Origin of the sequence: Neobacillus thermocopriae, from assembly GCF_010975035.1 — a bacterium.
Classification (GTDB): Bacteria; Bacillota; Bacilli; order Bacillales; family Cytobacillaceae; genus Neobacillus; species Neobacillus thermocopriae.
Genome location: NZ_JAAIUV010000020.1, coordinates 1 through 57,671 on the forward strand (window position 1 = coordinate 1; position 57,671 = coordinate 57,671).

49 protein-coding genes and 2 pseudogenes are annotated in these 57,671 nt (G+C 38.9%); 23 read left to right on the plus strand and 28 right to left on the minus strand.

Going from position 1 to position 57,671, the window contains the following annotated elements:
• Positions 1 to 715, plus strand: a 715-nt coding sequence (locus G4Z05_RS12205) for a transposase (protein ID WP_163252140.1), incomplete at its 5' end; no start/stop codon positions are given.
• Between the two features lie 559 nt (positions 716 to 1,274).
• On the opposite strand, the gene G4Z05_RS12210 is transcribed toward G4Z05_RS12205, so the two are convergent.
• Entirely contained in the window at positions 1,275 to 2,513 is a 1,239-nt protein-coding gene (locus tag G4Z05_RS12210) for a lysozyme inhibitor LprI family protein (protein ID WP_163252141.1), read from the minus strand.
• A gap of 824 nt (positions 2,514 to 3,337) precedes the next feature.
• On the opposite strand from G4Z05_RS12210, the pseudogene ltrA reads away from it, so the two are divergent.
• A pseudogene (gene ltrA, locus G4Z05_RS12215) lies at positions 3,338 to 4,596 on the plus strand (group II intron reverse transcriptase/maturase).
• Positions 4,597 to 4,817: 221 nt separating this feature from the next.
• On the opposite strand, the gene G4Z05_RS12220 reads toward ltrA, so the two are convergent.
• The 3 genes from G4Z05_RS12220 to G4Z05_RS12230 form a co-directional block, all read right to left on the minus strand.
• On the minus strand, positions 4,818 to 6,146 hold the full coding sequence (locus G4Z05_RS12220; RefSeq protein ID WP_163252142.1) for a (Fe-S)-binding protein: 1,329 nt from the start codon (positions 6,144 to 6,146) through the stop codon (positions 4,818 to 4,820).
• Positions 6,143 to 7,555 (minus strand): glycolate oxidase subunit GlcD, encoded by a 1,413-nt coding sequence (gene glcD / locus G4Z05_RS12225; protein WP_163252143.1) that lies wholly within the window; start codon positions 7,553 to 7,555, stop codon positions 6,143 to 6,145. Before glcD ends, G4Z05_RS12220 begins: the two co-directional genes overlap by 4 nt.
• 207 nt (positions 7,556 to 7,762) lie before the next feature.
• Positions 7,763 to 9,469, minus strand: coding sequence for an L-lactate permease (locus G4Z05_RS12230; protein WP_163252144.1), 1,707 nt, complete (start codon positions 9,467 to 9,469; stop codon positions 7,763 to 7,765).
• A gap of 343 nt (positions 9,470 to 9,812) precedes the next feature.
• Between G4Z05_RS12230 and G4Z05_RS12235 the strand changes: the two genes are divergently transcribed.
• The 5 genes from G4Z05_RS12235 to G4Z05_RS12255 all read left to right on the plus strand — a co-directional run bounded on the left by G4Z05_RS12235 (position 9,813) and on the right by G4Z05_RS12255 (position 14,519).
• A complete protein-coding gene (locus tag G4Z05_RS12235) occupies positions 9,813 to 10,541 on the plus strand; it encodes a FadR/GntR family transcriptional regulator (RefSeq protein ID WP_163182692.1) in 729 nt (242 codons plus the stop codon).
• Between the two features lie 242 nt (positions 10,542 to 10,783).
• Entirely contained in the window at positions 10,784 to 11,500 is a 717-nt protein-coding gene (locus G4Z05_RS12240; RefSeq protein ID WP_038537560.1) for a (Fe-S)-binding protein, read from the plus strand.
• A 27-nt stretch (positions 11,501 to 11,527) separates the two neighbouring features.
• Entirely contained in the window at positions 11,528 to 12,955 is a 1,428-nt protein-coding gene (locus G4Z05_RS12245) for a LutB/LldF family L-lactate oxidation iron-sulfur protein (RefSeq protein ID WP_163182693.1), read from the plus strand.
• A 2-nt stretch (positions 12,956 to 12,957) separates the two neighbouring features.
• Complete coding sequence (locus G4Z05_RS12250) at positions 12,958 to 13,683, plus strand: LutC/YkgG family protein (RefSeq protein WP_163252145.1); 726 nt, start codon at positions 12,958 to 12,960, stop codon at positions 13,681 to 13,683.
• Between the two features lie 509 nt (positions 13,684 to 14,192).
• Complete coding sequence (locus G4Z05_RS12255) at positions 14,193 to 14,519, plus strand: hypothetical protein (RefSeq protein ID WP_163252146.1); 327 nt, start codon at positions 14,193 to 14,195, stop codon at positions 14,517 to 14,519.
• A gap of 223 nt (positions 14,520 to 14,742) precedes the next feature.
• On the opposite strand, the gene G4Z05_RS12260 is transcribed toward G4Z05_RS12255, so the two are convergent.
• The 6 genes from G4Z05_RS12260 to G4Z05_RS12285 form a co-directional block, all read right to left on the minus strand.
• Complete coding sequence (locus G4Z05_RS12260) at positions 14,743 to 15,213, minus strand: competence protein ComK (RefSeq protein ID WP_163252147.1); 471 nt, start codon at positions 15,211 to 15,213, stop codon at positions 14,743 to 14,745.
• A 463-nt stretch (positions 15,214 to 15,676) separates the two neighbouring features.
• Complete coding sequence (locus G4Z05_RS12265; RefSeq protein WP_163252148.1) at positions 15,677 to 16,156, minus strand: sigma-70 family RNA polymerase sigma factor; 480 nt, start codon at positions 16,154 to 16,156, stop codon at positions 15,677 to 15,679.
• A gap of 247 nt (positions 16,157 to 16,403) precedes the next feature.
• Positions 16,404 to 17,597: an ABC transporter permease family protein gene (locus tag G4Z05_RS12270; RefSeq protein WP_163252149.1), complete on the minus strand. Its 1,194-nt coding sequence runs from the start codon at positions 17,595 to 17,597 to the stop codon at positions 16,404 to 16,406.
• Positions 17,590 to 18,195, minus strand: a complete 606-nt coding sequence (locus tag G4Z05_RS12275; RefSeq protein ID WP_163252150.1) for an ATP-binding cassette domain-containing protein — start codon at positions 18,193 to 18,195, stop codon at positions 17,590 to 17,592. Before G4Z05_RS12275 ends, G4Z05_RS12270 begins: the two co-directional genes overlap by 8 nt.
• A gap of 4 nt (positions 18,196 to 18,199) precedes the next feature.
• The gene (locus G4Z05_RS12280) at positions 18,200 to 19,078 is read right to left on the minus strand and encodes a hypothetical protein (RefSeq protein WP_163252151.1); all 879 of its coding nucleotides are present in this window, start codon (positions 19,076 to 19,078) and stop codon (positions 18,200 to 18,202) included.
• Positions 19,079 to 19,160: 82 nt separating this feature from the next.
• Positions 19,161 to 19,679: a hypothetical protein gene (locus G4Z05_RS12285; RefSeq protein WP_163252152.1), complete on the minus strand. Its 519-nt coding sequence runs from the start codon at positions 19,677 to 19,679 to the stop codon at positions 19,161 to 19,163.
• Between the two features lie 487 nt (positions 19,680 to 20,166).
• Between G4Z05_RS12285 and G4Z05_RS12290 the strand changes: the two genes are divergently transcribed.
• From G4Z05_RS12290 to G4Z05_RS12300, 3 genes are all read left to right on the plus strand, one after another.
• Positions 20,167 to 22,278 carry a BglG family transcription antiterminator gene (locus tag G4Z05_RS12290; protein WP_163252153.1) on the plus strand — a complete coding sequence of 704 codons (2,112 nt, stop codon included), beginning with the start codon at positions 20,167 to 20,169 and terminating at the stop codon, positions 22,276 to 22,278.
• Between the two features lie 13 nt (positions 22,279 to 22,291).
• Complete coding sequence (locus G4Z05_RS12295) at positions 22,292 to 22,561, plus strand: PTS sugar transporter subunit IIB (RefSeq protein ID WP_163252154.1); 270 nt, start codon at positions 22,292 to 22,294, stop codon at positions 22,559 to 22,561.
• Positions 22,562 to 22,752: 191 nt separating this feature from the next.
• The gene (locus G4Z05_RS12300) at positions 22,753 to 24,012 is read left to right on the plus strand and encodes a PTS ascorbate transporter subunit IIC (protein WP_163252155.1); all 1,260 of its coding nucleotides are present in this window, start codon (positions 22,753 to 22,755) and stop codon (positions 24,010 to 24,012) included.
• A 98-nt stretch (positions 24,013 to 24,110) separates the two neighbouring features.
• Here the strand turns inward: G4Z05_RS12300 and G4Z05_RS12305 are convergent, their stop codons facing one another.
• The 11 genes from G4Z05_RS12305 to G4Z05_RS12355 form a co-directional block, all read right to left on the minus strand.
• On the minus strand, positions 24,111 to 24,332 hold the full coding sequence (locus G4Z05_RS12305) for a hypothetical protein (RefSeq protein ID WP_163252156.1): 222 nt from the start codon (positions 24,330 to 24,332) through the stop codon (positions 24,111 to 24,113).
• 219 nt (positions 24,333 to 24,551) lie between these two features.
• Complete coding sequence (locus tag G4Z05_RS12310; RefSeq protein ID WP_338036763.1) at positions 24,552 to 26,927, minus strand: immune inhibitor A domain-containing protein; 2,376 nt, start codon at positions 26,925 to 26,927, stop codon at positions 24,552 to 24,554.
• 242 nt (positions 26,928 to 27,169) lie between these two features.
• Positions 27,170 to 28,291 carry an ABC transporter permease gene (locus tag G4Z05_RS12315; protein WP_240465376.1) on the minus strand — a complete coding sequence of 374 codons (1,122 nt, stop codon included), beginning with the start codon at positions 28,289 to 28,291 and terminating at the stop codon, positions 27,170 to 27,172.
• 1 nt (position 28,292) lies between these two features.
• The gene (locus G4Z05_RS12320; protein WP_163252157.1) at positions 28,293 to 29,219 is read right to left on the minus strand and encodes an ABC transporter ATP-binding protein; all 927 of its coding nucleotides are present in this window, start codon (positions 29,217 to 29,219) and stop codon (positions 28,293 to 28,295) included.
• A gap of 204 nt (positions 29,220 to 29,423) precedes the next feature.
• Entirely contained in the window at positions 29,424 to 30,284 is an 861-nt protein-coding gene (locus G4Z05_RS12325) for a hypothetical protein (RefSeq protein ID WP_163252158.1), read from the minus strand.
• 247 nt (positions 30,285 to 30,531) lie between these two features.
• Positions 30,532 to 30,669 (minus strand): YvrJ family protein, encoded by a 138-nt coding sequence (locus G4Z05_RS12330; protein ID WP_038537524.1) that lies wholly within the window; start codon positions 30,667 to 30,669, stop codon positions 30,532 to 30,534.
• A gap of 84 nt (positions 30,670 to 30,753) precedes the next feature.
• Positions 30,754 to 30,975 carry a DUF2922 domain-containing protein gene (locus tag G4Z05_RS12335; protein ID WP_038537522.1) on the minus strand — a complete coding sequence of 74 codons (222 nt, stop codon included), beginning with the start codon at positions 30,973 to 30,975 and terminating at the stop codon, positions 30,754 to 30,756.
• Positions 30,976 to 31,048: 73 nt separating this feature from the next.
• Positions 31,049 to 31,267: a DUF1659 domain-containing protein gene (locus G4Z05_RS12340; RefSeq protein WP_163252159.1), complete on the minus strand. Its 219-nt coding sequence runs from the start codon at positions 31,265 to 31,267 to the stop codon at positions 31,049 to 31,051.
• A gap of 574 nt (positions 31,268 to 31,841) precedes the next feature.
• Positions 31,842 to 32,387 carry a GNAT family N-acetyltransferase gene (locus G4Z05_RS12345; protein WP_038537520.1) on the minus strand — a complete coding sequence of 182 codons (546 nt, stop codon included), beginning with the start codon at positions 32,385 to 32,387 and terminating at the stop codon, positions 31,842 to 31,844.
• Positions 32,388 to 32,636: 249 nt separating this feature from the next.
• Positions 32,637 to 32,891 (minus strand): hypothetical protein, encoded by a 255-nt coding sequence (locus G4Z05_RS12350; protein WP_163182706.1) that lies wholly within the window; start codon positions 32,889 to 32,891, stop codon positions 32,637 to 32,639.
• A gap of 6 nt (positions 32,892 to 32,897) precedes the next feature.
• Positions 32,898 to 33,176 carry a hypothetical protein gene (locus tag G4Z05_RS12355; protein ID WP_163252160.1) on the minus strand — a complete coding sequence of 93 codons (279 nt, stop codon included), beginning with the start codon at positions 33,174 to 33,176 and terminating at the stop codon, positions 32,898 to 32,900.
• Positions 33,177 to 33,280: 104 nt separating this feature from the next.
• On the opposite strand from G4Z05_RS12355, the gene G4Z05_RS12360 reads away from it, so the two are divergent.
• Positions 33,281 to 33,598 carry a hypothetical protein gene (locus G4Z05_RS12360; protein WP_038537515.1) on the plus strand — a complete coding sequence of 106 codons (318 nt, stop codon included), beginning with the start codon at positions 33,281 to 33,283 and terminating at the stop codon, positions 33,596 to 33,598.
• A 194-nt stretch (positions 33,599 to 33,792) separates the two neighbouring features.
• Positions 33,793 to 34,047 (plus strand): hypothetical protein, encoded by a 255-nt coding sequence (locus tag G4Z05_RS12365; RefSeq protein ID WP_163252161.1) that lies wholly within the window; start codon positions 33,793 to 33,795, stop codon positions 34,045 to 34,047.
• Positions 34,048 to 35,403: 1,356 nt separating this feature from the next.
• Here G4Z05_RS12365 and G4Z05_RS12370 read toward each other — a convergent pair.
• From G4Z05_RS12370 to G4Z05_RS12385, 4 genes are all read right to left on the minus strand, one after another.
• The gene (locus G4Z05_RS12370; protein WP_163252162.1) at positions 35,404 to 37,140 is read right to left on the minus strand and encodes an FTR1 family iron permease; all 1,737 of its coding nucleotides are present in this window, start codon (positions 37,138 to 37,140) and stop codon (positions 35,404 to 35,406) included.
• Between the two features lie 19 nt (positions 37,141 to 37,159).
• Positions 37,160 to 38,452, minus strand: coding sequence for an iron uptake transporter deferrochelatase/peroxidase subunit (gene efeB / locus G4Z05_RS12375; protein WP_163252163.1), 1,293 nt, complete (start codon positions 38,450 to 38,452; stop codon positions 37,160 to 37,162).
• Positions 38,453 to 39,301, minus strand: a complete 849-nt coding sequence (gene efeO, locus G4Z05_RS12380) for an iron uptake system protein EfeO (protein WP_163252164.1) — start codon at positions 39,299 to 39,301, stop codon at positions 38,453 to 38,455.
• 409 nt (positions 39,302 to 39,710) lie between these two features.
• Complete coding sequence (locus tag G4Z05_RS12385; protein WP_163252165.1) at positions 39,711 to 39,878, minus strand: hypothetical protein; 168 nt, start codon at positions 39,876 to 39,878, stop codon at positions 39,711 to 39,713.
• Between the two features lie 488 nt (positions 39,879 to 40,366).
• On the opposite strand from G4Z05_RS12385, the gene G4Z05_RS12390 reads away from it, so the two are divergent.
• Entirely contained in the window at positions 40,367 to 42,436 is a 2,070-nt protein-coding gene (locus tag G4Z05_RS12390; protein WP_163252166.1) for a methyl-accepting chemotaxis protein, read from the plus strand.
• A 288-nt stretch (positions 42,437 to 42,724) separates the two neighbouring features.
• Here the strand turns inward: G4Z05_RS12390 and G4Z05_RS12395 are convergent, their stop codons facing one another.
• A complete protein-coding gene (locus tag G4Z05_RS12395; RefSeq protein ID WP_163252167.1) occupies positions 42,725 to 43,360 on the minus strand; it encodes a nitroreductase family protein in 636 nt (211 codons plus the stop codon).
• Between the two features lie 411 nt (positions 43,361 to 43,771).
• Between G4Z05_RS12395 and G4Z05_RS12400 the strand changes: the two genes are divergently transcribed.
• Positions 43,772 to 44,536, plus strand: a complete 765-nt coding sequence (locus G4Z05_RS12400) for a hypothetical protein (protein ID WP_163252168.1) — start codon at positions 43,772 to 43,774, stop codon at positions 44,534 to 44,536.
• Between the two features lie 17 nt (positions 44,537 to 44,553).
• Positions 44,554 to 45,009 (plus strand): hypothetical protein, encoded by a 456-nt coding sequence (locus G4Z05_RS12405; RefSeq protein WP_163252169.1) that lies wholly within the window; start codon positions 44,554 to 44,556, stop codon positions 45,007 to 45,009.
• Here the strand turns inward: G4Z05_RS12405 and G4Z05_RS12410 are convergent.
• Positions 45,006 to 45,923, minus strand: coding sequence for a hypothetical protein (locus G4Z05_RS12410; protein WP_240465377.1), 918 nt, complete (start codon positions 45,921 to 45,923; stop codon positions 45,006 to 45,008). The two genes, G4Z05_RS12405 and G4Z05_RS12410, sit on opposite strands and share 4 nt — an antisense overlap.
• A gap of 228 nt (positions 45,924 to 46,151) precedes the next feature.
• On the opposite strand from G4Z05_RS12410, the pseudogene G4Z05_RS12415 reads away from it, so the two are divergent.
• Positions 46,152 to 46,712: pseudogene (locus tag G4Z05_RS12415) on the plus strand (maltose acetyltransferase domain-containing protein).
• Positions 46,713 to 46,766: 54 nt separating this feature from the next.
• On the opposite strand, the gene G4Z05_RS12420 reads toward G4Z05_RS12415, so the two are convergent.
• The gene (locus G4Z05_RS12420) at positions 46,767 to 47,636 is read right to left on the minus strand and encodes a YitT family protein (protein ID WP_163252170.1); all 870 of its coding nucleotides are present in this window, start codon (positions 47,634 to 47,636) and stop codon (positions 46,767 to 46,769) included.
• Between the two features lie 961 nt (positions 47,637 to 48,597).
• Between G4Z05_RS12420 and G4Z05_RS12425 the strand changes: the two genes are divergently transcribed.
• From G4Z05_RS12425 to G4Z05_RS12455, 7 genes are all read left to right on the plus strand, one after another.
• A complete protein-coding gene (locus tag G4Z05_RS12425; RefSeq protein WP_163252171.1) occupies positions 48,598 to 50,589 on the plus strand; it encodes a FapA family protein in 1,992 nt (663 codons plus the stop codon).
• Positions 50,590 to 50,896: 307 nt separating this feature from the next.
• Complete coding sequence (locus G4Z05_RS12430; RefSeq protein ID WP_163252172.1) at positions 50,897 to 51,643, plus strand: LytR/AlgR family response regulator transcription factor; 747 nt, start codon at positions 50,897 to 50,899, stop codon at positions 51,641 to 51,643.
• Positions 51,644 to 51,687: 44 nt separating this feature from the next.
• The gene (locus G4Z05_RS12435; RefSeq protein ID WP_163252173.1) at positions 51,688 to 52,419 is read left to right on the plus strand and encodes a LytR/AlgR family response regulator transcription factor; all 732 of its coding nucleotides are present in this window, start codon (positions 51,688 to 51,690) and stop codon (positions 52,417 to 52,419) included.
• A 127-nt stretch (positions 52,420 to 52,546) separates the two neighbouring features.
• Positions 52,547 to 54,535 (plus strand): PAS domain-containing hybrid sensor histidine kinase/response regulator, encoded by a 1,989-nt coding sequence (locus tag G4Z05_RS12440; RefSeq protein WP_163252174.1) that lies wholly within the window; start codon positions 52,547 to 52,549, stop codon positions 54,533 to 54,535.
• A gap of 273 nt (positions 54,536 to 54,808) precedes the next feature.
• The gene (locus tag G4Z05_RS12445) at positions 54,809 to 54,979 is read left to right on the plus strand and encodes an aspartyl-phosphate phosphatase Spo0E family protein (protein ID WP_240465378.1); all 171 of its coding nucleotides are present in this window, start codon (positions 54,809 to 54,811) and stop codon (positions 54,977 to 54,979) included.
• A 36-nt stretch (positions 54,980 to 55,015) separates the two neighbouring features.
• The gene (locus G4Z05_RS12450) at positions 55,016 to 55,177 is read left to right on the plus strand and encodes a hypothetical protein (RefSeq protein ID WP_163252175.1); all 162 of its coding nucleotides are present in this window, start codon (positions 55,016 to 55,018) and stop codon (positions 55,175 to 55,177) included.
• A gap of 1 nt (position 55,178) precedes the next feature.
• Positions 55,179 to 57,446, plus strand: a complete 2,268-nt coding sequence (locus tag G4Z05_RS12455; RefSeq protein ID WP_163252176.1) for a bifunctional diguanylate cyclase/phosphodiesterase — start codon at positions 55,179 to 55,181, stop codon at positions 57,444 to 57,446.
• Positions 57,447 to 57,671: the final 225 nt, after the last annotated feature.

Below are 57,671 nucleotides of genomic sequence, written 5' to 3' on the forward strand. Positions count from 1 at the left end.
CTACGTAAAGGATGAGCGCACAAAACAATTTGCTTATTCATTTCATGCTGCGGCTGATAGAAATGGATTTATTCTGGGAACGATTGTAACTCCAGGTAATATTCATGATAGTACGATGTTTGAACCCTTGCTTGAAAAGGTCATTGAAAACTGTGGAAAGCCTGATGCTGTTGCTGCTGACGCTGGCTATAAAACACCCGCCATTGCTCAATACTTAATAGAAAATAATATACGACCTGTATTACCCTATACACGCCCACGTACAAAGAAAAGCTATTTAAGAAAACATGACTGTGTGTATGATAAACATTTTGACTGTTACATATGTCCCGAAGGACAAGTCCTAGAATATAGAACAACTACTAAGGAAGGTTATCGTCAGTATTTCTCTAATCCGACTAAATGTAAGAATTGTTCTTTATTAACTCAATGCACACAGAGCCAAAATCATCAAAAATTAATTCAACGGCATGTTTGGGAAGATTATTTAGAGGAAGCTGATCACCTTCGTTATACAACAGAGAATCGAATTATATATGCAAAACGGAAAGAAACTATTGAACGTGTGTTTGCTGATGCTAAAGAAAAGCATGGTATGCGGTGGACGACTTTAAGAGGCCTTAAAAAATTGTCCATGCAGGCGATGCTTACTTTTGCTGCAATGAATTTAAAGAAACTGGCAAACTGGACTTGGACTAGTCCAAAAATGGTATAATAATTGACCCCGTAGGGGTCAAATTAAAGTTTATATAGACCAAAAATTGTTTAAAATTTGAAAAGGCATTTCGAATTAAGCTTATTCGGAATGCCTTTTGTCTACAATCTGAGAGGAGCTGTCACTGACAGCTCCTCTTTTATGTCATTTTATTAATTTAATAATTGGTAAATTAAATTACAGGATATCATGATCATACTTAGGAAATTTATGCTACGAAAATTATTAGAAAATCTACATTATCAATTTAGATAAGTACCAAAACAAAACTTTTTTCTAATGAAGATTGTATAAGGAAAATGATAAACTTGGCAGATCAATATATCACAAAGAATTGGGATATACGGTATTGTAGTTTTGATGTGATCTTGATCAGTTTGAGATTATGAACCGATGACTTTATCCGTAACCCCTGCTTTTATTTAAACGAACAATCTAGTCTATTCGTATAAGCCATTTTTTAATTTTAATAGCATATAGCTTATTGTTTATGCATTGTTAATATTTTCAAAGATTCCTTCTATTAAATTTTACGCTGAACGCTTAATACTGTTATTCATTATCTCATATAGTCTCTTACTAATTCATAGCAACGCTCTTTTGTTAGTTTAAAGAGTGTCTCAGCTTCTACCATAGCAGACATTGTTCCTCTACCTTCTTCGTCATATCTGGCTTGAGCCGTTTCATCTCTAGTTTTAATCCATTTACGTTGTTCGTTTCTTAAGTTAGTCATTTCAGTTTCTGATAACTGAGTTTTTAGTACACCATAGATTTCATTTAACATGTCATCCCATAACTGATAGTTATAAATATAATCATCTCTCATTTGAAAGTCACTTTGATACTCATTTTTTCTTTCTTTTAATTCAGTTTCATAAAGTTTAGCCATATATTCATTCTTTCTACTAGCTGTTTTATTTTGTTCAGATTTATTTTCCTCTAACTGACTAGTAGGTTCATTATTAGCTTGATTTAATTCCTTATTGGCTGGTTTAAAGAATCCTTTCTTACCTTGATTTACTTCTTTATTTGTCGGTTTAACAGATTCTTGTGTATCTTCAAAATCATAAACTAAACTAGTATCTTTGGAACTTATAGCAACCAAACTTTCACCAGTAGAACTATGTATTTTAAAAAGATAGGCTTTACCTTTCGCTTCTTTTGATTCATATTCCTTTACAAATTCAAGCTTCTCATTGTTACTACTCAAAAGTTTTTCTGCTTCTTCTTTTGTAAGATGAATATCTTCTCCTAATAAAGAATGATGATTCCAGCTATACATTTTCCATTTATTAGCTTCTTTTTTTAATTCAAACTCCCACAATGCACCCATATTATTAATTTCTGTTGCAGGTTCTAATACGTTAATTTTTAGAATGTTATCTTTTGTTAGTTCGTAAGTAAATCTTACATCATTATGATAATTTGGTTTAAATGATTGATCACATTCACAATAGTATTCAGAAGTTAAATCTTTTAAAGTAGTATCGGTAAATTCTTTAAAAGCAAAAGATAATAAATAATTTCTAATTTTATTGAAATCAGCTGGATTATTATTTCCCCATCCATACTTTTCACCAGCCTTATCAAAAACTTCGAAAATAGAATCAAGTGTTGTTTTCAAAATATTATTGGCTTCTTCTTTATTTAATTCTATAGCCTTTGATTCTTTTAAATTTTGTTTTTCCTTTGCCAAATCCACTTTTTCTACCTTTGGAGCAACAAATTCCTGGTATCCCCAATACCCTCCAATTCCCAATACAACTGTTGCCACAAAAATGAACAAATTTTTTAACATATGTATGTCTCCTTATTAGTCCTCAAAATATAAATGCATGTTTTAGTTGTTTTTAGGTATAAATAACTATAAAAACATAAATTCAAAATCCTCCTCATAATGTTATATAAGTAAAAAAATTCAATTTTTATATTATCAAAATAACAATTGTATTTAAATATTTAGTAGGGACTTTTTCCTATTTATTGTATTTGCTTGTCTTTGACTTTGATTGTAAATTATAAACCTATAAAAAAATCCGGCTTTGGACATCCAAAGCCGGATTTTGCATGTGCGCCCGGCATGGGTGTAATCTATAGGGTGAAAGTCCCGAGCTGCGAAGGCAGAAGTAGCAGTTAGCTTAACGCAAGGGTGTCCGTGGTGACGCGGAATCTGAAGGAAGCGAGCGGCAAACTTCCGGTTTGAGGAACACGAACTTCATATGAGGCTAGGTATCACTGGGTGAGTTTGCATGACAAAACAAAGCCCTTTCTGCCGAAAGTGATACAGAGTAAATGAAGCAGATGGATGGAAGGAAAGATTACACTCTTACCCGGGGAGGTCTGGCTGGCACGCCAAGTAACCTTGGTAACCTATCTAGTGATAGATAGCTGAGCAGTCAGAAGTCAGCAGAAGTCATAGTACTCTTTCAAGCTCGAGATGGAAGAGGAAGGACTGAACAATGAAGGAGAACGAGTCGCTAGGCGTTCATCTTCTGTGTGGAAGCAGACAATCCGATAGGACTTACTTGAAGGAGGAAGTGGTGAATCCCACGGGGGACTTCAAGAGGGTGGAGCAGAAGATGGCACAAATAAAAGGATTCGTTCACGTGGAGAGGATATCTAATGTTGATGGAACTGATTTTGTCACGGGAAAATCTCATAGCGGCATTTAAAAGAGTTGTACAGAATAAAGGAAGTCACGGAGTAGATGGCATGTCCGTAAAAGACCTACGAAGACACCTCTACGAAAATTGGGACTCCATTCGACAGTCGTTGAGAGAAGGGACCTACAAGCCCTTACCCGTCCGTCGAGTCGAAATCCCGAAACCGAACGGTGGGGTAAGGCTTCTAGGGATCCCTACCGTGACTGATCGTTTCATCCAACAAGCGATTGCCCAAGTGTTGACGAAAAACTTTGATCCGACCTTTTCGGACCGTAGCTATGGTTTTCGCCCAGGTAGAAAGGGACATGATGCGGTTAGGGAAGCAAAGGGTTATATCAAAGAAGGATATCGTTGGGTAGTCGATATAGACTTAGAGAAATTCTTTGACAAGGTGAATCACGACAAACTGATGGGGATCTTGGCGAAAACGATCAAAGATCGAATTCTACTGAAGTTAATCCGTCGGTATCTTCAATCAGGCGTGATGATCAATGGAGTAGTAATGGAAACGGACATGGGAACGCCTCAAGGCGGCCCGCTCAGTCCACTTTTATCAAACATCATGCTTCATGAATTGGATAAGGAGCTTGAGAAACGTGGACATAAGTTTGTTCGGTATGCGGATGACTGTAACATCTATGTGAAAACAAAGAAAGCAGGAATTCGTGTCATGAACTCCATTACTAACTTTATTGAGAAGGAGTTAAAACTCAAGGTAAATAAAGAGAAATCGGCGGTAGACCGTCCTTGGAAACGGAAGTTTCTCGGTTTCAGCTTCACATTCAATAAGGCTCCAAAGGTACGGATTGCGAACGAAAGTGTGAAACGTTAGAAGAACAAGATCCGTGAAATTACATCAAGGTCGAAACCGTATCCAATGGAGAAAAGGATTGAGAAACTGAACAAGTATTTAATGGGATGGTGCGGATATTTTGCCTTGGCAGAAACACCAAGTAAGTTCAAAGAATTTGATGAATGGATTAGACGAAGGCTTCGGATGTGTTTGTGGAAAGAATGGAAAACCCCGAAAACAAGAATTCGGAAACTCAGAGGATTAGGGGTTCCAAGCCATAAGCATTCGAATGGGGAAATACACGCAAGAAATATTGGCGGATTGCCTGCAGTCCCATTCTACACAAAACCCTCGACAACTCCTATTGGAAGAGTCGAGGGTTAAGAAGTCTATTCGAAAGATATCAAGAGCTACGTCAAACTTAATTGAACCGCCGTATACCGAACGGTACGTACGGTGGTGTGAGAGGTCGGGGGTTAGTCACCCCCTCCTACTCGATATTACCTTTCTTGCACCGTATTGGCCCCTACATGAGTGGGACAGAACAACCGTATTATTAGTGACGTAGAAATCCACTTGGTTCTACTTCTACTAGGTTGTAAAGCATATTGGATTCGTCGCCTAGATCTAAAGGAGACCATGAAGATTATTCCCCCACAACCGCCTCTAATAGTAAATCGACGATATGGACGGCGCGCATTTTCGTCGATAGGCCTTCTTTTTCAATCCCAAGTTTCATTTGTAGCAGGCAGCCTGGGTTGGCTGTGACAATGGTGGTGGCCTTGGTGTTTTTGGCCTGTTCCATCTTGTAATCGAGCATTTTCATCGACATTTCCGATTCAATAATATTGTAGATTCCGGCAGAACCACAGCAATGTCCGGCATCGTTCATTTCTTGGTAGACAGACCCTTGGATGGCTTTTAGCAAAGTTCTTGGGGCCGCTTCCGTCTTCATCACGTTGCGAAGGTGGCAGGAATCTTGGTACGTAATGATTTGCTGTGGAAGCATCAGTTTCACCTTTTGATGAAATCCGACTGCCACCAAGATTTCGGTAATATCTTTGACTTTTTCGGAAAAAGCTTTGGCCCGCTCCGCCCACATAGGTTCATCCTTTAACAAGTGGCCATATTCGACTAGGAATCCGCCACAGCCTCCTGCATTGGTGATAATGAAATCGACATTCAGCCCTTCAAAAGCTTCGATATTTCGTTTTGCCAACTCTTTAGATCCCGATTTTTCGCCATAGTGGCCGTGCAAAGCGCCACAGCAGGTTTGGTCTTTTGGTATAACGATTTCACAGCCAGCGAGCTGGAGCAAGCGGGTGGTCGCGTCATTTGTTTTTAAAAACATGGAATCCATGAGACAGCCACTAAAGAAGGCGACGCGATGGGTTTTCGCTCCGATCGGCTCCAAATGTTCAGGTCGATTCTTTACTTCCTGCCTTGTCGGCATATCTGGGAGTACTTTTTCCATCAATGCCATATGGGCAGGAATGAGCCCGAGGAAGCCAATTTTACGGGCTACATTTTGTAAGCCGGAGCGTTGGTAAAAACCAAGCAACCCTGCTGTCCTTTTCATCCGGTTTGGATTCGGGAACAGACCGTTGAACACCGTTTTTCGAACCGCTCTTACCGGAAAGGAATAGGAATTATTTTGTGCGAGAATATCACGGGCATCTTCGAGCAAATGGCCATATTTCACGCCCGATGGACAGACGGTTTGACAGGCCAAGCAGCCCAGGCACAGATTAAGGGATCGTTTGAACTCCTCATCTGGCTCGATCAAACCATCCATGACTCCTTTCATCATCGCAATCCGGCCTCGTGGGGATTGTGATTCCTTGAAACCAGACATCGTATAGGTTGGGCAGGACGGAAGACAAAAGCCGCAGCGCATACAATTGAGGAGTTCATCTTCATTCATCCGTTCTTTAAATAGTTCCTGTATCATTTTTTGTTTTTTGGCTGTGGTCATTTGTGGATCACCAACTTAGTTTTATCGTCTTTGGCAAAGATTTTTCCAGGATTCATGATGTTGTTCGGATCAAGTGCCTGCTTGATTGCTTTCATGACGGCAAGACCTGCTTTGCCGAGCTTTAACTCAAGATATGGAGCTTTGGCAATACCGACCCCATGTTCTCCAGTAATGGTACCACCCAGTTCGACCGCCTTTTCAAATATTTCAGCAAAGGCTTTATGGACGCGTTCCATTTCCTCGCGGTTTCTCGCATCAGTCGGGCAGGTCGGATGAAGGTTGCCATCTCCCGCATGGCCGAATGTACAAATAAGGAGATTGTATTTTTCCGCAATTTCACCGATGGCGCGAACCATGTTAGCGACTTCCGACCTCGGTACGGTGGCGTCTTCAAGAATGGTTGTCGGCTTAAGGCGAGCCAAGGCAGATAAAGCCCAGCGGCGAGCGGTGGTCAAAGCGGTTGCTTCCTCTTCTGTTTTGGCGACTTCCACGGAAAATGCGCCTTCTTCTCGGCAGATTGCCGTGATTTTTTCAATATCACGCTGGGCAACAGCAGGTGGGCCGTCTTGTTCAATCAAAAGAATTGCTTTCGCATCCACTGGAAGGCCGATCTTGACATAATCCTCGACCACTTGAAGGGTAGGTTGGTCAAGGAATTCAAGCGTAGCTGGGATGATTTTATTGGCAATGATTTTCGAGACGCTTCTTGCCGCCGCTTCAAGGTCATGGTAAAGGGCGAGCATCGTTTTTTTCGATTCCGGTTTTGGTACGAGCTTGAGGGTGGCCTCGGTAATAATCCCGAGTGTTCCTTCCGAGCCGACCATTAGACTCGTTAGGTCGTATCCAGCCACATCTTTGGCGAGTTTGCCACCGGTTCTGACAATGTCCCCGTTTGGCATGACGACTTCAAGGCCGATGACGTAATCACGGGTGACTCCGTATTTGAGGCCGCGTAAGCCACCTGAGTTTTCATTGATGTTCCCGCCGATGGTGGAAATTTTCATAGAACCTGGATCGGGTGGATAGAAAAGGCCTTTGTCTTCGACGGCGGTAATGATATCGAGTGTAAGGACTCCTGGTTGGACAGTAATGGTCAGGTTTTCTTCGTCCAGCTCGAGGATTTTGTTCATGTGTTTAAACAGCATGACAATCCCGCCCTCCACCGGACAGGTGCCACCACACAGGTTCGTCCCAGATCCGCGTGGGACAATCGGGATTCGATGTTCATTGCAAATTTTGACAATCTCAGAAACTTCTTTTGTATTTCGCGGACTGATGACGGCATCAGGCATGGCCGGCATGTCTGGTGAGGAATCAAAAGAATAGGACAAGCGCTCTACTGGAGAGTCTTGAAAATTTTCGGGTGAAACAATGGAGATAAACTTCCTTTTTATTTCTTGATGGATCATGATCGTTCCTCCAATCTGGTTGAATCTATAAATAAGTACTTTTTATCCTTGTGAGGTAGTACTTTTGTAGGGTCGTCTTTGAAAAAATATTCTTCTTGCCAAAAGCCTCTCCCAATTTAGCAAGTAATATAGTCGGGTAAACTTTCACTATTCTAATAGACAGCAAGGCTCTTTCCGAAAACCGGATAGAGCCTAACGCGTTCGTGGTTATGGAATCATAAAGCTCAAAACGGAATTTTGCAACCACACCATGACTCCAATTAAAACGACGAGGAACAGACTGTGTTTAATAGTAAAGCGGAATAGCTCTGATTCCTTGCCGACTAGTCCAACAGCGGCACAAGCGACGGCAATAGATTGCGGTGAAATCATTTTTCCGGTTACTCCGCCGGATGAGTTGGCGGCAAGAGCCAGAACAGGATCCATGCCGATGGATTCGGCTGTAATTTTTTGCAAGTTGCCGAACAAGACGTTGGCAGATGTATCCGAACCCGTTACGAATACGCCAAGCCAGCCCAGGAAAGGCGAGAAGAACGGGAACAAGATAGCCCCTGTTTTGGAAAGGGTTAAGGCAAGGGTCGTGCTCATTCCAGCCAAATTGATTACATAGGCAAATCCAACGACGGAAGCAATGGTAATGAGCGGGAACTTCACTTCATTAATGGTTTCTCCAAAGGTGATCACCCAATTTTTCCAAGACATGCCGACAATAAATTTGGTGATTATGGCCGCAATCAAAATGGCCGTACCGGCAGCGGCAAGCAGTTCCATTTTATAAAACGCAGGAGTGGCGGCTGCACCGGCTTTGCTGAACACTTTGTTATGAACGAACGGAACTTCTGGCATAAAGGTTAAGGACTTTCCAATGACGTTCACGGCTTTTAAGATGGCGTTGCTACCTTCATAGTGGCCGCTCAAAGCTGATTTGATGGTTGGTATTCCCCATAGCGTGATCGTGCCCGTTAATAGGATAAAAGGAGACCAAGCTTTAAAAATTTGACCACCTGTATAATGCACGACTTGTGCTTGTTTCGTTTGGCCAGCTTGCATGGCAATGGTAGCCGCAAACTCTTGTTCATGGGAAAAACGGAAAATCGTTTTTGGTTTCCAAAACTTTAAAAACACGGCCATAGCAATTAAAGAGACTAAAGATGATAAAATATCGGGAAGCTCAGGTCCTAAGAAGTTGGACGATACATATTGGGTGACGGAAAATGAAATTCCAGAAACGAGAATCGCCGGCATGACTTCTTTCGTTTTTTTCCAACCGGCCATAATGAACACAAGATAAAAAGGGATAAAGACGGATAAAAATGGTAGTTGGCGTCCGATCATTTTGGACACTTCAAGAGCCGGAATCCCTGTCGGTCCTTCCAGTGCAATCACCGGGGTTCCGATCGCACCAAATGCAACAGGTGCGGTATTGGCAATCAAGCAAAGGCCAGCTGCGTAAAGGGGATGAAAGCCCAATCCAACTAACAAGGCCGCTGAAATCGCTACTGGCGCACCAAAGCCGGCCGCTCCTTCCAAGAAGGCACCAAATGAGAACGCTACCAATAAGGCCTGTAAACGACGGTCTTCGGTAATGGATAGGACAGAGTGACGAATGATATCAAATTGACCTGATTTGACGGTTAGTTTGTACAAAAAGACAGAGGCGACGATAATCCAACCGATCGGTAAAATCCCATACACGGCCCCTTGTGAGGCAGACATGAGTGCCATCCCGGCTGGTACTTTAAAGGCAACAATAGCAAGCAGAATGGCAAGTGCTAGCGTTGTTATCCCAGCAATATGGCCTTTCATTTTCTTAATGGCCAATGCCCAGAAAAAGTAGAGGATTGGGATGAGGGCAACCGCCGCACTAACCCAAAGGTTTCCTCCGACTGGCGTAAAATTTTGAATAAATGTCATGGATCATTTCCTCCTGAGATTAACTTTTGCTTTTGGCTTGGCTACGAATCTCTGAATATCATTGATTTTTGAATAGATAACAAACAGGACATTACCCCTTTCCTTTTAGTAACCGCTTACAGATGATGAGAAGGTCATCTGATGACTAGATGTTTAATATGGTGATAGGAAAATTATAAAGGTAGATTCATAAAAAAAACAATAGAATTTTTTTAAATTTTTTCACTCTTTTGATTTTGGTTACTAAACAGAGAAAATGAAAGGGAAAGGATGCAAATTTTTTGGAAATCGGTATAATTAAATTGCGTGTTTTAGGACGATTCGTTAAAAGGAGTCCCATTCAATGGAATATAAAAAAATTAAACCGAAAAAGATCTATGAACAAGTGGCGGAAGCGATTTATGAGATGATTCGTACCGGCGAGTTGAAGCCGGGCGACAGGCTCGATTCCGTGCAACAGCTTGCTGAAAATTTCAATGTTGGCCGGTCCGCCATCCGTGAAGCCTTGACTTCTTTACGGGCCATGGGCCTTGTTGAAATGAGGCATGGCGAGGGGACATTTGTGAAGGAATTTGAGAATGATCTTATTACCTTCCCGCTTTCCACAGCCATTTTGATGAATAAAGAGAATATTGCTCAATTGGTAGAAGTTCGGATGATTCTGGAGGCCGGGACTGCCGCGGCGGCGGCAAGACGCAGGACACAGGAACATCTGGAGAAATTGGAAGAAGCGCTGAAAGTGATGCTGGAGGCAAAAGGGGATGAAGAGCTCGGGGAAAAAGCTGATTTACAGTTCCATCTCACACTGGCTGAAGCGTCGCAAAATCAGATGTTAATTTCTTTGATGCAGCATGTTTCCGGCATGATGGGGGAGACGATGCGGGAAACAAGAAGGCTTTGGCTGTTTTCGAAACAGACGACCATTGAGCGTTTATATCAGGACCATTTGGCCATCTACATGGCCGTCAAAGACCAGGATGAAGAAGTAGCCCGCCAGCGGATGCTTAACCATCTGGAAAGCGTCGATGCGATCTTAAAAAAATATTATATGCATGCCCCCAAATCCATTTAAATAACGATAACGGAGCTGTCCTATCCATTGCTAGGACAGCTTTTTTTATGTTTTCGACTTCGAAAGTCTAGTGATCGTATCGGTTTTTGCTCCACGTTTATATTTAAAAAATAGGTAGAATATTAAAAATATTTTATTGAAACCCCTTTCAACATGGTGTGTTTCTGTTGTAAGATATAAAATATTAATAGTGTTAAGTCATCAGATGACCTGTTTATCGGTTAAAAGAGAGGAAGAAAAGGATGAAAGTTACACTTTTTGCTACGTGCATCGTGGATCTATTCCAAAGCAATGTCGGAAAAGCGACGGTGGAATTGTTAGAAAGGCTTGGATGTGAAGTGGAATTTCCACCATCCCAAGTTTGTTGCGGCCAGCCTGCTTATAACAGTGGTTATGTAAAAGAAGCGAAAGAAGCGATGAAGCGGATGATTGAAACGTTTGAGCATGCGGAATACATTGTTTCTCCATCCGGTTCTTGTGCGTTTATGTTCCGAGAGTATCCCCATGTTTTCAAAGGGGATCCTGTATGGGAACCGAGGGCACAAAAACTAGCCGATAAAACATATGAACTGACCCAGTTTATTGTTGAGGTGTTGGGGATTGAGGATGTCGGGGCCCGGTTTGAAGGGAATGTTACCTATCATACCTCCTGCCACATGACAAGGCTTCTTGGTGTCAAGGAACCGCCTATGATTCTATTAAAAAATGTCAAAGGGCTGAAGTTTACCGAATTACCAGGAAAAGAACGTTGCTGTGGATTTGGTGGAACATTTTCCGTGAAAAATGTGGCCATTTCCGAGCAGATGGTGGATGAAAAAGTCCATCATGTCGAAGAAACGGGTGCCCAATATTTGGTTGGCGCGGATGCCGCTTGCTTGATGAATATTGGGGGCAGAATGGAACGTCTTGGGAAACCAATTAAAGTTCTGCATATTGCCGAGGTTTTGAATAGCCGTTAATTTTTTTCATAATAGGGGGAAGTACCAATGGCCATGAAGATAAGCACGGAGAAATTTAATGACCGGGTCGAACAAGGAATCCATGATTCCTTCATGCGTGGTGCGGTCGCCGGGGCCCAGGACGGAATGGGGGTCAAACGACGGGTGGTGACCACGGATGAATTAAGCAACTGGGAAGACTGGCGTAACCATGCAGAAGAAATCCGCCAGCATGTCCTTGCCAATCTAGATTACTATTTGGAGCAATTAAGTGAAAATATTGCTCAACGCGGCGGCCATGTGTTTTTTGCACAAACGAAGGAAGAGGCCAATGAATATATTCGCGGTGTGGTGCAGCGGAAAAAGGCCAAAAAAATAGTCAAATCCAAGTCGATGGTTACGGAGGAAATCAGTCTGAACGCCATGCTGGAAGAGGAAGGCTGCGAGGTGGTGGAAACGGACCTTGGCGAATACATTCTTCAATTGGATGATCATGATCCGCCTTCCCATATCGTTGTACCGGCTTTGCATAAAAACAAAGAGCAGATTCGTGATGTTTTTGCCCAAAAGATCGGTTATACAAAAACATCGACACCAGAAGAGTTGGCTTACCATGCCCGCGTGACATTAAGAGAAAAGTTTTTGGAAGCGGATCTCGGCATTACCGGCTGTAATTTTGCTGTTGCGGAAACAGGATCTTTTTGTTTAGTCACAAACGAAGGAAATGCCGATTTGGTTACGGCGCTACCGAAAACCCAAATTACAGTGATGGGGATGGAGCGATTGGTTCCAACCTTCGAGGAAATGGAAGTACTGGTCAGCATGCTGACACGTAGTGCGGTTGGTCAGAAACTGACGAGTTATATTACTGTACTCACGGGTCCGAGAGAGGAGCTCGATGTGGATGGTCCGGAAGAATTTCATTTGGTGATTGTCGATAACGGACGTTCCGATATTCTCGGCACAGAGTTTCAATCGATCTTGCAGTGCATCCGTTGTGGTGCGTGCATCAATGTGTGTCCGGTGTACCGTCATATCGGCGGCCATTCGTATGGTTCGATTTATCCAGGACCGGTGGGAGCGGTTCTGTCACCATTGTTGGGTGGCTATGATGACTTTAAGGAGCTTCCATATGCTTCGACCCTTTGCGGTGCCTGTACAGAAGTATGTCCGGTGAAAATTCCGCTTCATCAGCTATTGCATAAACATCGTCAAGTGATTGTAGAAAAGGAAGGGAAAGCACCGTTTTCAGAAAAGATGTTGATGAAGGCATTTGGACTTGGAGCCGCATCGCCAGCTCTTTATAATATGGGCTCAAAAATGGCGCCGGTCGCAATGAATCCATTTACGGTTGGGGATAAAATCTCCAAAGGACCTGGTCCGCTCAAGGCATGGACGGAAATTCGCGAATTCCCGGCACCGAATAAGGAACGATTCCGGGATTGGTTCAAAAACCGCGAAAAGGGAGGCGAATAAATATGGCAAAGATCGGGACGATTCACAATCGGGATTCATTTTTAAATAAAATCTCAAAAAGCTTAAATCGGCCACGTTTGACTGGCCCCATTCCACGTCCTGAGTGGAAATATCAGCCTCAGCATGAGGTGTTTAAAGGCGCGAGTCCGGATGAGCTGCTCGACATCATGAAGGTTCATTGCCAAAAGATTCATACGAACTTGTATGAGACCGATCTGAAAGGATTGCCGGATGTATTAAATGAAGTGGTGGAAGGATATGGTGGCGGTCCAGTGGTCATTAGTAAAGACGAGCGTTTTTCTGAGTGGGGGCTCGATTCTTTACTAAAGAAGGAATGGCCTTCCCGTGATATGGCTGTGTTCGAATGGGATTATACATTAGGAGATGAAAATGTACGCCGTGCGGAACAGGCCAATGTCGGCATCACCATCAGTGAAATCACCTTAGCTGAGTCAGCCACGGTCGTTCTCTTTTCTGACAAAGACCACGGTCGGACCATCAACTTCCTGCCGGCTACGTCTATTATGCTCATTCCAAAAAGCACTTTGGTTCCGCGCTTCACCCAGGCAGCCGTGAAAATGCGGGAAATCCACCAACAGACAGGTCGCGTTGCCTCCTGCATCAATTTCATCACCGGCCCAAGTAACTCTGCCGACATCGAATTAAACCTAGTTGTAGGCGTACATGGCCCTATTAAAGCCAGCTACATCGTTATTCATGACCTATAGGGGTGCTACTGGTTGGAATAGGGAATAGATTAAGCCGAGAAAGGAGAGCTTTCTCGGCTTTTGATGTATATCCGGCATTTCTATTTTAAACTGACTGCTATCTATCAAAGTTTACGAGTATTAGGATTGAAACATCATAATTTTTCCATAATATATAATTTTATCCAATTATTTTACAATTTCGTGTAAAATAGAGTTAGAAACTCTATGTTGGAGGAATGATATGTCATTAAATATATTCATACCAATATTGATATTAGCCTTCATTATTGGTGTAGTCTTCTTTTTCGTTAAGTTATTTAAAAAGTAGATGTAAGTGCCATTCCACTATACCGAGGCAAGTTGAGAGGAAACCATTCAAATGGAGATTCCTCATTTTTTTATAAACATTAACATTCCCGTTTTGCCTTTTCCCCCGATTGGGAAACTAGTAATCTTTCTGCATTTGGAATCTTTCCCCTTTCTGTTCATATAGTGTAGTAAGACGAGCTGGAAGGGTGAATGGAATGGTGTTGGTGACCATTTTGGACTACTTAATCAGTCAGCGGCTAAAACACAGCATGGTAATAGACCATAGGGAGGTGTTAAAGAATATCACGCTAGAATTCTATCAAATGAAAAATCAATTCTGCTTCCTATACACGGAACAGGGACATGAACTGAAATTACCTGTACCTTCCTATCCAAGAATTTGGCTGGAATCGTTAGGAAGGGAAGCGACAGATCACGAAGAAATGAAGAAGTGTTTAAAAGAACTGGATACAAAAAAGCCCTATAGTGTTTTTTTGATAAATGATCAAGGGGGACGAGTCTATGGGTTCCACGAAATTGGGTGACCATGGGGGCGAATTGGTTTGTCAGCGCTATAGGAAGAAAAGAGGGAATTCATGAAACCGCCCCAATGGTATGGTGATTTTGTTATATGAGTAGTAGAAAATGGTCTTTACAAGATGTTCGGTCTCTTGCTACTACTATCAAGAGTTCCTATTATTGGAGAAACCCTTTACATTTCTTATGTATGATGTCCTTCCTTGTTGCGGTGATATGGATACACATGGTTTAATGGGATGGCGTTTTTCCCAGGATTAGTTTGATTAATTGCTCGGCATTTTGCAGTTTCGTGTTAAAGGAAGAAAGCCGGCATGGAACTTTGAGATCAAATCCGTTACTAAATGTGATGATGGTGTGGTTTACGTTTCCTTTCGTTCTTTTGATGTGATCGGGGTTAAACCAAATGGTTTCTGGGTTGTTCGCTGATTTGGTTGGAAACACACAAATTTTGTATATCGGATTGACGATGAATGGACACATCGGAATATTTCCAAGATGCCATTTTGCCGATTCTATTGCTCCTTTTAAACTAAAGCCAATACTTCGGATACTGTCTGATAGAATTTCCAGTGGGGACTGATCTACTATAAACATGCGATTGTTCTCCCGTACAAGGGAACAAAGCTTACCAAATCGGTCATGGTAACCTGTCATATACATAAAATTTTCATTGATAATATAATTTTTTTCGATATTCAATGCGAACCTCTCCTTATGGTCTAGTTTGAATAAAGGTGGAAAAAAGATATACTATCAAAATTTAGATGCTATCTTACCCAAAACTAAGAATACCGTCCTGTTCAGACCACTTACTCATAGTTTGTTCCAAACAAGCTGCTTCACATTTTCCTCACCTCCCTTATAATAAAACGCTTACATTGTTTATAAAAATCTTTCCTCTTATAAAGAGGACAGGGATTTTTTGCTCAAGCCATTTCTATGGATGAAAAATAGTCAGATGAGATATGGAAAAACAGTGATGTTGTCTGGGGTGTCAGAGTGGAAAGGGGGAATGTCACTGTTATCATTATATTGTCATAACTTCTATCAAAAATTTTAACACAAAAAATTACAAAATTGGCACTAATTTGTTGCAAAATTCTTAACATTTTGTGTCAAAAGTAGCAGTGAAAAATACCTATATTGTTTGTTGTTGAAAAATCTATGATTCGCTTATCCATTTCTTTAATTTTACGATGGCTTTTGATCGCCACTGTTTGACCGCAGAAACAGAGACATTTTCTTTTTCTGCTATTTCTTTCAAGGTCAAGCCCATCTGCATGTGGTAGGATAGCCATTTTCTTTGGTTTAGGGATAGGATGTGGCGACTGTCAATGAGAAGTTCTTTTTCGATGAATGGATTTGAAGAATCAGAAGCCACCTCCCAAAATTCCTCTTTTGGGCAGAAATAATGGTCGCTTTCTTTTGCTTGTTTTCTCAATTCATCTAGTAATCTACCTTTCATAAACGTATAGGCATAACTACTAAAACTTCCTTTTTCCGTTTCATAGCGCTCGCTCGCCTCCCAAAGGGCAATCAGGGCGAGTTGATAGAATTCATCCTTGTTGTAGAGGTGGAGGGAGTGGATAATCTTATGGATCATCGGCTCGTACTGTTCGACGATTTTTTCAAAGCTTTCCAAGTGTTAGGTCCTTTCAGGAAAGCGCGCTTAGCCAGTGAATTCCCGGGTATTTCCACCATACCGGATTTAGCTGTTTCCATCGAACGGTACCATTTCACATTTGGAGAAGAAAACGCTCTTGATTTCACGAATTTACCATTCGAAATTCAAATTTAACGCCGATTTTTTTCATTTCGAGAAGATTTGATAGAAAAAGAAGGAGAGAATGAGGTGTTGACAAGCATAAAAAAAGCGGACAAAGTCCGCATTATTCAAATTCTTTTCCTTTTTTAAGTAGTTCGATCATCGATAACGAGCTCATCTTCTTGACGCCTAATAAGTAGACGAAAGCTAAGGTAATGAGCAGGATGAGGAAGTCGAGTCCGATGATGATCAAGAAATAGGAAAAACTGATCGGAATCCATTTAAAGAGATAGCTAATCAAATAGAGTAGGACAGTGATAAGGAAGATCCTACCGAGAATTCGGGTCAGTAATCGGGTGTAAATGCTCGAAATAGACGTTGTTTCGTATCCTATCAATTTCAGAATCGCCATTTCTTTTCTTTGGATTCTCATAAAATTTACCATGAGTAAAATGGCTGTGATAATAGAAATGATGAGAAATACGATTCCTAGAATGATCAGGATCATCTGGGCTGAACTAATATTGGCTGAAAAATTTTCAAAGCTATTAAAAGTATAGCTGGTGAAATAGTTATGGTTTTTTAATAATTCCCCAATGGTATCAACATCTTTGATGTCCTTTACATATACTATTACTTTATCTAAATGCGATTGCTCTATGTATTCAAAACTATTTGGCGAGTTTTTGAACATCGTTTTCAAGAATTGATGTGCCTCTTGTTCATTGACATAGGCCTGGTAGTTATTCGGAATGGAATGGATAAGGATCGCATTTTCATTGGTTGCCCCTTGTTCGGCTGTCAATGTGACATCCGCTGTTTCATTAGATGAAAAACCTCCGTCTTTTTCCTCAATCACAGGGAGTTTAATTTGAATTTCTTTCGCATCCGCTTTTGGTAGACAAATATGGTTGTCTCTTAATGTACAATTTTCACTTATTAGAAAGGCTAGTTCTTCACTTAGGCCCATCAGTGAAATGCCGGTTTCTAAAGAGTGGTCAAAGACCGTCGGTAAAATATAAATAGGATAGGCTTTTGCCTTATTGTCTAGTCCCTTTTTTTTCAAGAGGGTATTAATGCTTTGTACATCCTGAAGCTCAATTTGTGTGGAATTGCCTTGTTCGGCTTTTCCGTCTACATGAATGACTTTGACATTATTGTTCGTCAAATAATCTCTGTTGATCATGTAGTATTGATTCGCCAAGTAGGAGAACATCAAGTTGATCATCGTTAGGGACACTACTAGGATGATGACCGAAATGGTAAGGTAGCGGTGTGTTTTCTTCCGCAGGATCTTCACAACTAAGTTTTTATTCATGCAAATGACCTCTTTCTAGGTATAACGTGATGTCGGCATATTCTTTCACTAATGGATCATGTGTGGTCACAATGATCAGCTTTTCTTTAGAGAGCTGTAGCAATAATTTCAATAAATCGCTTTTTAAATCATGGTCAATACTTGCTGTCGGCTCGTCTAACAGAATGACATCAGGGACGTTTAGTAGGGCTCGCGCTAGTGACACCCGCTGTTTTTCTCCTCCAGATAGGACGGATACTTTTTTATCGATGAGCTGCTCAATGCTCAGCTTCTTGCAGGTGTCAAGGATGAGTGAATCATATTCACTTACTTTCTTGTTGGTAAGATTAAGTTTCAGATATAGATTTTCTCTCACCGTAATATTGGTTAAAAGCATATGCTCTTGCATTACATATTCTAGTCCATGATAAGAGGAGTGGATCCGGCCGCTGTCTGGTGTATCAAAACCGGCGATTAGGTTTAATAAGGTTGATTTTCCACTGCCACTAATGCCATAGATAGCATATAAACCTGTTTGGCTAAAAGTGTAATTCACATCTGACAGTACATGATGGGTGTAATGTTTGTTTATGTTTTCTAGTTTTAATGCGACACTCATGTTTTTAGTCCCCTAACTTTTCCATTTTTCCTTCGCTGTAGATTCGTACTTCGGATGACTTTTCGTCAAAACCGATAAACTTGTTTCCTGATAAGAGAAGTTGTTTGTCTTTGACGGCCCTAACTTCGTAATTTCCTATGTCATCGACTTCTAGAATATATTGATCCCCGACGACCCATGCTAATACGGTCTTAGGTTGAAGTTTGGTTAAGACTTGTTTGCCACAATACAAGGTTTGATCTTTCATGTAGCATACGTCTTCATAGAGGGTGCTGAGATTTTGAGTTACATCCTTGGCAATGAGTTCAAATTTTGACAGGTTGATGTTTGTTTTGTATAAATTTTGGACACCATCTTCATGTAATAAGGTGTACATTTGATCATTGGCAGAAATACCGATGCCAAAGATTTTTTTTGTTTTTTCATTTTGTTTCGTTGGAAGCTGTTCTAGTTGATTCTTTTTTAAATGAAAGAGTCCTATAAATTTTTGCTTATCACCATCGTAATCCATCACTGCGAAAATAGGTTCATCTTTGACATAAGCAAAGGGAAAGATGGCTTCGGTTTTACTAGGATGGACATATATCGTTTCTAGTCGTTCGTTGACTCTTTTCATAATCTTAAATTCTGAAGTGACGGAGTTCCCATAGGTAATGTATTGATCGTATTTACTAAGCCTGTATTGAAAATCATTTTCTTTTGTGCTGATTTTTCCTGTCCGCTGCATGGAGGTTGTGTCATAGGTGATGTATTCCACCCCATCATATACAAGAATACAGTTTTCCTGTGAACAGCCTAAAAACTCCTCTGTTCCACTTGAATCCTGGCTGCAGCCAAATAATGTTAGAATCATCCCCAAAATGATGGCTAATTGTTTTTTCATGATTGTTCCCCCAAATACCAAGGGACGGTTCTACGGCTGGAAGCACAAGAACCGCCCCTGTGAAATTGTCATTTGAATAGAATTAGACCGATGCGTTGATAGCCCAGGATCTAGCATCTCCTTTTAATTTAACCTTTGCTTCGTTTTGGATGGAAACGGTGCCGCTTCTGTAATCAGATTTAGGCTTAATTACCGCATTTCTCCGATTAGAGTAGGCTCCTTTACTTCCATTGGAATTTTGCCAATAAGCGCTTGCGCATATATTTTGCCAAGAGCTGCTGGCACTAGCAGATACTCCGTCGCCAGAAACACCAATGGACATGGAGGCGCTATTTCGTAATGAAGCACAAGTTTCCCAGCTCGTTTTGATCCACTCTACCGTTTGACTACCTGAGTAGACAGCCGATGTTTGATATTCAAATTGATAAGTATTTCCACTTGAAGTAAGACCGGATCTCCAAGCATTGGATGTTAATGTTCCGTAACTACTTGGGAGAGTTAAAGTTTTTGCTTGTGAAGCTGCATCGGCGGTGCCAATAGAATAGCTAAATATACTGACAGCTACGGCCGCACTGGCTAGTAGTTTTGAGATCTTTTTCATTCTTCTTCCTCCTGTTTCCCTCGTTTTTGGGTCTTTATTTATGTATGGTTTTCATGTAAGAACAAAGAAGTTTCATGATCTCCTAACCATACGATTTTACTAGTATTCAACTTTCGGCCGCGGCAACGGAAAGCAAACCTCAGTTTCTATTAGAATGTATCGATACACCCTCATATTATCACAAATTTTGGAAACCCTTATAGGGAATTTGGTAATACTTATTGGGAAAATTTGTAGGAAAATAAGAAATAAGATCGGATAGGGTCTAAAACTCTTTATACACGAGAAAAAGTCATAGAGAATAAGAGTCCAATTCTTGCAAACTTCTATACACAACAATTGGACTTTTATTTAGCGATATAAGTAGTATATTTATAATAGATAGACAAAAACGGACATAACAGTCCAATCATTGCAAAAAAGTTTACACTTTCTTCATCGTATAGAAGGGCCCTGTTAGACATACGGAAGGAAGGGAGCGCGCTTTATGGTATTAGACCAACGATGTATGGCCATTTTGAATAAAGTGGTTTATGCATCAGCTTATGTCTCTCCAAGCGAGATTATGGAAGAACTGAACATTTCCAAACGCACCGTTTATTATGACGTTGAAAAAATTAATGGTTGGCTGAAGGATCAGAATATAGAATTGTTGAGTTATGTCAGATCGGCCGGCTTTTATTTAAGTGAAGAAGGGAAGAAGCGAGTTAAAGAAAAACTAGCTTCCTTTGATAAGAAAAAGAGTTATGAATTTTCTCCAAGGGAAAGAATGGCCTGGGCGGCGATTTTGATACTCACCCGGGAGAATAAAATCTTTCTTCAAGATTTATTGGATCAATTAAATGTTAGCCGAAGTACCTTGCTTTCGGACATGAAACAATTGAAAGCACAGTTGATTCCCTTTCATGTGCAGCTGAAATTTCAAAGAAGTTCAGGCTATTATATCGAAGGGCAAGAACAGGACAAAAGAAAATTGTTGCTTTACTTTTTGTCTCAAGTGATGACGAATCGCAACTGGAATGAATTATTATCGGAAATTCAAATGACGGTTCATTCAAAGGACCCATTGCCTTTGGATTTGCTTCAGCGATCTGACCTTGAGCAAATCTATGAAATTATTAATGAATGTGAGCGCTTTACAGGTGTTCATTATACTGATGAGGTCATCCAGGCTTTAAGTGCCCATTTGTTTCTATTAATCAAGCGGTTTACTCAAGGGAAATACATTCAAATGGACCCGGTTGAAAAGGAAGTCATTCAGGAAACAACGGAATATCAAGCCGCCCATTTTATTTGTCAAAAAGTTGAAAGCGCATTCCGAGTTTCGGTGCCAGAAGATGAGGTTTTTTACTTAACCACTTATCTTCTGGGAGCAAAAATAAGTGATTACCGTCTGAGCGAAGTAGAAAACCAACAACTCGTTCATTTAAAACAGATGATTAAGTTAATGGTGGATGATTTTCAAAAACTGGCTTGTGTCTTTTTTCAAAATCGTCAGGAACTGGAACGAAACTTGTATATTCATTTAAAACCGGCCTTTTTCCGGATTAAATATGGGATTGAGTATGACCATCCTTTATCCGAATCATTAAAGCATACGTATCATGACTTATTTGTTTTAACGAAAAAGGTGGTCCACCATTTTGAATATGTGCTTGGAAAACCTGTTTCAGACGATGAAATTGCTTATATTGCGATGCATTTTGGCGGATGGTTGGATAAAGAGGGTGTAAAGGTAGCCAAAAGAAAAAAAGCTATGGTGGTATGTGCAAGTGGGATAGGGACTTCCCGCATCTTGCAAAAGCAAATTGAAGACTTGCTTCCAACCGTGGATGTCATTCAAGTGCTGACGGTTCGAGAGTATGAAAAGGTTAACTTAGCGGGAATGGATTTCGTGATTTCCACTACGCCACTTGAGGATAAAGGTCGACCCGTTTATGTCGTTCATCCCATCTTGAATCATGCAGAAAAAACCTTACTTCTAAAACAAATTCAGTCTACCTCTGATGGAGAAGGTACTGATATCGAAGCACTCCTTTCGATTATTCGAAAATATGCCGATATCCATCAGGAAGAAAAGCTTTATCAAGAATTAAAGAGTTTTTACCAAATCAAAAAAGAGAAAATGGAGGTGAAGTATAAACCGATGTTAAATGAATTGCTAACCATCGATAAAATTCAATTTGCCGACAAGACGGAGAGCTGGGAGGAAGCGATCCGGATGGCAGCGAAACCACTGGTCGCGGATCAATCGATTCAAACAAGTTATGTGGAGGCCATGATTGAAAATGTAAAGGAAATGGGGCCATATATTGTTATTGCGCCAGGAATTGCCTTGCCACATGCCCGGCCAGATGCAGGAGTCAATCGGCTTGGTATGAGTTTTCTTCGGTTGAAGGAAAGCTGCTCTTTCTCTGACAAACCGGACCACCAAGTCCAACTATTTTTTGTTCTCGCTGCCATTGACAATGAAACCCATTTAAAGGCCTTATCACAATTATCAAACATGTTATCAGATGGAAACACCCTTGAAAAATTAAAAACCGCCCAAACCGCAGGTGAAGTGGAAGAAATCATTAACCAATTTTCGAAAGAATAAGGAGGAAACATCAATGAAAAAAATTCTTGTTGTTTGTGGAAATGGATTAGGAAGCAGCTTTATTGTCGAGATGAATGTAAAAAATGTTTTAGGTCAGTTAGGTGTTGAAGCAGAAGTATCACATACAGATTTAACGACAGCTAAGACTGAAAAGGCAGATTTATATCTTGGTTCCAAGGACTTAATTGCAGCATTAGATGATGGCACACGTACGGTTGTCGGCCTTACAAATCTTTTAGACCAAAATGAATTAAAAAGCGCGCTTGAAAAACATATCTTATAAGGTTGATAAAAAAAGCTGACTCTACAAACGAAGCGGTTCATCTCCCTTCCTCATCCCGGCAGATAGGGAGGGAGCAGCGCCCTTTTGAGTCAGCCATGAAAAATAGGTCCATTTTTAGTATAACTGGAAAATCGATAGACTACTAGTTCAAAGATAGAGTTGACAAAGTAACTTTTAAAGGAGGGAAAGATATGTTGGATTTTATTATGAATGATATATTGGGGACCCCGGCCATTCTTGTCGGCTTATTTGCCTTATTGGGTCTCATTCTTCAGAAAAAAGGGATTGCCGATGTGATTTCCGGTACATTAAAAACGATTATGGGCTTTCTTATTTTAGGAGGAGGAGCTTCCATTTTAATAGGGTCTCTCGACATTTTTGGAAAGATGTTTGAAAAGGCTTTCCATATTCAAGGAATTATTCCGAACAATGAAGCGATTGTTGCCATCGCACAGCAAACATTTGGTAGAGAGACTGCCATGATTATGCTTTTTGGGATGGTTATGAACATTGTCATTGCCCGTTTTACGCCATTTAAATATATTTTCTTAACCGGACATCATACCTTATTTATGGCTTGTTTAATTTCTGCTGTTTTTGCCACAGGTGGAGTAACAGGCATTCCATTAATTATCATTGGTTCAATTATTCTAGGATTATTAATGGTTTTCATGCCAGCTATGCTGCAACCATTTGTACGCCAAATTACTGGTAATGATAATATTGCCGTCGGTCACTTTGGTTCTTTTGGTTATTTTACATCTGGACTGATTGGGAAGTATCTCGGTGATCAATCGAAAACGACAGAAGATATAAAGGTTCCGAAATCACTTGGGTTTTTGCGGGATACATCGGTAGCGATGTCGTTAACGATGGCCATCTTATTCTTAATTGTCGCTCCGGCGGCTGGAAAGGATTTCGTAGAATCAGAGTTAAGTGGCGGAGTGAATTTCTTAGTCTTTTCTCTCATGCAAGCGATCACGTTTGCGGCTGGAGTGTATGTCGTTCTTGCTGGGGTGCGCATGCTCATTGCAGAGATTGTGCCAGCTTTTAAAGGGATTGCGGATAAAGTCGTGAAAGATGCCAAACCAGCTTTAGATTGTCCAGCGGTATTCCCATTTGCCCCAAATGCCGTTATTATTGGTTTCTTATTTAGTTTTCTTGCTGGTCTTCTTTCGATGTTTTTACTTCCTGTCTTTGGCTTAAAAGTCATTGTTCCTGGATTAATTCCACATTTCTTTACAGGAGCAGCTGCAGGTGTCTTTGGGAATGCGACAGGAGGGAGACGTGGGGCGATGATCGGTTCCTTTGCGAACGGTCTATTAATCTCTTTCTTACCAGCTCTATTACTTCCTGTTCTCGGTTCACTAGGATTTGAAGGAACGACATTTGGTGACTCTGATTTCGGTGTTGTTGGAATTTTATTAAGCTTATTGGCGAAATTGTTCTAGGTATAGGAAGCTTTGCATGAATTAAGGATGGATAATGGCTGTCCAGGAAGCCGACTGTTCGACTTCTGGATGGCCTTTTCCTGTTTTCTTATTCCTTCCTATTTAAGCATTGTAAAAATTTTTCCATTATTTAATTCACACCATTCTAAATCACCATAGGATTCTTTGTCTCCATATTTCTTCATAAAAGCCTCTTTATTTTTAAATACTTCAATGGAACCATTTTCTAGTAATGTTAACATTCGATAGGTATTGATCTGAAACACTTTGGAAACAGCTATTAATTCCCCAATATGAATGTCTTTAGAAAAATCGGTCATGGGTTTCTACTCCTTTTTACAAATTCCGTTGCTCGTCCATGAAAAACGGAGCTAATTCTATTTATTTGTTTATGGGCTCGGTTACATCCTTCCATTTTTCACGGCATATCATACCTATGTTTTGGAGGGATGGGGATAGGGGGGAGATTGTGATAGGGGTTTATAATGGGGGAAACAGAAAAGACATCGGGGGATAAAGCCCGATGTCTTTTCTAGGTTTTATTTGTAAATCCAAACTGCCCCAGCAGAGTTGTCTTTGGCTTCTCCAATGACACGGAATTTAAGGCCTAATTTAGGAACCTTACGTCCGGCATCAGGAATCAGGTCGTTCATATAGGACTTGGAATCATCAAAAAGGGTAACTCCTTGTAGTCCTGGATATTCATAGATTCCGCGGGTTGGAGAATCGATCGTCCAGGCCGGTGCCTTGTCTAAAGTAAAGGCAGCATCCGCGATTTGGTAACGGGTACTTTGTTCGATGGAGTCAGAACCATTTAGTTTTCCGACAATTGCTTCAGGGTGAGAATCGACTACTCCTAGGAAGCCTTCACCAGGATGTACGCCAACCCAGTTATCTGTGTAGGAATCATCAGCATACCAAACGACTAATCCTGTATTATATTTTACGCCACGGGAGAATGCTAGTGCCTTGTCAGAACCAGCATAGTTTCTCCACTCCAGGTAATAGTAGTGGTCTTTTAGGAAGGTTCCATTCGTTTGAATAAAACCGTTAAGCGTAACGGCTGGAGTACCTTCAGCGCCATCTGAAAATACTTCCTTGCCATCGACGATTAACTTTAATTCATCCATGGCAAACCCTTCAGGGGCTAATCCACCATCTGTGACATAGTCAAAAGCTAGCTTCACTTTTTTGCCTGCAAAAGCACTTAAATCATATTCTTTGTCGATCCATTTTCCGTGTGTTGTTTCCATTCCGCCAGCAGTGTTTTCATCACCGATCGTATCGATTAATGTTTCTTGTCCATCAACGATCGCATGAACATAAACAAAGTCGTAATCGTACTCTACTTCAAAGTTAGCTTTATACGTAAACTTCGCACTGGTTGCATTGGTCAAATCAAACTCTGGAGTGACGAGGGATGTATGAAGGTCGTCCCCTTTTTGACTATAGTAATATTGGCTGCCAAAGTCTGTTTGAATGCCTTTCACTTCTTTACCAGGAAGGTTTACTTTCACAATGCCTGGGTTTTTCGATTTTGTGATGCTTTGGTCAATAACCGTTGCGACCCCATTTTTATCAATGTCTTCATAATTGATTTCGGTAATGTTTGCCCAGTTGCCGCCCATGACTTTTTGGAAATATTCTTTGTTTTGCGGAGAGAAGCTCGTTGGCTCCGTTCCGGCAATTTTACCGTTCCAGCTACCACCACTCATGACCGACCAGGATCCAATCGGCTCGCCATGTCCACTATAAATCGTATCGTATTCATCAGGAAGGCCTAAATCATGTCCAAATTCGTGTGCGAACACGCCCACTGCACCATCTTCTGGTTGGATGGTGTAGTCATAGGCTCCCATTTTACCGCCCCAGTAATCTACTTTAGCTGATGATCCAGGAACCGCATACACACCATCTAATACCCAGCGGTGTGACCAGATGGCATTGTCCCCTAAGGCTCCGCCACCAGCTTCTTGACCAGTACCGGCATGGATAATCATTAAGTGATCAACTAATCCATCTGGCTCGTATTGGTTACCGTCTCCATCAAGGTCGTATAGGTCAAACTCATCGAATTGGGAAAGGTCGATGCCTGAAGCGACTGCCGCATCCAGGGTGCGTTTTACAAGGTCACGTGGCCCAAGTGGATCTAGGTTATCGTGGCCACCGTCTGGATGGTCATCACCGTAGTCTTTCAGGCTGCCTGGAATGGTCAGCCATTCCGAAACCGTACCGTCCACAGTATAGCTTCCACCAGATTGTTCTTCATAAAATTGCTTAAAGGTTTTAATTTTTTCTCCATTGAAAAGAGTGAATTCTTGATCCCCGAACAGTAAATTTTCGTAATGCTGTTTGCTGAAATCATCAGCGTACATATAGCCTTCTTCTTGCACAACTTGGTTATGTTTGAAATCTTCCGTCTCCACCAATAAAACTAGCACTTTATCAGTGCGTACGGGACCGTTATAGTTTGCTTGTTTCGCAGGATTTACTTTGACAGGTCCATTAGGTTTGCCTTTTTTATAGTTTCCATGTCCTTTTTGAAGCTGTTTGGCTAGCTTGTCTTTTTGTTTAGTGATGAAATCTTTTGTTTTCTTGTCAAACTTCTTCTGTTCATCGGTTAAATGCTTTTTACCAGGCTTTTTGTTCTCTTTTTTCTTTATGTAAGTGCTTACAGCTTTCTGGATCTCTTTTTTACTAGCATTCTTTGAAATAACCCCTCTTTTCTGTAAAGCTTTTGCTAGTCTGTCATGATCCACTATATTTAAGTCGATGGGTGCTGATTCAGCCATATTTCCTTGGTTGGCTGATACAGGTGTAGCCGTTCCTGCAAAAGTGCCGGCCAATAAGGACGCAGCCACGATGGTAGAGGCTGTAATGCTGGAAAATACTTTTAATCTACTATTTTTTTTCACTCTTTTTCCCCCTTTTCATCAATTAGATTATTCGATATCCGAATAATCTGATTTTATTTTCCTTCTAAAAGGCTAGGAAGTAAATGGGTATAAAACCTTAATTGTTAGAAAAATCTGATTATATTTCTAGTAAATTCTTCCTATTGAAAAAATTGGTAGAGGACAAAATGGTAGATGAAATAGATGGAAGAAAATAAATTTTAAAAAAAGACCGGTCCCAGTGGATCCGGCCTTTTTCGTGATTATCTTGTTGCGACAATGGATTTTCTTTTATAAAGGAGGGAACCTGCAATAAAGGATAGAGCGCCCCATATGACTAAAATTCCAATCCCAAACCAAAGTGTACTTGACATGACTCCTGTTTCATACACCATGCTGTCTCTCAAGCCTTCAGCAAAATAGGTGAGTGGAAGGACTTTGGATACAGGTACGAGCCATTCAGGCATGGTTTCGATTGGAAAGAAGATCCCGCTTAAGAACATCATGAGAAAGCTGAAAATGTTGGCGATCCCCATATAGGCATTTGGTGTCGTACTGATGGAAGAAATAAAGTATCCTAGTGCATTAAAGGAAAGGGCACCAAATAAAAAGACGATGGCCAGACTGAGGTAGTTAATGTACAAATTGGCTCCAAAGATGAATACGCCGATGAGTGATAAGAGAAGGATTTGAACGATACTAAATAACAACCTCATGATCATATCACTTAGCCCAAAAATGCCCATATTGGCAGGCGTCATCCTTAGTCTTTTGATTAATCCTTTTCTTCTCATTTCTACTAAATCCACCATGCCAAACATTCCGCCTTGAGCAATGGATAAAGCAATCATTCCGGTTAATAGGAAGTCCGTATAGCTTAGGTTCGCATTTCCGGATGAAATGGATTGAAATTGGACATCAAAGGAAGGTGTTGCCCCGACGGCAGATAAGTTTGCCTGTTGTACAAATTTATCGAGAACACTTGAGATGACCTGAGTTGTCACTCCTTGTTCTTCTTCTTTATTGACCAAAATGAGAAATTGGCCTCCGCCTTCGGTTTCAGGAAATACGATCGCTGCATCGACGGTTTTGTTTTTCACCCATTTTTCTGCTTGTTTTCTACTGACGGGTTTGTCAGATTTGACTTCTAGGATAGGAAGCTGACTCAGTTGCGTGAACAGCATGTCAGACGTGGGATTCGGATGTTCTTTTACAATCGCTACTTCCGTTTTAAATTCATCATCGGAGTTGTCGCTAAATATCACCATAAAAATGACCATTAAGATGACAGGGAAAAAGATTCCCCAAAACCATGCTTGTTTTTCACGAAGGGTTAATTTTAATTGGGTCATGAACATTTTTTTAAATTGCTGCCAGTTATTCAATTTAATCCCTCCATTCTTTCCCAGTGTATGCAATAAAGACATCTTCAAGGCTCATTTCTCGAATGGAAACTTGTTCGACATGATAGTCATTCTCTTTTGTGAATTGAAATAAGTCATGTAGGGAATCTTCCGGTTTCATCGTCCAGAGTTTTAGTGTTGTGTCCTCTCGCTCTGTTCGGATGACGGAGTCAAGATTTTTTGAAAAATGTTCTGCTTCTATGGTTGTTTTTTCATCGTGGAAAGAGAGACTTACTTCGCGTTCTTTTGTCAGTTTTTCGATAAGGGAAGAGGGGGAATCCAATGTGACAATGTTCCCTTGATCGACAATACAGACACGGTCACTTAATTTTTCGGCTTCTTCCATATAATGTGTAGTTAAAATGATCGTTTTACCTAATGACTTTAGCTGGAGGATGATGTCCCAAATATTTCGGCGAGCCTGTGGATCTAGCCCCGTTGTCGGCTCATCGAGGAAGAGGATTTCGGGATTACTAATCATCGCCAGCCCGATGGCCAGTCTTTGACGCTGCCCCCCTGATAATTGTTTGACGAGATTGTTTCGGTGTTCGGTGAGATTGATAAGTTCAAGAATTTCTTCAGTCGATTTCGGTTGATCATAGAAGGTGGCAAAGAGGTCTAAGTTTTCTTTCGGGGTCAATAAATCAAACATGGCACTCGATTGAGGCTGGACGCCAATTTTTTTCTTAATGGCTACGGCATCTTTGTCCCAGGTCAAGTCCTGAAAGCGAATTTCTCCTTGATCAGGGGGAACTAAGCCTTCAATCATTTCGAGTGTTGTGGTTTTTCCAGCCCCATTTGGACCGATAATGGTGAAAACTTCTCCTGCATTTACCGAAAAACTAATGTCACGAACAGCTTCGATGGAACCAAATGACTTTTTTAAATGCTTTACTTCTAATACGGTCATGCATTTTTCCTTCCTTTCATGGTCCTATGTAGCCCTGCCCAAAAAGGGGAGTCTCATCATATTACGTAAATAAAGGGAGAAAGATTCATTGTTTTTACAAAATTATAAAAATTTAAGGGCAGGGATGGAAGGATTCGAAGGAGACTTTTTCATTGAAAAAGGGAGAAGCCATTGATGGCTTCTCCCTTTTGTTAATGATAGGATCTAATCCATTTTTTTATAAATATATTCAACTGGGTAATCAGCGAAATCTTGTCTCCACTCATCTACCACTGGATGAAGTTTATTTTTATAAGTTATATCATTCGTATAGAATTTTACTTTTTCACCATCATTTATAATATTGCCAATATAGTAATGGTTAAATGGGTCTTTTACAATAATCCCTTCCTTGAAGGTATATAGTCCACGAACTCCGCCTTCAAAAACTAATGTATCTTCAAGCTCATAAGAATCAATTATTTGCATATTTTCTACCAATGTATCGTAGTCATTACCTAATAACTTTTGGATATCTTTATCACTATTAGCATCTATAATACTTAGTGAAGATAAAGTAGCTTTAGGAGTCTTTGCTGCTGCTGATTGATTTTTGTATTCTCCTCCAAAGTGCGTGCCTATTCCACCAATTTCATAACAACCTTCTGTTTCATTAACTGTGATAGAATCTTTATTCAATGTTAAATCGAGTCGACAATTAAATTCATCGTTAACCAAAATAGCCGTCTTTCCCGTAACAGTTGCTTTTCCATCAATTCCACCTGTATTCGCACCGCTTAAAACTTCAAGAGCAAGGTCAAACGTCTTTCCATTGAAATTGCTAATTTTTAACGTCCCAGGATCACTTACGGAGACACGAGTCCACTCACCATTCCAATTGTTTGATTCCTTTTTCTTTTTTTCTTTTTGAACTTGCTTACTATTTTCGGTTGTTTCCGTTTTTGAGATTTCCTTTTCTTTAATTTTTGTTGTTGTTGATTTTGAATTTCCTACTTTACTATAAACAAAATAACCGGTACCTCCGATTAGTAATAAAGTAAGAATCGCCAATAAAGCTTTCTTCATTTGTTTAGTTCTCCCTTTTTATATTTGTATACGAGAAAATTATAATGAAATATTTTTCTTTTGTGTTAAAATGTTCCTATCTTTTTTACAATAAAATAGAAAAAACAGGATAATTTTCTTAGGTAAAATAATCTATATCTACTGTTGGGCTTGATACATAGTTTGAAAGTGGGAATATGGGGAGCTGTCTAAAAAGTTATATTCTCAATTAAAAACGCCCTGTGAAATAGGACGTTTTGGGTGACAATTACACTTTCATCCGCTCGGGCAGACTCTGTATCGACTGGACCACTAAATCTAGCTTGGCTTCGATCCGATAGAGTAGAAAGAGGGTTACCACGATCGGAAATCCGACCTCGCTGATGAGTGGAATCAGTTGATCCATGAGAATTCACTCCTTTCTGGGGCCATTCGTTTATATTGCTATTGGAGAGAGGCCGGTTTACTAGTGAAGCCGGCCTCTAGTTGCCTATTCTGCCAATTCATATTCGACTACATTGCGGTCAATTACGCGTGCGCCTTTTGCTACGGCTAATTTACCGGTAGCCGTAAAGAAAACATCAGATGCAATGATTTGTTCCATGGATTGCTTGACTTGAGCCTCATCAATCGGCTCTTTCGGGTTTTCTAACGAAATTCGGGCCGTTTTCCCAAACTCTGTGCCGAATTCTAATTCCAATGTTTTTGCCATTTAATTCACCTCCATTCTTTTGTGGGGCCTGTCCTATATGTTGCTGGGACAGGCCTTTGCTTTTTTCCTTCCATTAAGCAATGATTTCGGAGCTGTCTGTACGCTCCAACGTGTTTAGCGGATCATTGCATAAAACGGCAAGTGCGTTTGCTGCTTGGAATAATTGGTCGGCTGATGCTTCTTTACGGACATTGCTAAACGTTTTAGTTCGTAAAATTGGTTTGCCGTCATCATCGATACCAGTTTGGAATACCATTTTTAGCTTTGTGCCAACTAATAAGGATTGTGCCATCATTCATCACCTCCTTTCACCCTCTATATAGGGTTTGGGCGACGAAAAGGACAGGGGGGTGGAAAATTTTTTTTTTATAAAAAATGAAAAAAGGGATATGGCTAGAGAATTTACCTCCAAAACCCCTTAATGGAGGTACGGGGATCATGCGGGAATTTTCGGTAAGAACGAGTAGAAAAAGGTGGGGTGTTAAAAATCTACTAAGGATTCTATAAACGTAGATTTTTTTCCTTACTTAAAGGACGGATGGTTTCACTCTAATATTAATAAAATATCTTTAATTTTCATCTATGTAGATCAAAAAAATGTGATAATTACTTTGGAAACTATTAAATTCTCTAATTCTTAAGTAATTAATTCTTCTTCTCGGGATATAATAAGACAGATAGAAAAGCAACTATAAATTTTAAGGTGGAAGATAGTCTGTAATTTTTCTTCCACCTTTTTTTAGATATTAGCTCTGTTAAATTTGAATGTTGATTTTTACATTAAAAAAAGGCCGACTGATTATGTCAGTCTTTTCATATGCTTGCTCTTGTTAAACTAACGCCCTTGTTAGTTAAAGAAGAAGTAGCTACTTTTTATTCCAATCTTCAGCTAACATTCCATAAACAATATGGTCAACATAATGGTCATACAACCATTCTGCTTGTCTAATACGTCCTTCGTTTACGAACCCCAGTCTTTCTGGAATAGCCCTACTTTTCTTATTTTCCACGGCAACCCTAATTTCAACTCGGTTTAGTTTTAATTCATTAAAAGCATAATCAGTCAAAGCCTTAGCTACTTTAGTCATAATTCCTTTACCTTGGTATTTTTCACCAAGCCAGTAACCAATGTATGCAAATTTATGTGACCAATTTATCGTGTGATAACCTGAAACTCCAACAATTTCTCCATTAAATAGTATAACTGTATTCAAACTCTTGTTTTCAGCAAAACCCTTTAAGGATAGTTTTATATAATCTTTCGTATCTTCAATTTTTGTTACAGTATCAAGCCAAGGAAGCCATTCGCGTAGATATTCTCTTGAATTATTTGTTAATTCGAAAATCCTTTCCGCATCTTTTAATTCTATTAACTTCAAAGATACTTCCTCATCAATCTTATGTACAAACATAATCACACCCCCTAAATATGGTTTAATTTGTATATTAACACACTTTATTTTAAATGAGTTTTTTATTTAACTAACCTTTCCGTTAGTTGAAGAAGAAAATCAACATTATTCTTTAACAGAGCCTAGATATTAAGCTTTTTATCAGATTCCATTTTTACCAGCGACTACGTCCCCTATAATATAATCGTACAGACAAGTACGTAATCAAAAAGATCACTGATTTTGAAATCAATGCTCTTTGTTAATAGATTAATTTGGTCTAAATGTAGTAGAAACTCCTGGTAAAACTCGGTATCTACTACCTGATAATGCATATGCTGTACCTGATAGATACGCAACTCCACCATTATTTTTGTTCATGGATACGGCACCACTAACAGTTGATCCTAAAGCTCCCATACCACCAACAACCACATCTCTCTTAAATCCAGAATAATATCTTAACTTTACAAGACCTGAAAAATGATATGGCCAAGCAGTGGCAGGTTTTACAGACCAATACACAATTCTTCATGAATCACCAGCTACAATACTTGCTCGTCCTCCAGGGCCAGTAACTGATGAAAAAGGCATAGTAATATTATCACTACTACTTATTCCATTTTCATTTACAACACTATTAGGGTGATTGAAAATAGCATTAGAAATTTCGGAATCATTACCGAAACTTATAACTGTAATTTCATCATCTTTATAAATAACTTTTCCTGTTTGAGATAATCTTTCTAGTTCTTGATTATCTTGCTCATTAGCAAATGCTGGAGTAACTAATACAAGTGAAAAAAGCATAAAAAATTATTGTGAAAATAAATTTTTTCATAAACCCCCTCTATTTTCTATATTTTACATTTTTATTATATAATAACATAAAATGGAAGGAGGGGTAATTTATTTTGGAGAAAAATAATCATTATAAAAATCTATTAGAAAGACTTTGTAAAGCTAATAATATTTCCCCTCGAAGGCTTAGATTTGAACAAATTGAAGATTTTGTAATTATTTATGTAAAAAATCAATTAAAAGAAGGAGTAGATTTAGAATGCTTTAAAATCTTAAATCTAATCCATCAAACTGTTTCACCTTTAGGAATACGATTCGAGCAGCAATTATACTTATATCCAGGAGGAGATAGATTAGATAAAGTAGCAATAATGTTTAATAAAGAGGACTACGTACTTTTAAATAAAAAATTAGAAGAAGGAGACATCTAAAATTTGCTAAAAAGGGCCAAGGACGCTTTAAAGGTAAACCAAAATGGGCATAGCTTTTTTGCGCAAAAATGCCCTGTATGGCGTCTGTGAACAAGAGTCGTTAAAGTGATGATCAATCTATAAATCCGTACCATATTCAAATATGGGAAATTTTTTTTTATAGCCTTAACAAAGAAGAAAAAAGGGGGTTACTCATGAAAAATTTCGTTTTCTTGTTGCCTTTTTTATTATTAGTTGCTTGTAGTAATCAAACTCCAACTCTATCGAAAGAAGATGAGATTAGAATTGAACAGGAAACAAAACAAGAACTAAAAGAAGCGGAAGAAAAGGCAAAAAAAGAAGTTGAAGAAATGCTATCTTGGCATGATCATGAAAAATATGATTTTATTGCATATCAATCACTCAGTAGAACCGAAGAAGAGAGAAACGGAAAATTAGAATACAAATAAACGGGATATGCAGTCGACGCTGAGGTATATGGATGGAAAACATCACCTTTATTGAGTGAAGAGGATATATCATTTTCATTATGGCGTAGTGATTTGCCAAATACTCCTGAAAAAAGAGATGTTATATTAGTTAAGTTTCCTAAAAATGATCATAGTAAATATCTAGATATAATGCTAATATATTCACCTACGGGCGAACCCATCGGTGATTGGGGTTTTTAAGTTTGTGTTCTCAAGTGAGTTTACCGACGAATCCTCACTTGAGATCGAGTTTGCAGAAGGAAATTAGAAAAATTGTAAATTAATAACTTTTTCTAAAATACAATAAGTAACATTACCTCATTATTTTCACTCTTTCACAATACAAATCTACTGCGTAACGTTTGTTATTTTGGATAATATGTTCCATTACATAATCCCATTAGCCATATTCCAAGAACCAAAATGATAAATGAGATTTATAGAAGGAGGGAAGTTATGTTCTTTGTATATTAATCCTATTTTTTTACAGTACTTAGTGCGTCTTTATGTGGCTCTAACATTTTTATTAGTTGTTCTTTGTTCATTATTTCTCCTTATATCTTCAATTCATTTTCAGAATTAAGCATTATTTTTACTATATCTTCATTAGGTGCTTTAAACATCCGCAATAATTTAAGTAAATGATCAAATTCCTCTTTATGTGTTGTATTTTTTAATTTGTTTATAAGTGTTTCTTTAGAAACAAAGTAATTCTTTTGCTGTTCTCCTACATAGTTTTGGTACTCAAATGAACATGTAAATATATTCATTGCATTACGCATATCTACATGTTGTGTATCATAGAAAACAATAATATCATCATTAAAACAACAACAATAACTATAACTGTTTTGTTGTTGTTTTATTTAATATCTTGTTTTCATGTTTTTAATGTTTATATGTTTTATATTGTCGAACAAGCTAGAAGAATAAAGGCTTTTTTTACTTAAATTATCACCTTTTTTGCGTTAACTATTACTTATTTTGCGGTAGTTATCACTTAGACTAATCAAACGATTGGTTAGATGAAAAAATATTTTGTGATATTAGAAGAATGGATATTTCGTAACGCAGAAGAGGAACTAATTAAACGATTGATTAAACGACAAAATTTTCCCGTGATGTAGGAAGGAATGGATCTATCACAACACATATAGAGGAATGAATCAAATGATTGATTAGACGACAAATTTTTTGCCGGGGTGTGCTAGATAGGGAAAGTGAACAAAGCAAATAGAGGGATTTATTAACCATTAGATTAGATGATAACTTTTTAAAATGTAAAAAATACGGCAGGATTAAGTCCTGCCGGTTGTTGTATGAAGTTGCTTGTCATTAGGTATTTTTTGCAGCCGATTTTTTAACGAACCAAGTGGTGAAAAGAATGATGACAATGAGCAACAGCTGTGTTAAAAAGGTTTCCCAAGTTGGATACATGCCTATCCAATCAATATATGGCAGAGATTGCACAGTGCTTGTAGATAAGATATTGGATATTTGCAGTGCATGGATGCTGACACCGATTATTTTAAAGGCCAATAAGTAGATGAGAATGGCTGCGGCTTTAAAAAATAGTCGAATCGGAATTTTTACACTGTAATGAATGATTGTAAAGCCGATAATCGCTAGAATCCCAATGGCCAAAACTATGCCTAGAGCGAGCTGTTGCAAGCTGATATAGGGAGTAATCCCTGTGTAAAAAATAATCGTTTCTGCCCCTTCACGGAAGACGGAAAAGAAGCTAATGACTGTAAATGAAAGAAGGCTTCCTTTTGCGATGGCTTGGTGCATCTGCTGCTCAATCAACTTTTTCCAATTTCCGATGTTTGACTTATTATGAAGCCATGCCCCAATCGTTAGCATCATGATTACAGCAGCCACTCCTGTAAGACCTTCAATATATTCTCGGCTCGAAGCGGCGACGATTTTTGAAAAAGCCATATTGATAATGATGGCGAGAATTGCGCTCCCTAGAATTCCAGCAGCCACTCCACCCCAAATCCATTTTTGTTTATTGGCATGCCCCATTTTCTTTAGAAAAGCAATTAAGGTACCGACAATGAGCATGGCCTCTAATCCTTCCCTAAGTAAAATGAGGGAAGCATCCCAAAACGTATAATTCGTTTTAGCTGTTAACGGAGCGAGTCGAGAGGATAGATCCTGAACGATAGACTCGGCTTTTTGTTGATCGATATTTTTTGAATTTAAGAGACTGATGCTGGCCGGAATATTGGTTTCTATATCATTGTAGAGTTTGCTGTCTCTCGTTTGTACTTCTCCCTCGACCGTTGGCCATATGGTGAGGATTTCATTTAAATCCGTGCTTGCTTTCTCATATTCCTTGTTTGCAATTGCTTTTTTTGCTTTATCCAATAAAGTTGCTACATCTGTCAGTGAATAGCTCTCGTTTACGTCCGTTGCTGATTTACCGGAAAGGAAATTATTTACTTCATTGGTCAGCTGGTCAGTATTTTGCTTGGCTTTTTGAAGGTCTGCTGGTTCTTGTGTAATCGCAATTCGAATTAAGGCCATGTATTTTTCGATTTGACCATAAGCAACTATACTCTCATCATGAACTGCTTTTTCCGAAGCTGTCCATTGATTCATGATGGCTTGATAGCGTGATTTTAAAACCATGGGATCACCATCAGCGAGTGAGTCCTTTAAACGGTCAATGAGTGGTAGCAGCTGTTTGACTTGTTCTTTTGCTGCATTTTTGTCCACCGGATTTTGTTCTTGATCATATAAAACGAGCGCCGTTGATAGCGATGAAAGACTTTTGGTGACTGCCTGGCTGTCTGTATTTGGATTGGCTAGAAGTGATTGAACATTTTTTAGCTCTTGGTTTACCTTTTTGGCGTGTTGGCTGTTCATATCCTTTATGGATTCCCATTCCTGGGAAAATTGTTGCATATTTTTTGCTACGGTATCGACATCTCCGGATTTTGCCTTCATTAAACTATCGCCAATCAAGACAAATAGTTCGTCATGGTTTTGTGCGGCAAAACTCGGGACAGCGTTCGGTAAAAGGAGCATGAAGACCAACAATAGAATTTTCCACGTTTTCATCATGGTTCATTTCATCCCCTGACTAGGTGAATAATGTTTCGCCGATAAATCCGCCTGGCTTTGTGCCGGGAAGACAAGCAAAAATAGCACTACCGCGGTGAGAGATGTACTCATTCAACTTATCCATTTTTGCCAGGCGTTGTTGAATCGGAATAAACTGTTTGCTTGGCTTACGTTGGAAGCAGATAAATAATAACCCGGCATCGAAGTTCCCTGTTTTTCCATCCATCCCGTTAGAGTAAGAATAGCCTCTACGCAGTATTTGTTGGGTTCCGTCCCCATGTGCGACCCGCATATGAGAATCTACAGGAATGACATATTCGTCATTCTTGTCTTTTTGTGTAAAATCGGGTAAATCGAATTCATTATTTTTGCCCAAAGGGGCACCACTGTCACGATAACGTCCGAATGTATTTTCTTGCTCCTTTAAATGGGTTCGGTCCCATACTTCGATGAACATCTGAATCCGTCTGACGACAAGATAACTGCCGCCTGCTAGCCAGTTAGGACCGTCACCAGGTTGGATCCATACTTGCTCATTCATCACTTTTTCGTTATTGACATCGGGATTCACTGTTCCATCCTTAAAACCAAACAAGTTTCTTGGCGTTTTTTCCTTGGGATCGGCCTGTTTGGTTCGCTGAAATCCAGGTTGTGCCCAACGTAAAATGGCTTTGCCGCGTGCAATCCGAATCAGGTTTCTTACGGCATGAAAGACGACTTGCGGATCATCCGCACAGGCTTGGATACACAAGTCTCCTCCTGACCACTCTTCTTCCAATGCATCCAAAGGAAACTTAGGGAGATCAACTAATTCTTTTGGCTGTTTCCCTAATAATCCAAAACGGTCCACTCCATCTTTAACGAAGAGGCTGGGGCCGACACCAAAGGTAATCGTTAATTGAGAAGGGGAAAGGCCGGCTGCCTCTCCGGTATCTTTCGGTGGTAGGAGTCCATTGCTAGACAGTTCACCAACCGGCTTTCCTTCTGTCATTAAGGCAGCAGCTTTCGTCCAGTCCTTAAATAGCTGGATTAATGCTGTTTTGTCTGTTGCCGTGACATCTAGTGCGGCAAAATAGATATGATCTTGCGGCTTGGTTGTAATACCGCTTTGATGTTTTCCATAGAAAGGGATGATGTTATCCGGTTTCGAACTAGACGCTTTGTTTTCCGTGATGGAAAGCAATCCGCCAAAGCCGGAAGCCCCAATTAGGACACCAATTCCGCCAACCCCTGCTGTTTTTAACATCTCACGTCGGGTAAACGTTCTGGAGGATATAGGTGAATTTTCTAACTGCGGATTAGTCTTAGCCATTTATTCCGCCTCCGTTATTTTGCCTAATTGCGAAAGTGGCTCTGCAAGAGCATCAATAGCCTGGCTTAACGCTTTTACCTCTTCTTGGGACAAATCGGTGTAAAGTTTATAGCCATCGTCTTGTTTGTGTGAATCTAATAGACGATATACTTCATCAAAGCGAGATTGTATTTCCTTTGAAAGTTCTTGATCTTTCTTTTTTAGTTCTGGTTTTAATAGTTGAAAAATCTTTTCTGCTCCTTCGACATTGGCTGCGAAATCGTATAAATCGGTATGGGAATATCGGTCTTCTTCTCCTGTTACCTTGGAGGTGGAGACTTCATTTAATAAGTCAACGGCACCAGTGATCAATAAATCGGGCGTTACTTCTACAGTTTCTACCTTAGCCCTAAGAAGATTGACATCCTTCATTAGCTGCTCCGCATAAGACTCGTAGCCTTTTGTGGTTTTTTCTTCCCATAATCCTTTTTCAATGCGGTGATAACCACCCCATTCAGTGTCTGGAACATCCCCATCACGGGCATCAATTTTTGGATCAAGTTCGCCAAATATTTCAGCGATCGGTTCAGCTCGTTCATAATGCATTCTTGCAGGCGCATATAGCGCTTTTGCTTGCTCTATGTCGCCGTTTTTTACGGCATTGGTAAATGCCTCTGTCTTTTTGATAAATTCCTCCATCTCTCCAATGGCATATTCGCGGTATTGGTTCGTTACACCTTTAAGGGAATCGGTTACTGTTTGGCTTGTTTCCTTTTTTTCGGCTTTGGAGGCGGTTTGCTCGGATTGAGAACACCCGAATAATAAACTACTTGAGAATAATAGAATGCCAGATAGTTTTGCCCATTTCATAGGTAGAGGAACCTCCTGTTTAATAATGATAATCATTTTCAATCAATATTATTTTATGTTAAATGAGAAATGTTTTCAATTATTTTTTATAGGATTGTACGGGAGGTTATTGGTTGGTTCGGTGATGTTAGAAACTTGCATGAAGGCGCCATACATAAAAAGTTTCTCGATAATATAATTAGAAGGAGAAAGACAAAAGAAAAGGGGTGGTCGTTGAGACCAACCCCGGGTATAAAGAGTTGTAGGAACCTGCTGTTGTTGATAAGAAAGGAATCGATCGCCTAGTGGAGGATTTAAACATGTCATGATATCCCTTGCAGCATGGCAATCTACATGCAGTTATTAAAAATAAAAAATATAGAAAAAGGGGCTAGGATTATGGGGATGCCGCCCCTTATTCTTTCTTTTATTACATAGCTTGTTTCATTTGTTTATGATCCATGCCCATTTTTTCTAGTTGGACTTGTAATTGGGCTAAATCAGATGCGTCTCTTTCTTTCAATCTATCAAAAATAACTATAGTTGTATAAATGCATGTTAGAAATAAACTAATTGTCATTAACCAAGCAAGAAACATTTCATTTCCCCCTTTTGTATCGGTTAAGTACATAGTAAAAAATTTTCCACTCACCTAAAGTGACATAAATCACAAAAAACAGGGAGAATTTTTGTCATTTTTGTGAAGTTTAATAGGATTGGAAAGTGATTAAGGAGAGCGACTCATCAAACGATTGATTAATTGACAAAATTTTTATGTCTTTGCTTGAAAAAATGTTTCTATTACAGTGTTTTTCAAGTGTTCCATCAAACGATTAATGAATTGACCATTTTCGCATGTACTCTTTCAACAAACGTTTGGAATAGATAGAATTCATCAATCGTTTCATTGATTCATTCCGGTTTCATCACTAGAGAAGAAAATATGTTAAACAGACAGGGATTTGGGGTTGTTTTTGGTAGGATGAAAAATTATTCCGTTTTTGTCTAATATATACATTTTTACTATACTCTCCTTGTTTTTATCCGATAAAGTAATAGGATTATCAATTTAGGAGAGAGGTTAAGATGGAAACACAACAGGAACAACACCGTCAAAGAAAAGGTCTATCCATTCGGGTGAAATGGATTTTTTTCATTTGTTTAGCCATTTTAATATCCAGTGGTGCAACGGTGATCTTTAACCATTTTACAATTAGTAAGATTTTAAAACAGGATCATGCGGAATCTAGTCAAACGAATGCGCATCATGCGGCTGAAGAAGTGCGGCTTTCGCTTGAGAAGTATGAGACATCTATTAACTATTTTGCTAGCATTGTCTCAAATGATGTTCAAGATGGGAATTTTATTCAACGTATGGAAGCGTCTATTAAAAACATTCAAAAGGAAAATAAGGATCTTATTGCCGTTTATTATATGGATTTTACTACAGGAAAAATTCATATTTCTCCCTATACGGAATACGATGTCGATGTACGCGATACGAGAACGTATAAACAATTGAGTGAGAATCCGAAGACGCAATGGATGGATGTGTATCAGGACAAACAAACGAAAAAAATGATGACATCCATTGTAACGCCGGTTTTTACCAATGGAGAAATGGTCGGGGCACTCGGTTATGATATTGATTTGTCAGCTATTGGAGTCATCAGGGAGCAGATTGAGAAGAAGACGAATGCTGAGCTTGTGATTTTGGATGCGACAGGTATTATTGTTAGTTCCTTTATAGAAGGTGCGGATGGGAAAAATATGAACCCAGCACAAAGTGGTGCTGTTGAAGGGGTAGCAGATTTACTAACAGATAAGAATCAGTTTGATTCTGATTTCCAATGGGTGACTGATATTTATAAAAGTGATAAAGCGAGAAAACAAAATTGGTCATGGAATGGCGAGAAATATACAGGGGAAATCGTGACGATTCCTGGCGTCCATTGGAAAGTATTATCCTTTACCCCTGACGATATTTTTGCTAGTAAGATGAATCACTTTACCAAAACGGGCATTTGGTCCCTTCTTTTAGGTATTGCCATTGGTGTCATTTGTGCGATTGTTCTCGCGGAAAAACTAAGAAAGATTATTGCTCATTTCCAAAAAGTAATTGAAAAAACAGCAGAAGGGGACTTGGTGACAGAATTCAAAGTCCATTCGAAGGATGAAGTCGAAGAGTTGGCGAAAAGTTACAATAAGATGCTAGCTCAGATGAGAAGATTAATCATGACAGTTGTGGATAATGTCTCATCTATTCATCATTCCACGAAGGAATTAACCACCATTGCTAGTGAACATAGTACCGCTATATCCGAAGTTTCCACATCGGTGGATTATATTGCGAAAGGAATTGGAAATCAGGCAATGGAAGTAGAAAAAGGATCGAAGGCTGTTCATGATTTAAGTGGATCCATTGAGGAACTTTCCAAACAGTCAGCGAATATTGAACATGAGGTTGGAGAGGCTTCACAAGAAATGCAGATTGGAAATGAACAAGTGAAAAACTTGGAAGATTCCTATCAAAAATTAGAGAGTGCTTTTCAAAAAGTAACCGATCGGATTGCCCAATTAAATGAAAAATCGAAATCGATCTCTGAAGTGACTAAAGTCATTGCTGGAATAGCCGAGCAGACCAATTTGCTTTCCTTAAATGCCTCTATAGAAGCGGCAAGAGCGGGAGAACATGGTAAAGGGTTTGCGGTTGTTGCTAATGAAGTTCGGAAGCTGGCAGATGAGTCTAAAAAAGCAACGAATGATATTCAAGCGATTATTCATAGTGTACGAACGGATACAAAACAGCTAGTGGAAGTCATGGAAGAAACGAATCGAATTAGTATGGATCAAAAGAATGCTGTGTCAACAGTCACTTCTTCTATCAAGCAAATGAATGCTTCATTGGAAAAAATGCTTGAATCGGTCAAAGAAGAGGTAGAAACGATCCAATCGATCCAAGGGCAAAAAAGTATTGTTGTCGGTATGATTGAAGAAATCTCGGTCGTTTCTCAGCAGACCACGGCTTCAACCGAAGAAATTGCTGCAGCTATGGAAGAACAATCTGTCACTACCAATGAAGTAGCGATCCATGCGAAGCAGCTTTCCCAATTGGTAGATGAATTGAACGAAGCTGTTGAAAAATTTACCGTGTAGAAATGGAGTAGAGAAATGTTCATCTCATATGACAAAAACTGATTTATTTCTTGGGGAATAATGGTTGAAATTGTCGAGAGGGAATATTTCAATTTGTGTCCTTAATACTTTAAAGAAAAGAGTTTAAAAGGGCAAGAATGTACAAAGAATCAGGATTTGATCATTTGGGTCATTATGGGTTTCATTTAATAAAAAAGGGACATCTAGAAGTCGGATCTTAATTTCTAGATGTCCCTTTTTCTGTTTCCCATCATTTTTCCTTTTTGGGCTCCATGCCTGTCAATCTTATTAAATGAATTCAATGACATCCTTGACTGGTATGCGGGTAGTTTTATGCCCAGGAGCAGCTGCTTTTCCAATGGCAATTAATACGATAGGCATGTATCGGTCCGATACGTTGAATTTTTCCATAAACTTTTGTTTATCAAATCCACCCATTGTAACGGTGTCATAGCCTTTTGCTTTTGCCAATAGCATAATGAGCATAGACACCAAGCCTGTATCAAAGGAAGCAATATTCTTTCGGACTTCCTCGGATGCATTAGGATATACATTGTTTATATTGTTGATGAGCTGTTGCATAGTAGATTCGTTCATATAGCCGGCTTCATAAGCACTTTGATACACCTTATCGGCATTTTTATACATTTCTTTGTCTCCTAAAACCGCAATAACGGCTGAACAAGTTTCCACTTGTTCTTGATTGTAGGCAATCGAACGAAGTTCTTTTTTTATTTCTTGATTATCGATAACCATAAAGCGCCAAGGCTGAAGATTGCTTGAAGAAGGCGCAAGGATGGCTTCGCTTAAAATTTCTTCGATTTCCTCACGAGTCATTTGATAATTAGGGTCATATTTGCGGACAGAGCGACGTTCTCTGATAATATCAATTAAATTTTGTGAATTTGTCGTCACTGTTGACATGTAAAAGTTCCTCCTTAAAAGCTTTTCTTACAAATAGTAAGTGTAAAATAAAAATTACTATTCGTAACTGCTAGAGTCAAGGAAAAGGCTCTAATGGCATGAATGGATCCTTTTTGGAACATGAGATAAAAAAATCAGACAGTTGAATGTACTTGGAAAAAAACGTTAGGTAAGGGACAGTGCTTAAAACGGAATGATGAATTTGTTAATAGCAGTCTTTTTTGTTTCCAGTTTTTAATGATGGGAAAAGGTTTTTTGTACCATCATGATGCTAATCCAAAATCCCAGGCATCCTCTTTTAACATGAAGGAGTTCGTTTTTTTCTTTTGCTCTGCCTTTTTCCTGCTTAATGGATAAGTTCAAAATCAATGGGGGATACTGAATGACAGTAGTATGAACGAGGTATAGGACATGACACAATTTCCCAACCAACGTAGGCAAAGAGCATTTTTATCTCAATTTTCCATTACACAATTGCATTTAAAAAATCCTTGGGTGGTTGCGTTTTTTTCGTTTTCCTATCCAGGGTTTGGCCATTTAATGCAGCATCGATATGTCGTTGCGATCATTTTGATCTTATGGGAAACGTTTATCAATCGGATGGCAAATGTGAACCTTGGCATCTTGTATACCCTATTGGGTGAATTTGATAAAGCTAAAGAAGTTTTAAATGAACGATGGTTAATCTTGTACGTGGCCATTTATATGTTTGGTATATGGGATGGTTATCGTTCAACCATTGATCAAAACAAACAATATGTATTGGCCGATCGAGAGGATGCCACCATGCCTACAATTACCATGGGTTCATGGGATATGAACTATTTGGATAAAAAGAAACCATGGGTAGCCTTAGTATGGTCTGCTTTATTTCCTGGGCTCGGACACCTCTATCTTCATAACGTCATATTTGGCTTTTTTATTTTTATCTATACCGTTGGAATTTGTTATTTAGGTAATATTCTTCTTGGTATTGAGTATTCCATGTGGGGTGATTTTGTCAAAGCGAAAGAGGTCCTTAACATGCAATGGGTGCTCTACTTCCCTTCCATTTACCTTTTTATCATTTTTGATTCGTATGTGACAGCGGTGGAGCAAAATAAACTGTTTGAAAAAGAAATGTCTCATTATTTGCGTAAAAAATATCAAAATCCACGCTTTAAAACTCCCATTTAAAAAGGAGGGAGAATGCCATGTTTGTGATCGCTACCTTTGAAAACTCACTTTTCATTGAAATGGCCATTTCAGAATTGGAGAAATGTGATATTTCCAACGAGCAAATCTTGGCCGCCCCACTTGATAAAAGAACGGAACCAAGGCAGCTTTTTGATACGATCCATCGAGCAGATGGATTAAGCTTGTTTGACGTATCTGCCATTCTTGGTACTTGCTTTATGTTGTTAGGTGCCATCTATGGCTATGTATTAGAATGGGGCCCCATTATATGGGGAATTATTGGGGCCGTCAGCGGCATACTCCTCGGATTCCTCCTAAAAATGATTCTTGTCAAGAAAAATAGGAGGGGAGTGAAAAAAATGACATCCGAAATTGTCCTTATGATTCGTTGTGAGAAAGACCAATGGAAAAAGGTTGAATCGATACTTTGGGAACATGGTGCTTTAGGCATCTCCCATATCAAACATCTTTAATAGGAGAAAGAAAGCAAGGATTTTATCTCAAAATGATCAGGTTCTAACATTCTATGATCCCAGTCTAGAATCTTTTCTAATGGCGGGATTTTTCTGTATATAACGCTATCTTCTTCTGTATCACCATGCAGGTCCTCTAAATCTTGATAGAACTGGACTCGGAGTTTTTTGAAAATAATGCCATAAAAGTAAGCGAACGGATTTTTGACCGATTGGGTATATTTTAGCTTCCTAATGAGCTGCCGGAATGCCTGGATGGCGGTTTCTAGAATTCGTTCTGGGTTCTCTTCACACAAGTTTCTATAGGCTGCGATTTCTGCCATTTTCCAAAATTCCTCAATCGTTTTAGCTTCTGGAAAAAAGCATTTTACTATTTGCACGAATGGTTGAGGCACACGGTCGCTGACATAGGTGTCATCTAGTACCGTTCTGTTTTCCACTTGGTTCGATTGTTTTGGCGTTTCTTTACGTGATTTTTGGTTATTGGTTTTTAAAAGATTAATGGTTTCTTTATGGTGGTTCAATTTTTCCTCTTTAGGTAGTTCATTTGGAGGAAAACGATTAAAAACATAGAGATTGCTGGTTTGCGCCCCATTTTTTCGCTCGGTTTCATACACGGATAAGATTCCAAGTTTGATGGATTTTTGGATCATTCGTTTAAAAGTAGAGCGGGAAATCCCATGGTTGTTGAATTCTTCGTGAATTGCCTTTAACATTGTACCGATTTTGGCATTTGCCACCCCTGGAACTTTAGCGGCAAAACGAGCTAGACGTTTGATTCCGATCAATTCCCCTTTGGAAAATTTCTGCTTGTGTTCTAACATCCACCACTCGAAATGAGTGTTAAACTCTTTCAGAGAAGTAAACTGCGAATATCCTTCAAATTGTGTAATTTCGCCAGATTTTATAGGCATAACATGGCACCACCCTTTCGACCTCTATATAGGGAAAACAAGGACAAAAGGTCAGGGGGGATTGTGACAAATTTGTGAACAATACATCATTTTCTATGCTAGTGTGGAAGGGATATAGAAAGGAAAAAATAAACTTGAAAGGTTAAGAAGAATACCGTCCAAAAAAGGCTTTCTTTGTTTTCTCTGGAATTCGTTTAGATGGATGGGATAAAAAGGAGAGGAACATTTATGAAAACGGAAAAAGAAAACATGCTTCATGGGGAACTTTATTTGGCGGGAAACCCCGAATGACGACGAGATCGAATGAATGCCCGGAGGCTAACAAGATGATTGAATGAAACACCGGAAACGGATGAGAAAAAGAGAACGGAATGAATAAAAGAGCTATTTGGTTCAACGGGATTAAATATATACATAGAACCGACGTTTCGTTGTGATGATGGCTACCATCTTCACGTCGGTGAAAATTTCTATGCCCATTTTGATTGTGTGTTTTTAGATGATTGCAAAATTCATATAGGTGACCATTGCATGCTCGGGCCGTGAGTTCATATTTATCCTGGGACACATCCTCTAAATGCAAAGGAAAGAATATCAGGGGTAGAATATGGCAAACCTGTTACGATTGGTTACAATGTTTGGATTGGTGGGAGAGCCGTCATTCACCCTGGGGTGAAGATAGGAAATCATGTCGTTATCGCTTCAGGAGCCGTTGTATGTAAAGATGTACCGGATAAAGTGGTGGTAGGAGGCAATTCGGCAAGGGTTCTTAAACCAATCGAGGAATAGAGAAAAGGTCGTTCATACAAATTAATGAACGACCTTTTTTGAAACGTTGTTTCCTTAATGGATATCATTCTTTTTGAAATTGCCACCTCTGACTTCTGCCACATCATAGACCGTTACAAAGGCATGTTTGTCAATTTCATAAATAATTTCTTTCATTTTACTTTCTTCTAATCGGTTAATGACACAATTGATCACTTTAATCGGTTCATTGGAATATCCACCTTGAGCCAAATTATAAGTTGCACTCCGACCTAAGCGGTCACGAATCGTTTCGACCATTTTCTCTGGTTCGCGGGTGATAATTTGAAAGGTTTTGGAGCCACTTAATCCTTCTTCGACAATGTGGATGACTTTAGAAGCAATAAAATACGCAATTCCGGACAAGATTGCCCCTTGAAGACCGAAAACAGTGGACACAACGATAAACACAAATAGATTTAAGAATAAAATCAGGTCACTCGTACCAAAAGGCAATTTACGAGAAAGCAATACGGCTAACATATCGATGCCATCCAAAGCCCCACCATTCCGTAAGGCCAAACCCATACCGAAACCAATGATGATCCCGCCAACAACAGTTACTAATAGGGTATCCCCCTTGATAATCGTAGGTACATGGTGCATAAGAGCTGTGCCGATGGCAAGAGAGGCTATACCAATAACCGATTTAATCGCAAAACTTTTCCCGATTTGTTTATATCCTAAAAAGACAAACGGAATATTCAGGACGGCAATGAGAATTCCAAGTGGCAATCCTGATAACTGGGATCCAACGATACTAAGGCCTGTCACTCCTCCGTCTGAAACATTATTTGGGATCAATACCGCCTCTAGTCCATAGGCCGTAATAAACGCTCCGATTATTACGAATAATCCTCGCCAAGCTAATGTTAACATAGGTTTTTGTTGCGTATTTACACTCATCTCTTCTCCCCATTTCTATTTCATATTTTTACTTTTCCTCTTTTTTCCACTTTTTATGTATAAAAAGGTGTCAGTACCTCATTCAACCATTATTCATTGTGTTCTTCCTCTTAGAAATCGAATTCCAATTATAAAGAATATCAAAAAATCGGGAAATGGGGAAATAAAAGGTAGGGGATAAGAAGACTAGACATATTTTGGTGTCTTTATTGGTTATTATAGATGTCACTGATATTTATTTAAGGTTCATCAATGAAAATTATTTGTTTGTTGACTTGTGTATGTGAAAAATTCAACAACATAATCCAAAATTCGACCATTTTAGACAAAATTTCCCCCATCTTAGTGTAAAAATATTGTCAAAGAATGTGCCGAAAAATGATAATGTTTTAAGGTGATTAAAAAGGTGTATTTATTGTAAATATTTGTTAGATATATAAACAAATAGACCTAAATATTGAGAGGGAAAATGGTGCGATTATTACTGCGGGAATGGGTTTTGTAGTGGAGCGATCATATGGATGAAGTGGAAAGACTTGGACGATACCGAGGATCGAAGAACCGAAAGTGTCGCCAAGTTTTCTTAACATTAGAAAAGGAAGACATTGAAAACTAACAATTTTCGATTGTCATATCTCCATATCATACTGTTTCTTAAATATCATCCCGTTACTATTGTAAAAAATAACGAATTTTTTAATACCTTTGTTTCTCTGCTGGCGTCCAGTTGTCACTTGTTCCTTTTCAATGGTGAACAAAGAAAAAGATGAAACGATTTTAGATAATACCTTTATTGGAAGCATGGTTGATTTATGGAAGAAAACGAATTGATTTCGGAAATTCCTTTTTTATTCAAAAATGAACGGGGAAGTCTTTATTTTAAAGATGAAACAAGTTGACGAGATGGTAACGGATGTATTTGTAAACTCGTCAATCATTCACTCTTAAAGGGGAAAATAGGATGAGTGGAAAGAATCTGTCGAAAGGAAAGAAAAACAAAAAAGAGATTAATAAAGGGTGGAACTTATCGAAGATACAGAATCCTCAAGAAAAGAGGAAGCGAAAATCAAAGAGATTTTTTCGACTACTTGGGACAAAATTGGTTTTAAGAAAACGAAATAAAGAGGATCTTACTATCGATAAAGTTCATCGATTCAGAACATCAGCCATGGAAATAGAGGAAAAGCGAACAGAAGTCCATCTAGGGAAGGTTTGGGTAAAAGATGGACAAATTTATTGTAAGGAATCATCTGCACATTTTCCTACCATTACGGTTTCAGAAGGTATGCATCTCTATAAAAATGGAAAATTAGTCAAAAAAACCACTGTCCTTTCAGAAAAGGATCAGATAAGGGTTGATTTTCCAAACGAGCGGAAAGAAGCTTCATGGTCTATTCAGCTTCATCCTTCGAAAATGGAAGCCATCCTGAATGTCGAAATGGGCTATCAAAAAGTACATCAATTAAAGGATCAGGAACCAAGTGCACATCTTGATCTTCAAATCGAAACGAAGCTCAAAATGATTAATCCTCTTCAAGCGACTCATCTAGAACAAAGAATGAAAGAACTAGGAATCAATACGGGGATTCAACCACAGGAAATTCAAAGAGCGTTAAATGCCACTGAATCGGGACAATTTATTATTGCGAAAGGATTAGAACCTATCCAAGGAAAAGATGGTTGGGTGGAATGGGCATCTGAATTTTTTGATTCTAGCCATTTACGTTCCAAAGAAGAGAATGGAATCCAACCTTTAACATCACAAAATTTTGTCCAATCAGGGCAGTTGATTGGAACGATTCATCCTCCTGTACCTGGAAAAGCAGGGTATTCGGTTACTGGAGAAAGCATTCCTGCAAATTCAACAAAAGCGATTCAACTTCAATTAGGCAAAGGAACAGATCTGTTGGAGAAAGGTTCAAAGATCGTCGCTCTATTACCGGGACGAGTGTCCATTCAACAAAGCGAGGAGAAGCTGGCTGTTTGCGTAATTCCGAGATATTATCAATCAGGTCATTTGTATAATCGAGCAGGACAAATCCAATTTTATGGGGACGTAGAAATCAAAGGAGATGTCGATGAGAAAGCAGTAGTGGAAGCCATGCACGATATTGTTGTTCATGGCATGGTCAATGAATCGAAGATTACCGCTGGGAATCACATCATTGTCTGCAAAAATGTCCTTAATGGCCGTCTTAGTGCAGGAAAAGAGTTTACATCTGTGATGGAATTAGGAATGATCTTGAGCCAAGTCTCTTCACAACTTCATGATTTAGCGTCTGCTGTCGTCCAAGTTTTTCAATCTCCTCTTTTTAAAAAATCAGATATGGGAAAAATGGGGATTCGCTCTTTAATCCGTCTTTTATTACAAAAAAAGTTTCAACAATTACCCTCCCTTATTAAAAAATTAGAGAAATGGATCGTTATGAATGAACATCGGCATATGGTGGAACCTGAATTAAAAGAAATTCATTCTGAATTAGTGGATGCATTTTTCAATTTGGAATCTTCTCCATTGAAAGATGTAGCCGATATTGAGTCCATAAAAGATCGGATGGAAAAAATTCGCGTATATTATTCCTTCAGTGAGTCAAATAATGCCAAAATCATTATCCCTTATGCTTTAAACAGTGAGATTATTTGTAGTGGAGATGTGTCCATCATTGGAAAAGGAAGTTTGGATACGAAGATTTTTTCAGAAGGTAGAGTGGAAATTAAAGGGGTTCTTTGTGGTGGAAATGTGTATGCAGCTAAAGGAGTCGTCGTGGAAGAAACTTGGATAAGAGGCAAAGAAAAAACGAAAATTTCCGTTCCACTTGGACAATCCATCAAAATCAATCATGCGCAAGGAGGAACCATAATCCAGATTGGGAGTCAAATGTATCGCTTGGAAAATGAGAAAAAGAATGTTCATGCGGTTTTATCGAAGGAAGGAACGTTTCAATTTTTGTAATTCACACAATAGCAAAGGATCAGTTATTTAGTTGTTTGAGTGAAGAGGATTTGTTAAAATTCTTAATCCGGAATGTTTTTTATGGCGGTTACATCTGTTCGGGACCTTTTAATTAGTAATATTTACATGTTGTTTTCTTATATCATTTGCAGGATGATTAAAATGATTCCCTTTTCAAGGGAGTAAAAAAGTTGACATGTTCTTCCATTCATGGGGGAATGTAGGGTCCATAGCCATCTTGAAGAAGGATCTGGGTATCGTTTACCTGTCAATAGTGTAGGAAAGTCTTTATGAAAGGATTGGAAGGATGTACCCAATAAAGGTCGTATTAGTCGATGATGACCAGGATTCATTACAAATTCTTCAATATTTTATGAAAGAAGTCGCCTTTTTTCAAGTGGTAGGTCTTGGTAGTAATGGGGAGGAATTAATTGATGAAGTGATGAAGAAAAAGCCGGACCTCATTATTACCGATATTCGAATGCCAAAGAAAAATGGTATCCAAGCTATTAAAGATAGTGTATCTATTTACCCCAATCTTAAATATATTTTTGTTTCTGCTTTTGATCACTATGCGGTCGAAGCCTTTGAAATGGAAGCCATCGATTATCTTGTAAAGCCGGTTGAAAAAGTTCGATTTTTACAGGCACTGGAGAAAGCCAAAGATAGGATTGAGTGCGAAAAGGCGTTCGTAGAAGAACATACATCCCAGCCGTCTATGGATATGTTGTCCATTAAAGACGCTGCATGTATTCGCTTTATCCCTCAGGATGATATTTTTTTTATCGAAAAAATTGGAAAAAAATGCTTAGTCCACACGAAAAAAGGGCGATATGAAACCAATCAAACATTAGGAAACTTGTTGCCCCGACTGAACAGTGATTTTTATCAAGGGCATCGCTCTTATATTATTAATTTAAGGAAAATCGCTCAAATTTCACCCCATCATGAAACCTATATTGTTTCATTTCAAGGTTATGAACAAGTGGCCAATATATCTAAATTGAAAATTAGCGAAGTCAAAGAAAGAATTTCTATCGTACATGAGGGATAGAAGGTCCCAAATATTCTGCAAGTATACCACTAGGGGGGATTCCGATGAATGAACTAAGGGTGATTATTGCGGATGATGACCTTTCTTCCCGATTATTGCTCGTCCATCTTATGAAGGATTTACCGGAATTGAAGGTCGTAGGAGAGGCAGAAAACGGCATCGATTTTTTTCATTTGGTTATAGAGGAAAAACCAGATATCGTGTTGGTTGATATTCATATGCCTGGCTTAAATGGATTGGAAGCGGTTATCGCTTGTAAAGAAGTTTTACCAGACTTACAGATTATTTTTATTACCGGGTATGATGAATATGCGATTGAAGCATTTCAAATCTCGGCAACGGATTATATTGTGAAACCAGTGGAAAGGGTACGGCTTTATATGGCTCTTGAACGGGCCAAAAAACAATACCAATTGAAAAAAATGAGCCAAAAAATCAAGAATTTGAAGGAAACGAATAAACTCTTGATTCGATCGAATCGTTCCCTCCAATATGTAGTACCTATGGATATTCTTTTTATAGAAAAAGAAGGAAGAAAGACCGTTGTCCATACGGCTAATCAAGAGATTGAAACGTCTGAACCGATCCAAAAACTAGGCGAAAGACTACCAAGTTATTTTGTTAAGACCCATCGTTCCTATTTAATCAATTTAAAAACAATTGAAAAGATTGAACCTTCTGGTGAAACTTACACGGCCTCATTCTTTCATACGCAAAAAGTTGCCTATATTTCTAAATTAAAAATTAATGAAGTCACTCGATTATTAAGTTCATAGATGTTATTCCAAATGGTTGATGAAAAATGGAATACTTGAGAGAATAATTTTTCCGCGAATTAAAGTCCCACATAACGTAGTATTCAGCAACAGATAATGGGAATATTTTTATAAGGTTGTGTTTTCTATGTTCGATTTAGCTTCCATTCATGTATTTATATGGGCATTGGGATTCACGTTGATTTTCATCGTCATCCTTTTGTCTATCAGACTTGTGAAAAAAAATCATGAGCTTCGGAAGTATCGGATGTTTGAAATTCATTATCAATCATTGATCGAGCACAACCCGAATGTGGTATGGACAGTGGATACCGAAGGGAAGATTGTCCACGTGAATCCGAGAGCAATGGAATTATTAAAGTATGAAAAGGAGCAATTCTTGTCCAAACCCTTTTTCTCTTTTTTACATGAGGAAGATCGGAAAAAGGCGAAACAGAAGTTTTTTCATTTGCTTGAGGAAGACAGAACGTATTTTGACGCATGCATTCAAGATGCGGAAGACAAATGGGTTCCCATGTTCATTACACTTGTTCCTATTATGATTCATGGAAAAATGACAGGAGCATTTGTGTTTGCGCGAGATAATAGTGAAGTGGTTGAGCATAAAAATCAAATGAAGAAGGCACAGTTGGATCTCATTCATACCATACAAAAACAACAAGGTATGACATTTAAATATGTGAAAATGGGAGACCAGTTTATTCATACCTTATGTGAGGGCGAGTTAGTAGAAAAACTAGGGCTATCCTCTTCTATGGTAGTTGGAAAACCGTTGCACGGTGTATTGCCGAAAGAAGAAGCAGATGCGAAACTACTAGCTTATGAGAAAGCTTGGGAAGGGGAAGTCACACATTTTGAAGCTTCCATGAACGGAATATATTTTTATGTTACGTTGAGCCCTGTTTTTCTAGAGGGGCGGGTTGTAGAGGTCATTGGATCGGGAATTGATATTACGAAACGGAAATTGATAGAAAGAGAAATGATTCAAGCGAAAGAAGAGGCGGTTAAAGCGAGTTTAGCCAAATCAGAGTTTTTATCCAATATGAGTCATGAATTAAGGACACCTCTTAATGCCATTCTTGGATTTTCCCAATTGTTAGAAGGGCAAGAATCCCTTACTGAACAGCAGCGTTTTTTTGTCAAGGAAATTTTAAAAGGCGGACGTCATTTGCTGGAGCTGATTAATGAAATATTGGATCTCTCAAGAATTGAAGCAGGGCAGCTGAAAATTTCCTCCCAAATCGTGAACATTCGAACCATGATGGAGGAATGTATCAATTTAGTAGCGCCTGTGGCTGTTACTAAAGGGATTTATATCACGAATGAAAGGACCATGGCTGGGAATCAGAATGTTTATGTGGATCCAACAAGATTAAAGCAGGTGTTGTTGAACTTATTAGAGAATGCCATTAAATATAATAAAGAAAATGGAGATATCTTTATTACCTATGAATGTAAAGAGAACTTTCTTTATGTCCATATTCAAGATACAGGTATGGGAATTCCTCCTGAAGCGCAAGAAAAAATTTTTACTCCATTCTTCCGACTTGAACACTCACAAATAGAAGGGACAGGTATGGGGCTCTCTCTTGTTAAACAACTAATTCAATTAATGGGTGGACAAGTAGGGGTAAATAGTCATTTGGGGATGGGAAGCGATTTTTGGATTAGCTTACCGCTGGCCCATCCGAATCAAAAGATAGCGCAACCGGATAATGAGAAGAAGAGAATTGTATCTCCTATCCAAAAAAACGTTACCATTTTATATATCGAAGATGATCCATCTAATTTGCTATTAGTGACGGAAATATTAAAAGAAATCCATGATGTGACCTTACATGTGGCACAGACAGGTTTGGCAGGGCTAGAAATGGCCAATCAGCAAAAGTATGATTTAATTTTATTAGATTTAAATCTGCCTGATATGAACGGTTTTCATGTCCTTGAGAAATTAAAAGAAAACGTTCGTACCGCTGACATCCCAGTCATTGCCCTTAGCTCGAATGCTAGGAAAGAGGACCTGAACCGTGCGATCAAACATGGATTTAGTGATTATTTAACAAAGCCCATTGATATTTCCTGCTTTTTAAGCATTCTATTAAAATATTTGGAATGACAGGTGGTGTGTGTAGCATCATCTGTTCTTTTTTGAAAAAGTGGAAATGATGTCTGTTTGATTATGAAAATCTTTATGAGCTGTTTTTCCATTAGTTGACGATATTAGACAATTACTGACAAAATTCCGGAAAATCCCTCCACTCCATACCGCTCTATCCGCATTTTAAGCAAAACTTCCTCTATTTAAATCCAATTCACCCAAATACGAATCTTGCTATTATAAAATAAAATTGTGACCATTGTAATGTAAAGGCGGTTGGGAGTGGAACATTTGGACTATCTTATTAAATTGATTGAAGAACGCCGCAATAAAATGTTTGAATTAGCAAACAAATATGGAATTTCTTCAGAACAAACGATTGAATGCAGCCAAAAATTAGATAGTTTATTAAATTTGTTAATGGTCGAAAAGGAAAAAAGAAAAAACGAATTGGTTCGTTAACGATTTAGGTATAAGGGAAATTAAAGGAGTTTTTCTATGCAAATCATCCATCATCTCTATCAGTCTGATTTGGTGCTACTCTCTATTTTCATTGCGATACTTGGTGCGTGTTCAGCCATTCATGTAGCCAATCAACTCTCGTCGACCATGAATAAAAGAATATATTGGTTGATTACTAGTTCTTGTAATGGGTATTAGTATGTGGTCCGTCCATTTTACAGGACTGCTTGCTTTAAATCCTTTTCATTTCTATCATTTATTTACCTTTCCGATGGTGATCGTATCTTTACTCCTTGCTATTAGTGGAGTGATGGTTTCCTATCTTTTATTTTTTCAACAGAACGATTCCCATTGGCATAGCATTTTTAGCGGAATCACTTTTGGATCAGGAATTATCGGCATGCACTTTACTGGAGTTAAAGCGATGATGGGGAATTCGATTCGGTATGATTTCAAACTTGTTATCGTATCGATTCTTATAACCTTCTTGTTATCTATTTTATCTATGTATGTTTGGAATCGTTGTCGACAAAATGGAGAGCCATCCATCAAAAGAACTCTTGGAATGGCGGTATTAATTGGGTTAACCATTACACTTATGCATTATATGGCCATGTCCGGAGGGTTTTATATTCAAACGACAGGTACACAACCCACACTCTTGGTTAGCCGGCAAGTTTTATTGATTGTGGTAACGGTGGTTAACTTTTTTCTGTTTGCTATCGTGTTACTTCTTTCTTATTTTAATCAAAAGAAAGCGGAGCAGAATGCCAGTGATAAGGAAAGAAGATATCGCTCCTTATTCGAACAAAACCAAGACGGGATTTTCATTTTGGATCCATTAGGAACCATCATGGAGGCAAATGAAGCAATAGAGGGGATTTCTGGCTATCGAAAAGGAGAACTTTATGGCATGGATTTTTTTCGTATGATCCATCCTGATGACCTTCCTATGACAGTGGCTTATTTTCAAGATTCTCAAAAAGGGATTCCTCATGAATTTCAAGTACGTGTTTACGATAAACAACAAAGGGAGATCTTTCTAAGGGTTAAAAATGTTCCGATTGAGATGAACGGAAAAATGGATGGTATCTATGTCATTGTTAGAAATATTACAAGCCAAATTAAAATGGAAAAACAGTTAAAACAAATGGCGTATTATGATGCATTAACTGGAATCCCCAATCGGCGTCTATTACAGGAACGTTTGAAAAAAGCTGTTCAGCAGGCGGAACAAAATAAGACGAATGTTGCGTTATTTTATCTAGATTGTGATCGATTTAAGTGGGTAAATGATACACACGGGCATAAGACAGGTGATTTATTATTAAAAGGTTTTGTGCAAAGAGTAGCTAAATGTATTCGTGAATCAGATACACTCGCCCGTTTAGGTGGCGATGAGTTTGCCCTTATTGTTAATGGGTTTGAATCAAAACAAGAAGTGATCCGAATCGCTGACGCGATCATTCAAAGCATGAGGAAACCTTGGAATATCAATGGAGCGGAATTTATTGTGACTACCTCCATTGGGATCTCCATTTATTCCGGTGGTGAAACGAATATCAACCATCTTTTAGCTCAAGCAGATAAAGCATTGTATGCATCAAAAGAAAAAAGAGGCGGGACCTATCATTTTTATACAAAAGAAATTGCGGAGAAGATGGATCGAAATATCATGCTAGAAGATGGGTTAAGGCAAGCTGTCAGTCTAGGTCATTTTCACTTAGTCTATCAGCCTCAAGTGGATATTCAAGAAAATCAATTAGCTGGGTTTGAAGTGTTACTTAGATATACCCATCCTACTATAGGAATGGTTTCTCCTTCTGAATTTATTCCTATTTGTGAAAAAATCGGAATCATTCATGAAGTAACCGAATGGGTATTAAAAGAAGTATTGAAACAGCAAAAGAAATGGAAAGATACCGGTTTTGGGGAAATTCCGATTGCCATCAATATTTCACCTACAACTTTGGAAAATCCATCATTTCTTCACATCGTTCAATCCCTAATGAAACAATTCGAAACGAATCCAACATCGATTGAATTTGAAATAACGGAAGATGCTTTCATGCATAATATGAACCACGTGAAAGTCATTCTTGGGAAATTGAACTTGATGGGCATTAAAATTTCGTTAGATGATTTTGGGGCAGGATATTCTTCTTTAAAGTATTTAAAGGAACTACCTATTGATAAAGTGAAGATTGACCGTTCTTTTATCAAGGGCATTCCTGAAAAAGAGCGTGAGAAGGCGATTATAGAAAGTATACTTGAATTAACACGTCGTCTTAAGGGAGAAGTCATTTGTGAAGGGATCGAAACAGAAGAACAGCTATTATTTTTAAAAGAGCAAGGCTGTCAATTTGTCCAAGGGTACTATTATAGCAAACCATTATCAAAAGAAGAGGTAGAAAAAAAATTTATAACACAGGGATTGATTTCTCTTCGCCAAGCAGCAGGGCAATAAATTTAGAATACTAATAGGTTAGTTGAATCTATTTAAATGTTTCTATTGTCTAACAAACATGCGTATCGTTATTTAGGCCACTCAAAAAGTGTAAGCTTTTTAGGTGGCTATTTTTTATAAGATTAGAGCCGCTCAACCGACTCGAGAAATGTCTAGCTCCAGCCCCTAGCGTCTTATGCCTTTCGGTCTCCTCCCTACGATAAGTCAACATCGAATCGCTATCGC

Bases quoted from the DNA above. Each gene is read 5' to 3' on its own strand.
- G4Z05_RS12210 (WP_163252141.1), bottom strand. From the start codon at position 2,513: ATGTTAAAAAATTTGTTCATTTTTGTGGCAACAGTTGTATTGGGAATT.
- G4Z05_RS12220 (WP_163252142.1), bottom strand. From the start codon at position 6,146: ATGACCACAGCCAAAAAACAAAAAATGATACAGGAACTATTTAAAGAA.
- glcD (WP_163252143.1), bottom strand. From the start codon at position 7,555: ATGATCCATCAAGAAATAAAAAGGAAGTTTATCTCCATTGTTTCACCC.
- G4Z05_RS12230 (WP_163252144.1), bottom strand. From the start codon at position 9,469: ATGACATTTATTCAAAATTTTACGCCAGTCGGAGGAAACCTTTGGGTT.
- G4Z05_RS12235 (WP_163182692.1), top strand. From the start codon at position 9,813: ATGGAATATAAAAAAATTAAACCGAAAAAGATCTATGAACAAGTGGCG.
- G4Z05_RS12240 (WP_038537560.1), top strand. From the start codon at position 10,784: ATGAAAGTTACACTTTTTGCTACGTGCATCGTGGATCTATTCCAAAGC.
- G4Z05_RS12245 (WP_163182693.1), top strand. From the start codon at position 11,528: ATGGCCATGAAGATAAGCACGGAGAAATTTAATGACCGGGTCGAACAA.
- G4Z05_RS12250 (WP_163252145.1), top strand. From the start codon at position 12,958: ATGGCAAAGATCGGGACGATTCACAATCGGGATTCATTTTTAAATAAA.
- G4Z05_RS12270 (WP_163252149.1), bottom strand. From the start codon at position 17,597: ATGAATAAAAACTTAGTTGTGAAGATCCTGCGGAAGAAAACACACCGC.
- G4Z05_RS12275 (WP_163252150.1), bottom strand. From the start codon at position 18,195: ATGAGTGTCGCATTAAAACTAGAAAACATAAACAAACATTACACCCAT.
- G4Z05_RS12280 (WP_163252151.1), bottom strand. From the start codon at position 19,078: ATGAAAAAACAATTAGCCATCATTTTGGGGATGATTCTAACATTATTT.
- G4Z05_RS12285 (WP_163252152.1), bottom strand. From the start codon at position 19,679: ATGAAAAAGATCTCAAAACTACTAGCCAGTGCGGCCGTAGCTGTCAGT.
- G4Z05_RS12290 (WP_163252153.1), top strand. From the start codon at position 20,167: ATGGTATTAGACCAACGATGTATGGCCATTTTGAATAAAGTGGTTTAT.
- G4Z05_RS12295 (WP_163252154.1), top strand. From the start codon at position 22,292: ATGAAAAAAATTCTTGTTGTTTGTGGAAATGGATTAGGAAGCAGCTTT.
- G4Z05_RS12300 (WP_163252155.1), top strand. From the start codon at position 22,753: ATGTTGGATTTTATTATGAATGATATATTGGGGACCCCGGCCATTCTT.
- G4Z05_RS12305 (WP_163252156.1), bottom strand. From the start codon at position 24,332: ATGACCGATTTTTCTAAAGACATTCATATTGGGGAATTAATAGCTGTT.
- G4Z05_RS12320 (WP_163252157.1), bottom strand. From the start codon at position 29,219: ATGACCGTATTAGAAGTAAAGCATTTAAAAAAGTCATTTGGTTCCATC.
- G4Z05_RS12325 (WP_163252158.1), bottom strand. From the start codon at position 30,284: ATGAAGAAAGCTTTATTGGCGATTCTTACTTTATTACTAATCGGAGGT.
- G4Z05_RS12330 (WP_038537524.1), bottom strand. From the start codon at position 30,669: ATGGATCAACTGATTCCACTCATCAGCGAGGTCGGATTTCCGATCGTG.
- G4Z05_RS12335 (WP_038537522.1), bottom strand. From the start codon at position 30,975: ATGGCAAAAACATTGGAATTAGAATTCGGCACAGAGTTTGGGAAAACG.
- G4Z05_RS12340 (WP_163252159.1), bottom strand. From the start codon at position 31,267: ATGGCACAATCCTTATTAGTTGGCACAAAGCTAAAAATGGTATTCCAA.
- G4Z05_RS12345 (WP_038537520.1), bottom strand. From the start codon at position 32,387: ATGTTTGTACATAAGATTGATGAGGAAGTATCTTTGAAGTTAATAGAA.
- G4Z05_RS12355 (WP_163252160.1), bottom strand. From the start codon at position 33,176: ATGCTTTTTTCACTTGTATTAGTTACTCCAGCATTTGCTAATGAGCAA.
- G4Z05_RS12365 (WP_163252161.1), top strand. From the start codon at position 33,793: ATGAAAAATTTCGTTTTCTTGTTGCCTTTTTTATTATTAGTTGCTTGT.
- G4Z05_RS12370 (WP_163252162.1), bottom strand. From the start codon at position 37,140: ATGATGAAAACGTGGAAAATTCTATTGTTGGTCTTCATGCTCCTTTTA.
- efeB (WP_163252163.1), bottom strand. From the start codon at position 38,452: ATGGCTAAGACTAATCCGCAGTTAGAAAATTCACCTATATCCTCCAGA.
- efeO (WP_163252164.1), bottom strand. From the start codon at position 39,301: ATGAAATGGGCAAAACTATCTGGCATTCTATTATTCTCAAGTAGTTTA.
- G4Z05_RS12385 (WP_163252165.1), bottom strand. From the start codon at position 39,878: ATGTTTCTTGCTTGGTTAATGACAATTAGTTTATTTCTAACATGCATT.
- G4Z05_RS12390 (WP_163252166.1), top strand. From the start codon at position 40,367: ATGGAAACACAACAGGAACAACACCGTCAAAGAAAAGGTCTATCCATT.
- G4Z05_RS12395 (WP_163252167.1), bottom strand. From the start codon at position 43,360: ATGTCAACAGTGACGACAAATTCACAAAATTTAATTGATATTATCAGA.
- G4Z05_RS12400 (WP_163252168.1), top strand. From the start codon at position 43,772: ATGACACAATTTCCCAACCAACGTAGGCAAAGAGCATTTTTATCTCAA.
- G4Z05_RS12405 (WP_163252169.1), top strand. From the start codon at position 44,554: ATGTTTGTGATCGCTACCTTTGAAAACTCACTTTTCATTGAAATGGCC.
- G4Z05_RS12410 (WP_240465377.1), bottom strand. From the start codon at position 45,923: ATGCCTATAAAATCTGGCGAAATTACACAATTTGAAGGATATTCGCAG.
- G4Z05_RS12420 (WP_163252170.1), bottom strand. From the start codon at position 47,636: ATGAGTGTAAATACGCAACAAAAACCTATGTTAACATTAGCTTGGCGA.
- G4Z05_RS12425 (WP_163252171.1), top strand. From the start codon at position 48,598: ATGAGTGGAAAGAATCTGTCGAAAGGAAAGAAAAACAAAAAAGAGATT.
- G4Z05_RS12430 (WP_163252172.1), top strand. From the start codon at position 50,897: ATGTACCCAATAAAGGTCGTATTAGTCGATGATGACCAGGATTCATTA.
- G4Z05_RS12435 (WP_163252173.1), top strand. From the start codon at position 51,688: ATGAATGAACTAAGGGTGATTATTGCGGATGATGACCTTTCTTCCCGA.
- G4Z05_RS12440 (WP_163252174.1), top strand. From the start codon at position 52,547: ATGTTCGATTTAGCTTCCATTCATGTATTTATATGGGCATTGGGATTC.
- G4Z05_RS12450 (WP_163252175.1), top strand. From the start codon at position 55,016: ATGCAAATCATCCATCATCTCTATCAGTCTGATTTGGTGCTACTCTCT.
- G4Z05_RS12455 (WP_163252176.1), top strand. From the start codon at position 55,179: ATGTGGTCCGTCCATTTTACAGGACTGCTTGCTTTAAATCCTTTTCAT.